General features: G+C 64.9%; 50 protein-coding genes and 1 pseudogene (1 of these 51 only partly in view). 20 read left to right on the top strand and 31 right to left on the bottom strand.

Going from position 1 to position 56,775, the window contains the following annotated elements:
• On the bottom strand, positions 1-165 hold the 5' portion of the coding sequence (locus tag ACFPPB_RS17265; protein WP_377329363.1) for a DUF6249 domain-containing protein. It extends 162 nt beyond the left edge of the window; 165 of the gene's 327 nt are visible here — the first part of the coding sequence; its start codon is at positions 163-165; its stop codon lies off the left edge, out of view.
• A gap of 122 nt (positions 166-287) precedes the next feature.
• Here ACFPPB_RS17265 and ACFPPB_RS17260 point away from each other — a divergent pair, with 122 nt between their 5' ends.
• Positions 288-869 carry an RNA polymerase sigma factor gene (locus ACFPPB_RS17260; protein WP_377329361.1) on the top strand — a complete coding sequence of 194 codons (582 nt, stop codon included), beginning with the start codon at positions 288-290 and terminating at the stop codon, positions 867-869.
• On the top strand, positions 866-1,363 hold the full coding sequence (locus ACFPPB_RS17255; protein ID WP_377329359.1) for a hypothetical protein: 498 nt from the start codon (positions 866-868) through the stop codon (positions 1,361-1,363). Before ACFPPB_RS17260 ends, ACFPPB_RS17255 begins: the two co-directional genes overlap by 4 nt.
• A 146-nt stretch (positions 1,364-1,509) precedes the next feature.
• Here ACFPPB_RS17255 and dapB read toward each other — a convergent pair whose 3' ends face one another.
• Positions 1,510-2,310 (bottom strand): 4-hydroxy-tetrahydrodipicolinate reductase, encoded by an 801-nt coding sequence (gene dapB / locus ACFPPB_RS17250; protein ID WP_377329357.1) that lies wholly within the window; start codon positions 2,308-2,310, stop codon positions 1,510-1,512.
• Positions 2,311-2,552: 242 nt separating this feature from the next.
• Positions 2,553-2,894 carry a glycine zipper 2TM domain-containing protein gene (locus tag ACFPPB_RS17245; protein ID WP_377329355.1) on the bottom strand — a complete coding sequence of 114 codons (342 nt, stop codon included), beginning with the start codon at positions 2,892-2,894 and terminating at the stop codon, positions 2,553-2,555.
• Positions 2,895-3,083: 189 nt separating this feature from the next.
• Between ACFPPB_RS17245 and ACFPPB_RS17240 the strand changes: the two genes are divergently transcribed.
• Positions 3,084-3,764: a hypothetical protein gene (locus ACFPPB_RS17240; RefSeq protein WP_377329353.1), complete on the top strand. Its 681-nt coding sequence runs from the start codon at positions 3,084-3,086 to the stop codon at positions 3,762-3,764.
• Positions 3,765-3,876: 112 nt separating this feature from the next.
• On the opposite strand, the gene lpdA is transcribed toward ACFPPB_RS17240, so the two are convergent.
• The 3 genes from lpdA to aceF are packed head-to-tail and all read right to left on the bottom strand — an operon-like array spanning position 3,877 to position 8,199.
• On the bottom strand, positions 3,877-5,721 hold the full coding sequence (lpdA, locus tag ACFPPB_RS17235; RefSeq protein WP_377329351.1) for a dihydrolipoyl dehydrogenase: 1,845 nt from the start codon (positions 5,719-5,721) through the stop codon (positions 3,877-3,879).
• A 28-nt stretch (positions 5,722-5,749) separates the two neighbouring features.
• Positions 5,750-6,838: a mechanosensitive ion channel family protein gene (locus ACFPPB_RS17230; RefSeq protein WP_377329349.1), complete on the bottom strand. Its 1,089-nt coding sequence runs from the start codon at positions 6,836-6,838 to the stop codon at positions 5,750-5,752.
• An 11-nt stretch (positions 6,839-6,849) separates the two neighbouring features.
• Positions 6,850-8,199: a dihydrolipoyllysine-residue acetyltransferase gene (aceF, locus tag ACFPPB_RS17225; protein WP_377329347.1), complete on the bottom strand. Its 1,350-nt coding sequence runs from the start codon at positions 8,197-8,199 to the stop codon at positions 6,850-6,852.
• A gap of 227 nt (positions 8,200-8,426) precedes the next feature.
• Here aceF and ACFPPB_RS17220 point away from each other — a divergent pair, with 227 nt between their 5' ends.
• Entirely contained in the window at positions 8,427-9,311 is an 885-nt protein-coding gene (locus ACFPPB_RS17220) for an ABC transporter ATP-binding protein (protein ID WP_377329345.1), read from the top strand.
• Positions 9,312-9,351: 40 nt separating this feature from the next.
• On the top strand, positions 9,352-12,984 hold the full coding sequence (locus ACFPPB_RS17215) for an ABC transporter permease/M1 family aminopeptidase (protein ID WP_377329343.1): 3,633 nt from the start codon (positions 9,352-9,354) through the stop codon (positions 12,982-12,984).
• A gap of 2 nt (positions 12,985-12,986) precedes the next feature.
• On the opposite strand, the gene ACFPPB_RS17210 is transcribed toward ACFPPB_RS17215, so the two are convergent.
• The 10 genes from ACFPPB_RS17210 to ACFPPB_RS17165 all read right to left on the bottom strand — a co-directional run bounded on the left by ACFPPB_RS17210 (position 12,987) and on the right by ACFPPB_RS17165 (position 19,614).
• Positions 12,987-13,856, bottom strand: a complete 870-nt coding sequence (locus ACFPPB_RS17210) for a mechanosensitive ion channel family protein (protein WP_377329341.1) — start codon at positions 13,854-13,856, stop codon at positions 12,987-12,989.
• Between the two features lie 166 nt (positions 13,857-14,022).
• Entirely contained in the window at positions 14,023-15,258 is a 1,236-nt protein-coding gene (locus ACFPPB_RS17205; protein ID WP_377329339.1) for a low temperature requirement protein A, read from the bottom strand.
• A 63-nt stretch (positions 15,259-15,321) separates the two neighbouring features.
• Positions 15,322-15,630 carry a DUF2845 domain-containing protein gene (locus ACFPPB_RS17200; protein WP_377329337.1) on the bottom strand — a complete coding sequence of 103 codons (309 nt, stop codon included), beginning with the start codon at positions 15,628-15,630 and terminating at the stop codon, positions 15,322-15,324.
• A gap of 61 nt (positions 15,631-15,691) precedes the next feature.
• A complete protein-coding gene (locus ACFPPB_RS17195) occupies positions 15,692-15,976 on the bottom strand; it encodes a DUF2845 domain-containing protein (protein WP_377329335.1) in 285 nt (94 codons plus the stop codon).
• A gap of 17 nt (positions 15,977-15,993) precedes the next feature.
• Positions 15,994-16,569 carry a DUF924 family protein gene (locus tag ACFPPB_RS17190; RefSeq protein WP_377329333.1) on the bottom strand — a complete coding sequence of 192 codons (576 nt, stop codon included), beginning with the start codon at positions 16,567-16,569 and terminating at the stop codon, positions 15,994-15,996.
• An 11-nt stretch (positions 16,570-16,580) separates the two neighbouring features.
• Positions 16,581-17,021, bottom strand: a complete 441-nt coding sequence (locus ACFPPB_RS17185) for a DUF2383 domain-containing protein (RefSeq protein WP_377329331.1) — start codon at positions 17,019-17,021, stop codon at positions 16,581-16,583.
• A gap of 136 nt (positions 17,022-17,157) precedes the next feature.
• Positions 17,158-17,910, bottom strand: a complete 753-nt coding sequence (locus ACFPPB_RS17180; protein ID WP_377329329.1) for a DUF2884 family protein — start codon at positions 17,908-17,910, stop codon at positions 17,158-17,160.
• 134 nt (positions 17,911-18,044) lie between these two features.
• Positions 18,045-18,509, bottom strand: a complete 465-nt coding sequence (locus tag ACFPPB_RS17175; RefSeq protein WP_377329327.1) for a hypothetical protein — start codon at positions 18,507-18,509, stop codon at positions 18,045-18,047.
• The gene (locus tag ACFPPB_RS17170; protein WP_377329325.1) at positions 18,509-19,039 is read right to left on the bottom strand and encodes a peroxiredoxin; all 531 of its coding nucleotides are present in this window, start codon (positions 19,037-19,039) and stop codon (positions 18,509-18,511) included. Before ACFPPB_RS17170 ends, ACFPPB_RS17175 begins: the two co-directional genes overlap by 1 nt.
• A gap of 116 nt (positions 19,040-19,155) precedes the next feature.
• Positions 19,156-19,614: a hypothetical protein gene (locus tag ACFPPB_RS17165; RefSeq protein ID WP_377329323.1), complete on the bottom strand. Its 459-nt coding sequence runs from the start codon at positions 19,612-19,614 to the stop codon at positions 19,156-19,158.
• Positions 19,615-19,913: 299 nt separating this feature from the next.
• On the opposite strand from ACFPPB_RS17165, the gene ACFPPB_RS17160 reads away from it, so the two are divergent.
• On the top strand, positions 19,914-20,330 hold the full coding sequence (locus tag ACFPPB_RS17160; RefSeq protein WP_377329321.1) for a universal stress protein: 417 nt from the start codon (positions 19,914-19,916) through the stop codon (positions 20,328-20,330).
• 148 nt (positions 20,331-20,478) lie between these two features.
• Positions 20,479-21,300: a ferritin-like domain-containing protein gene (locus ACFPPB_RS17155; RefSeq protein ID WP_377329319.1), complete on the top strand. Its 822-nt coding sequence runs from the start codon at positions 20,479-20,481 to the stop codon at positions 21,298-21,300.
• 25 nt (positions 21,301-21,325) lie between these two features.
• On the opposite strand, the gene ACFPPB_RS17150 is transcribed toward ACFPPB_RS17155, so the two are convergent.
• The 3 genes from ACFPPB_RS17150 to ACFPPB_RS17140 all read right to left on the bottom strand — a co-directional run bounded on the left by ACFPPB_RS17150 (position 21,326) and on the right by ACFPPB_RS17140 (position 23,496).
• Positions 21,326-21,781, bottom strand: coding sequence for a DUF6491 family protein (locus tag ACFPPB_RS17150; protein WP_377329317.1), 456 nt, complete (start codon positions 21,779-21,781; stop codon positions 21,326-21,328).
• 62 nt (positions 21,782-21,843) lie between these two features.
• Positions 21,844-22,560: a hypothetical protein gene (locus ACFPPB_RS17145; protein WP_377329315.1), complete on the bottom strand. Its 717-nt coding sequence runs from the start codon at positions 22,558-22,560 to the stop codon at positions 21,844-21,846.
• Positions 22,561-22,629: 69 nt separating this feature from the next.
• A complete protein-coding gene (locus ACFPPB_RS17140) occupies positions 22,630-23,496 on the bottom strand; it encodes a LytTR family DNA-binding domain-containing protein (protein ID WP_377329313.1) in 867 nt (288 codons plus the stop codon).
• Between the two features lie 157 nt (positions 23,497-23,653).
• Between ACFPPB_RS17140 and ACFPPB_RS17135 the strand changes: the two genes are divergently transcribed.
• Positions 23,654-25,486 (top strand): FAD-binding oxidoreductase, encoded by a 1,833-nt coding sequence (locus ACFPPB_RS17135; RefSeq protein WP_377329311.1) that lies wholly within the window; start codon positions 23,654-23,656, stop codon positions 25,484-25,486.
• A gap of 24 nt (positions 25,487-25,510) precedes the next feature.
• Here ACFPPB_RS17135 and ACFPPB_RS17130 read toward each other — a convergent pair whose 3' ends face one another.
• Both ACFPPB_RS17130 and ACFPPB_RS17125 read right to left on the bottom strand, forming a co-directional pair.
• Entirely contained in the window at positions 25,511-25,657 is a 147-nt protein-coding gene (locus tag ACFPPB_RS17130; RefSeq protein WP_377329309.1) for a hypothetical protein, read from the bottom strand.
• 85 nt (positions 25,658-25,742) lie between these two features.
• Positions 25,743-25,814, bottom strand: a pseudogene (locus ACFPPB_RS17125) (hypothetical protein); the annotation flags it as partial.
• 163 nt (positions 25,815-25,977) lie between these two features.
• Between ACFPPB_RS17125 and ACFPPB_RS17120 the strand changes: the two are divergent.
• The 4 genes from ACFPPB_RS17120 to ACFPPB_RS17105 all read left to right on the top strand — a co-directional run bounded on the left by ACFPPB_RS17120 (position 25,978) and on the right by ACFPPB_RS17105 (position 30,671).
• Positions 25,978-27,231 carry an MFS transporter gene (locus ACFPPB_RS17120; RefSeq protein ID WP_377329307.1) on the top strand — a complete coding sequence of 418 codons (1,254 nt, stop codon included), beginning with the start codon at positions 25,978-25,980 and terminating at the stop codon, positions 27,229-27,231.
• Between the two features lie 10 nt (positions 27,232-27,241).
• Positions 27,242-28,159, top strand: coding sequence for an arginine deiminase-related protein (locus ACFPPB_RS17115; protein ID WP_377329305.1), 918 nt, complete (start codon positions 27,242-27,244; stop codon positions 28,157-28,159).
• A 282-nt stretch (positions 28,160-28,441) separates the two neighbouring features.
• A complete protein-coding gene (locus ACFPPB_RS17110; RefSeq protein ID WP_377329303.1) occupies positions 28,442-28,777 on the top strand; it encodes a hypothetical protein in 336 nt (111 codons plus the stop codon).
• A 283-nt stretch (positions 28,778-29,060) separates the two neighbouring features.
• On the top strand, positions 29,061-30,671 hold the full coding sequence (locus ACFPPB_RS17105) for an MFS transporter (protein WP_377329301.1): 1,611 nt from the start codon (positions 29,061-29,063) through the stop codon (positions 30,669-30,671).
• A gap of 39 nt (positions 30,672-30,710) precedes the next feature.
• Here the strand turns inward: ACFPPB_RS17105 and aceE are convergent, their stop codons facing one another.
• The 5 genes from aceE to rsgA all read right to left on the bottom strand — a co-directional run bounded on the left by aceE (position 30,711) and on the right by rsgA (position 39,121).
• Positions 30,711-33,446, bottom strand: coding sequence for a pyruvate dehydrogenase (acetyl-transferring), homodimeric type (aceE, locus tag ACFPPB_RS17100; protein WP_377329299.1), 2,736 nt, complete (start codon positions 33,444-33,446; stop codon positions 30,711-30,713).
• 234 nt (positions 33,447-33,680) lie between these two features.
• The gene (locus ACFPPB_RS17095; RefSeq protein WP_377329297.1) at positions 33,681-35,972 is read right to left on the bottom strand and encodes an NADP-dependent malic enzyme; all 2,292 of its coding nucleotides are present in this window, start codon (positions 35,970-35,972) and stop codon (positions 33,681-33,683) included.
• 222 nt (positions 35,973-36,194) lie between these two features.
• Positions 36,195-37,484: a flavohemoglobin expression-modulating QEGLA motif protein gene (locus ACFPPB_RS17090; RefSeq protein WP_377329295.1), complete on the bottom strand. Its 1,290-nt coding sequence runs from the start codon at positions 37,482-37,484 to the stop codon at positions 36,195-36,197.
• The gene (locus tag ACFPPB_RS17085; protein ID WP_377329293.1) at positions 37,481-37,969 is read right to left on the bottom strand and encodes a hypothetical protein; all 489 of its coding nucleotides are present in this window, start codon (positions 37,967-37,969) and stop codon (positions 37,481-37,483) included. The genes ACFPPB_RS17090 and ACFPPB_RS17085 overlap by 4 nt, the downstream gene beginning before the upstream one ends.
• Positions 37,970-38,065: 96 nt before the next feature.
• Positions 38,066-39,121, bottom strand: coding sequence for a ribosome small subunit-dependent GTPase A (gene rsgA, locus ACFPPB_RS17080; RefSeq protein WP_377329291.1), 1,056 nt, complete (start codon positions 39,119-39,121; stop codon positions 38,066-38,068).
• A gap of 452 nt (positions 39,122-39,573) precedes the next feature.
• On the opposite strand from rsgA, the gene ACFPPB_RS17075 reads away from it, so the two are divergent.
• The 4 genes from ACFPPB_RS17075 (at position 39,574) to grxD (ending at position 43,397) form a co-directional block, all read left to right on the top strand.
• The gene (locus tag ACFPPB_RS17075; RefSeq protein ID WP_377329289.1) at positions 39,574-40,821 is read left to right on the top strand and encodes an aminotransferase class I/II-fold pyridoxal phosphate-dependent enzyme; all 1,248 of its coding nucleotides are present in this window, start codon (positions 39,574-39,576) and stop codon (positions 40,819-40,821) included.
• A 13-nt stretch (positions 40,822-40,834) separates the two neighbouring features.
• On the top strand, positions 40,835-41,449 hold the full coding sequence (locus tag ACFPPB_RS17070) for an SGNH/GDSL hydrolase family protein (protein WP_377329287.1): 615 nt from the start codon (positions 40,835-40,837) through the stop codon (positions 41,447-41,449).
• Positions 41,450-41,541: 92 nt separating this feature from the next.
• Positions 41,542-42,399 carry a UDP-2,3-diacylglucosamine diphosphatase gene (locus tag ACFPPB_RS17065; RefSeq protein WP_377329285.1) on the top strand — a complete coding sequence of 286 codons (858 nt, stop codon included), beginning with the start codon at positions 41,542-41,544 and terminating at the stop codon, positions 42,397-42,399.
• Positions 42,400-42,473: 74 nt separating this feature from the next.
• Positions 42,474-43,397 (top strand): Grx4 family monothiol glutaredoxin, encoded by a 924-nt coding sequence (gene grxD / locus ACFPPB_RS17060; RefSeq protein WP_377329283.1) that lies wholly within the window; start codon positions 42,474-42,476, stop codon positions 43,395-43,397.
• Between the two features lie 105 nt (positions 43,398-43,502).
• Here grxD and ACFPPB_RS17055 read toward each other — a convergent pair whose 3' ends face one another.
• Positions 43,503-44,798: an aspartyl/asparaginyl beta-hydroxylase domain-containing protein gene (locus ACFPPB_RS17055; RefSeq protein WP_377329281.1), complete on the bottom strand. Its 1,296-nt coding sequence runs from the start codon at positions 44,796-44,798 to the stop codon at positions 43,503-43,505.
• A gap of 192 nt (positions 44,799-44,990) precedes the next feature.
• Between ACFPPB_RS17055 and ACFPPB_RS17050 the strand changes: the two genes are divergently transcribed.
• Together ACFPPB_RS17050 and ACFPPB_RS17045 are read left to right on the top strand one after the other, a co-directional pair.
• Positions 44,991-46,568, top strand: a complete 1,578-nt coding sequence (locus ACFPPB_RS17050) for a tetratricopeptide repeat-containing sulfotransferase family protein (protein WP_377329279.1) — start codon at positions 44,991-44,993, stop codon at positions 46,566-46,568.
• A complete protein-coding gene (locus ACFPPB_RS17045; protein ID WP_377329277.1) occupies positions 46,565-48,130 on the top strand; it encodes a tetratricopeptide repeat-containing sulfotransferase family protein in 1,566 nt (521 codons plus the stop codon). Before ACFPPB_RS17050 ends, ACFPPB_RS17045 begins: the two co-directional genes overlap by 4 nt.
• A 58-nt stretch (positions 48,131-48,188) precedes the next feature.
• On the opposite strand, the gene ACFPPB_RS17040 is transcribed toward ACFPPB_RS17045, so the two are convergent.
• The 3 genes from ACFPPB_RS17040 to ACFPPB_RS17030 form a co-directional block, all read right to left on the bottom strand.
• Positions 48,189-50,036, bottom strand: a complete 1,848-nt coding sequence (locus ACFPPB_RS17040; protein WP_377329275.1) for a tetratricopeptide repeat-containing sulfotransferase family protein — start codon at positions 50,034-50,036, stop codon at positions 48,189-48,191.
• Between the two features lie 65 nt (positions 50,037-50,101).
• Entirely contained in the window at positions 50,102-53,041 is a 2,940-nt protein-coding gene (locus ACFPPB_RS17035; protein ID WP_377329273.1) for a TonB-dependent receptor plug domain-containing protein, read from the bottom strand.
• A gap of 501 nt (positions 53,042-53,542) precedes the next feature.
• Positions 53,543-54,331, bottom strand: a complete 789-nt coding sequence (locus ACFPPB_RS17030) for an AMP nucleosidase (RefSeq protein ID WP_377329271.1) — start codon at positions 54,329-54,331, stop codon at positions 53,543-53,545.
• A 196-nt stretch (positions 54,332-54,527) separates the two neighbouring features.
• On the opposite strand from ACFPPB_RS17030, the gene ACFPPB_RS17025 reads away from it, so the two are divergent.
• A complete protein-coding gene (locus tag ACFPPB_RS17025; protein WP_377329269.1) occupies positions 54,528-55,472 on the top strand; it encodes a DegV family protein in 945 nt (314 codons plus the stop codon).
• 105 nt (positions 55,473-55,577) lie between these two features.
• On the opposite strand, the gene ACFPPB_RS17020 is transcribed toward ACFPPB_RS17025, so the two are convergent.
• Positions 55,578-56,360: an SDR family oxidoreductase gene (locus ACFPPB_RS17020; protein ID WP_377329267.1), complete on the bottom strand. Its 783-nt coding sequence runs from the start codon at positions 56,358-56,360 to the stop codon at positions 55,578-55,580.
• 120 nt (positions 56,361-56,480) lie between these two features.
• On the opposite strand from ACFPPB_RS17020, the gene ACFPPB_RS17015 reads away from it, so the two are divergent.
• The gene (locus ACFPPB_RS17015; protein WP_377329265.1) at positions 56,481-56,684 is read left to right on the top strand and encodes a hypothetical protein; all 204 of its coding nucleotides are present in this window, start codon (positions 56,481-56,483) and stop codon (positions 56,682-56,684) included.
• Positions 56,685-56,775 lie beyond the last annotated feature (91 nt).

Here is a 56,775-nt window from a genome sequence, read left to right as displayed (position 1 = left end):
GGAATGGCGCCGGCGCTGTTGCTCGTCGCGCAGGACCGAGTTGACCAGTTCTTCCGAGCCGCCGGCGTTGACCATATGCCGGCGCACCATCGCGTCGACACAGACCTTGATGGAATAGGCGATGCAGATAAACAGGCTGATCGGGATGAGGTCGCCGAAATTCATGGAGCTCTCCTAGGGAGTGGTTGCGGGATGACCGACTGTCGGGACCAGAGATACAGCCAATCCCACGGCGGTTGCAGCAACCCACTTGCAACCGTTGCCACGATGCGCGTATCCCTTGCGCCATGGATGACATTCGCAGCAGCCCGGACCGCGATCTGGTCGACGCCGTGCTGGCCAATCGGCCGGGGGCGTTCGAGCGCCTGATCCGCGAGTATCAGGGACTGTGCTGGCACATCATCCAGCGCATGGTGCGCAACCCCGAGGACGCGCGCGAGCTGTGCCAGGACACGTTCCTGCGCGTGCATCAGTGCCTGCATCAATACCGCTACGAGAGCGCGCTGAAATCGTGGATCGGGCGCGTGGCCTACACCATCGCGTTGCGCCACCTGCAGCACAAGCGCATCCCATTGGTCGAGCGCGGCGATGACGGCGACGACTACGCGCTGGTGGAGAACATCGGCGACGGCTTCGATCTGGAAGCAGCCTGCTCGGATGAGGAGACGGTGCAGCATCTGCATGCGGCGATCGAATCGCTGCCGCCGTTGCAACGCACCTTGCTGACACTGTATTACCTCGACGAAACTCCGATTCCGGAGATTGCCCGGATCACCGGGCTGGCCAGCGGTACCATCAAGAGTCACTTGTTCCGCTCACGACTGCGCCTGCGCGGCGTGCTCGAAACGCGGACAGGAGTTGCGGCATGAATCGGCACATCGACCCTCGCCCCATCAACGACGTTCCCCCTCCCTTCGACGACGCGAGCCACGAACGCGAATGGCTGGCGCAGGAAAGCGCGATGCGGCGCGAACGCCTGCAGCTCGATTCCATCAACGACGATGCACGTACGCGGCGTTACCGCCTGCTCGCTCGCGCCTTGCGCGAGCCGCAGCCGCACGCGCTGCCTGTGGATTTCGCGCAGCAGCTCGCTGGGCGGATCGCGGCCAGCCCGGCGGCCCGCAGCGTGGCATCCGGCACGCGGTTCGAATTCACGCTGCTGCTGGCGTTGGCGACCGTCCTTGTCGTAGCCGCGGGTGCGGTGGTGGCAATGTACGGCGACGCATGGCTGCCGTCGTTCGTCGCGATCCTGCCCGCCCCGCATGCATCGGCCACCCGCTGGCTGCTGGCGCTGATCGGCTGCCTCGGGGCATCCTGGCTGCTGGGGCAATGGCAACGGCATGCAGAGGGACGGGCGAACTGAACCGGCCGTCCCGCGCGCACAAGCTGTGCTAACGAAATTACACAGATCACCCGTAGGAACGCATCCTGTGCGATGTTTTTTTTCGGCGACGTGACGAAGATCATCGCGCACAGGGTGCGCTCCTACCGCCCCGCAACATGGGTGCATTACAGCTCCAGCACCGCATCCAGCCCGCGATGCAGGCCGACCAGGCCGGACACCTTGCGGATCGCCAGCAGCGCGCCGTCCACGTAAGGTTTGGCGCTGCTGCCCGCGTTGTGGCGCAGGGTCAGCGTCTGATCCGGCATGCCGAAAATCGTCTCTACGCCGATCACGAAGCCAGGCAGGCGCACCGCGTGCACTTGAGTTCCGGCCAGCGTGCCGCCGCGTGTCTCGCACATGCCGACGGTCTGTTCCAGCGGCACCTGCAACCGCGGCTGGCGCACCTTGCCCAGCCGCCCGGCCAGTTCGCGTACCGTGCCGCTGGGCGCATCCGGCTTGCCCGCGGAGGCGTAGTCGATGATCTCCCATTGCGGGATCAGCTTCGCCGCCATCTCGGCAAACTTGATCAGCAGCACCGCGGTCAGCGCGAAGTTGCCGCAGGCGAGTACGCCGCGTCCGCGTTCGCGCGCGACAGTGTCGATCTGAGCATAGTCCTCGTCGGTGAGGCCCGACGTGCCCACCACCACGTGCGCGCCGTGTTCCAGCGCGGCCAGGATATTGGCCTTCGCGCTTTCCGGCCGGGTGTATTCGACGAAGACGTCGCAAGGATGCGCCAATGCCTGGGCGGCGCTGGCCGAAAGGTCGACGGCGAGCTTCGGCTCGTCCAGCACGGCACCGAGCAGCTGCCCCGCATGCCGTCGCGCCACTGCGGCGGTCAGTTGCAGATCATCGGCGGCGGCGATGCCGCGGGCCAGTTCGGAACCGGCCCAGCCGGTGGCGCCGGCAAGGCATATCTTCAAGGTCATCGGGCGGGCCTGGATTGATCGACGAAGGAATGACGAAGCGTACGGCGAACAGGCTGCGCCTTCCACAGACCTGTTCAGCGTCGAACCCCCCGTTGGCTTTCCCCGTTCGCGCTTCGGCTCCGGCCTGACGGCCTACGCTCGGGGTGAACGGTTGAAAACCTCGCTCCCGGAGACTGGGGTTCGAGGCGAATCAGGTCCACGAATCGAAACATGCGACCGACCCGACCATCGGGCCTGGCCGGTCAATCGTAGACGTCGTGGCAGCGGCGTTCGGTGGTGTAGTAAGCCTTGCGATCCTGCGCGCTTTTCTGCACGCGGTTGCCGACATAACCGCCGGCCACTGCGCCGCCCACCGTGGCCAGGGTCTTGCCCTTGCCGCCACCCACCTGGTGGCCCAGCAGTCCGCCCGCGACCGCGCCGATGCCGGTGCCGATGATGCGATGAGTATCTTTGGAGCCGTTGTGCTTGACCTGCACGTTCTCGCAGACCACGCGATGGTGACGCTCCTGCGCCCGCGCGGGCGCCGCGATGAGCGCAGGCAAGGCCAGGACTAGCCAGGCCACCAGGATCCGTGACTTGTTCATGGGCTTTCTCCGTCTCGATAAGGCACAGGAATAGCCGGACTGACGTGACGATCCGGTCAACCCTTCCGCAGCCGGTTGCGTGGCATATCGCGACGGTTCATGCGCCGAATGGCGCCATCGGACCGCGGCCTCGCACGAATCGGGATCGGGTAAGCTTCGCGTTCGCCAATCCACTGTGCGGAGCGACCCATGCATTTCGAAGTGCCGGAACGGCCCATGCGCGGCCTCAAGGATTTCGCCAGGCACTATCTGATGATCGTGCTCAGCATCCTCACCGCGCTGGGGCTGGAGGCGTGGATCGAACACGCCCACCATAGCCACGCCGCCGAACTGGCCAGCCGCCAGATCACGGCGGAGCTGCGGGCGAATCTGGACGATGTGCACAATGCGCATCGACGGAACCAGCAGCGACTCGCCTCGCTGCAGCAACTCGACGAAGCGATCGCGAAGGATGTGCGCGACGGCAAGACCGATGCCGCGATCAACCAGCATATCCAGGCGCTCAAGAACGCGTTCAATCTCAGCCTCGACTGGCCGATCTTCGGCAATCAGGCGTGGGACGTCGCCGTGGCCAACCAGTCAGTCACCTGGATGGACCGCACCGCGCTGAGCGAGTATTCCGCCGCCTACAGCAAGCAGCGCGACGCGGCGAGCTGGATGACCCAGGACAGCACGCTGTTTCTCGACGCGCCGCGGATGGCGACGCTGCGCACCCGGATCGACCTGGGGCGCGAGGTCGATCCGATCGAATTCCTGTCCGTGCTGCGCCAGATGATCATCACGTCGACCGAAACCCAGTCGCATCTGCAGCAGGTCGAGTCGCAGTTGAAGCAGGTACTGCCGGAGGAAGCGGGCGGCGGCAAGGCCTGATCGCCGCACTTCCTTCATCACACGGCATCCCTGCCATCACGGAATAAGGGTTGGCGGGAAGCAAAAAGCCCGGACAGTGTCCGGGCTTTTTGCATGGTCCGCCCGCCTCCGCCTACTTCTTCGGCATGTACAGGTCGGTGATCGTGCCCTCGTACGCCTCCGCTGCCATGCCCACCGACTCGCTCAGGGTCGGATGCGGATGGATGGTGAGGCCGATATCGGCCGCCTCACTGCCCATCTCGATCGCCAGCGCGATTTCGGAAATCAGGTCGCCGGCATGCACACCCACGATGCCGCCGCCGACCACCCGATGGGTGGCTTCATCGAACAGCAGCTTGGTGAAGCCTTCGGTGCGGTCGATGCCGATCGCGCGGCCGCTGGCAGCCCACGGGAACTTGCCCACGCCGATCTTCAAGCCCTTTTCCTTGGCTTCACGCTCGGTCACGCCGACCCAGGCGATTTCCGGATCGGTATAGGCGACCGACGGAATCACCCGCGCGTCGAAGTGGCTCTTGTGGCCGGCGACGACTTCCGCGGCGACCTTCGCCTCATGGGTGGCCTTGTGCGCCAGCATCGGCTGGCCGACCAGGTCGCCGATCGCGAAGATGTGCGGCACATTGGTGCGCATCTGCGAGTCGACGTTGATGAAACCGCGCTCCGTGACCGCGACGCCGGCCCTGTCGGCACCGATCTTGCCGCCGTTCGGCGAGCGACCCACCGAAACCAGCACGCGGTCGAACAACGTGGTGGCGGGAATGCTGTCACCTTCGTAGCTGACTTCGATGCCCTTCTTGGTGGCCTTGGCCTCGACTACCTTGGTCTTGAGATGAATGCCCTTGAGCCGCTTGCCGATGCGCTGCGCCAGCGGCTTGATGAGGTCGGCATCGGCGCCGGGGATCAGCTGGTCCATGAACTCGACCACGGTCACTTCGCTGCCCAGCGCGGCATATACCGTGGCCATTTCCAGGCCGATGATGCCGCCGCCCACGACCAGCAATTTCTTCGGAATGCCCGTCAGCTCCAGCGCGCCGGTAGAGTCGACGATGCGCTCGTCGTCCCACGGGAACGAAGGCAGCTTCACCGACTGCGAGCCGGCGGCGATGATGGCGTGTTCGAAGCGGATCAGCTTCACCCCATCCTTCGTCCGGACTTCCATTTCATTCGGCGACACGAAGGCGCCGCTGCCTTCGACCGTGCGCACCTTGCGCTGTTTCGCCATGCCGGCGAGACCGCCGGTGAGCTGGCCGACCACCTTGTTCTTGAAACCACGCAGCTTGTCGATGTCGATCGCAGGCTTGCCGAACGTGACGCCGTGCGCCGTCATCGCGGCGGCCTCGTCGATCACCGCAGCGGCATGCAGCAGCGCTTTGGACGGGATACAACCCACGTTGAGGCAGACACCGCCGAGCGTGGCGTAGCGCTCGACCAATACAGTATCCACGCCGAGGTCGGCGGCACGGAACGCGGCGGTGTAGCCACCGGGGCCGGACCCGAGCACGACCAGTCTGCATTCGATGTCTGCCGCTTTTCCTGATAAAGCCGCCGCTTGCGGCACCTTCGCCTCCTCTCCCTCCTGAGGGGAGGATCGAGGCGAGTGGCTGGTGCTCGCGGGGGAACTGCCAGAGCCATCTGCTTTCTTTGAACTATTCGGCGAGGTTGTCCCCTCACCCCGGTCCTCTCCCCCGGAGGGAGAGGGGGTTGCGGCACTGGCTTCGCCCGTGGTTTCCAGCACGGCGATCACCGCACCCTCGGAAACCTCGTCACCGACCTTGAGCTTGAACTCCTTGATCACCCCTGCGGCGCTGGAGGGAATCTCCATCGTCGCCTTGTCCGACTCCAGCGTGATCAGGCTTTGTTCCTTCGCCACCGTGTCGCCGACTTTCACCAGCACTTCGATGACCGGCACGTTGTCGTGCCCGCCGATATCCGGAACCTTGATGTCGATGGTGTTGGCCATGTCGTATTTCCTTTGCTTGTTGCGGACGTCAGCGAGCCGCGCCCGGTTCTTTGTCGGATGAGGAGCCACGCCGGTTGACCGACTCCTCGGCAATATCGCGCGCGACGTCACGCGCCGCGTCGTTGTCTATCGTGCCGTCGCCTGCCGCCCCGCCGACACCGAAGGATTCCACGGGCTTCCGCGGCCCGCGCCCGACCCAGCTCTTCACGTGCAGGTCGCGCTGCGGGAACGGAATCTCGATGGCGTATTTTTCCAGTGCCGTATGCAGCGCCCAGTAGTAGGCCGCGGTGACGGTACCGGGGCGGCGCGTGGCTTCGGCGTTGAGCCACACCACCAGCTGAAAGTTGAGCGACGAATCACCAAAGCCGGTCAGCCACACCTGCGGCCCGCGCGGACCGTCCAGGCTCAGCGTGAACGGCACCACCGCGGCCGCCTCCAGCGCGGCCTTCTTCACCAGTTCCTTGTCGGTGCCGTAGGCCACGCCGAACGGAATTTTCTGCCGCCGCGATACCTCACGCAGCGTCCAGTTCACCACCCGCCCATTCACGAATTCCGAATTAGGCACCAGGATGTCGATGTTGTCGTTGGTCGAAATGCGGGTGGCGCGGATGTAGATGTCGCGCACATGGCCGTGCACGCCGGAGGCCAGCTCGACAAAGTCGCCGACCTTGAGGCTGCGCTCGAACAGCAGGATGAGGCCGGAGACGAAGTTGTTGAAGATCGCCTGCAGGCCAAAACCCAGTCCTACCCCCAGCGCGCCGGCGAACACCGTCATCTTCGCCATCGGTATGCCGGCGATGCTCAAGGCCCATAACGCGCCGACGGTCAGCAGCAGGTAGTGAACCAGCCGCTCGACGGTGTAGGCGGACGACTGGTTGATGTTGTCGTGGCTCTGCGCGTAACGGTGCAGCAACCGTTTGAGCACCGCAGAGGCGACCAGGAACAACGCCAGCAGCAGCAACGCTCCCAGCAGCGAGCCGAGCGTGACATTGACGCCGCCGAACCTGACGCCCCAGTTCAACCACTCGCCCAGTTCATGGACGCCGCGCTCGACCGCCTGCGGCGCCGGATCAACCAGGACGCGGGAGCAGCCGAGGCAGGAAGCGGCGTACGCCATCGACCGACCCGTCAGAGCAGCAGGCGGCGGATGTCGCCCAGCTGGGCCGCCAGAAACGCGGCGAAACGCGCGGCCAGCGCGCCGTCGATCACGCGATGGTCGTACGACAACGACAACGGCAGGATCAGCCGGGGCGCGAACTCCTTGCCGTTCCACACCGGCTTCAGCGCGGCTTTGGAGACGCCGAGGATCGCCACTTCCGGCGCATTGACGATCGGCGTGAAGCCGGTGCCGCCGATGCCGCCCAGCGAGGAGATCGAGAAACAGCCGCCGGACATCTCGGCCGGGCCGAGTTTCTTTTCGCGCGCTTTTTTCGAGATCTCGCCCAGTTCGCGCGCCAGATCGAGCAGGCCTTTCTTGTCGCAGTCGCGCAGCACCGGCACCACCAGGCCGTCGGGTGTGTCCACCGCGATGCCGACGTGGAAATACTTTTTCAGGATCAGCTTCTCGCCCGACTCGTCCAGCGAGGCGTTGAACTGCGGGAACTGTTTCAGCGCAGCGACCACCGCCTTGATCTGGAACACCAGCGGGGTGACTTTCAGGTCCTTGTTCTCTTCGCCGAGCTTCTTGCGGAAGGCCTCCAGCTCGGTGATGTCCGCGTCGTCGTGCTGGGTGACGTGGGGGATCATTGCCCAGTTGCGCGCGAGGTTGGCGCCGGAGATCTTCTGGATGCGCGACAGCGGCTTCTCCTCGACTTCGCCGAACTTGGCGAAATCGACCTTCGGCCACGGCAGCAGGCTCAAGCCGCCGATCGAGGCGGAAGCGCCGGCCACCGGACGCGCGCCGGAAGCGAGCGCGTGCTTCACGTAGGCACTGACGTCTTCGCGCTGGATGCGGCCACCGCGGCCGCTGCCCTTCACCTGCTGGATATCGACGCCCAGCTCACGCGCAAAGGCACGAATCGCCGGGCTGGCATACGGTGCGTCGCCGGGCATCACGATGCTGGCGTCGAGCGGCGGTCGCGCCGACGGCGGCACGTCGCCTTCCGGTGCGTTGCCCGGCTGTACGCCCTGGCCGGCGATCGGCGCGGGCTTTTCTTCGACCTTCGGTGCAGCCGGCGCTGCGGGTGCAGGCGCCGGCTTCGGCGCTTCTTCGGCCTTGGGGGCCGACGGGGCAGCGGCATCGTCGGCCTCGATCAAGGCGATCACGGCGCCCTCGGAGACTTCGTCGCCGACCTTCAGTTTCAATTCCTTCACCGTGCCGGCGAACGGCGCGGGGACTTCCATCGTGGCCTTGTCCGACTCCAGCGTGATCAAGCTCTGTTCTTTCTCGACCCGGTCGCCGACCTTGACCAGTACTTCGATGACGGGGACGTCAGCGTGGCCGATGTCGGGAACGCGGGCTTCTTTGAGATCGGCCATGAATGACTCCTGCAAATGGCGGTGGCGTACCGCTCGGGGATGGCGGTCGCGGACAAGGCTTCAATCATAGCGAAGGCAGGCCCGATCCGTATCCCCGGACCTGGCGATTTTCCCGATTCGACGCCAACCATGCGCATGCGTATGCATGACCTTGAGCGCACGCACCGCCCCGATCCATGCCGTAACCTGATTCTCGAGACCAGCCGCACGCGGCACAGGAAGCAAGCATGCTGACGATTCGCGATCTGTCGAAAACCTACGCCAACGGCGTAAGAGCATTGCGCGGCGTGTCGCTGGATATCCCCAATGGCATGTTCGGCCTGCTCGGCCCGAACGGCGCCGGCAAGTCCTCGCTGATGCGCACGATCGCCACGCTGCAGGATCCGGACACGGGCACGATCGAGCTCGACGACCTGGACCTGCTGGCCGACAAACAGGCCACCCGCCGCCTGCTCGGCTATCTGCCGCAGGAGTTCGGTGTGTATCCGAAGGTCTCGGCGGAGGCCATGCTGGAACACTTCGCCGTGCTCAAGGGCGCCACGGTGAAGAGCGAGCGGCGCGAACTGGTCGAGTCGCTGCTGCGCCAGGTGAACCTGTGGGACGTGCGCAAGCGCAAGCTCGGCAGCTACTCCGGCGGCATGCGCCAGCGCTTCGGCATCGCCCAGGCGCTGATCGGCGACCCGCGCCTGGTGATCGTCGACGAGCCCACCGCAGGCCTCGATCCGGAGGAGCGCCATCGCTTCCTCAACCTGCTGGCGGAGATCGGCGAACGCGTGGTGGTGATCCTGTCCACGCATATCGTCGAGGACGTCACCGACCTGTGCTCGCGCATGGCGATCATCGGCCAGGGCCAGGTGCTGCTCACCGGCGAGCCGGTCGAGGCAATCCGTTCGCTGGATGGCCGCGTATGGCGCCGCATGATCGACAAGGCCGAACTCGATGGCTACCGCGCCCGCATGAACATCTTGTCCACCCGCCTCGCCGGTGGACGCACCTTGTTGCACGTGTTGGCCGACTCCCTTCCGGGAGAAGGCTTCGAACCCGTCGCGCCCGATCTGGAAGACGTCTACTTCGGCCGCCTGCGTGCGCAGGCGACGGCCAGGGCCGCCTGACGCGCGCCAGCTTCTTCCGATACCGCGGACGGGAATAACGATGTTCTTCGAGCCCACATTTTTCGAGATCTGCCGATTCGAATTGCGCCAGCAGCTGAAGGCGCCGCTGTTCTGGATCGTCGCCGCCATATTCGGCGCGATCGCGTTTGCGCTGGTCAGCACCGACGCGGTGATCGTCGGCGGCGCCAGCGGCAACGTGTTGCGCAATGCCCCGATGGTGATCGTCCGGCTGCTCAGCGTGCTCACCGTGCTCAGCGTCTTTCTGGTGACGATCTTCGTCGCCGGCGCGGCGCTGCGCGATTTCGACCAGCGTACCTCGGAGTTGTTTTTCACCACGCCGATGAGCCGTGGGGCCTATCTCGGCGGCCGCTTCGTGGCCGGCTACCTGGCGGCGCTGGCGATCATGCTGACCTGCGCGCTGGGCATCGCGGTCGGCGGCATGATGCCGTGGATCGATCCGGAGCGGCTCGGCCCGGCCAGCTGGCATGGTTATGCCTGGGCCTTCGGCGTGATAGTGATGCCGGACATGTTGTTCATGGCCGCGCTGCTGTTCCTGATCGCGTCCGTCACCCGCTCGTTGCTGGCCACCTACATCGGCCTGATCGTCTACATCGTGCTGAACTTCATCGTCGGCCTGCTGACCCGGGACGTCAACAACCATTTCATCGCCGCCATGCTCGATCCGTTCGGCGGCCGTACCCTGGCCCTGGTCACGCGCTACTGGTCGGCGGATCAAGCCAATCACGAGCTGCCGGCGCTGTCCGGCGTGCTGCTGTTCAACCGGCTGCTGTGGGGCGCCGTCAGTGTGGCCATGCTGGGGGCCACCGTGGCGCTGTTCCGGCCCGATCGCGAAGGTCTGCAGCTGCCGCGACGCAGGCAGCGGGCGGAGCCGCCGATGCTGCTTCCGCAAGCCCATGCCGCCACGCTGATCACGCCCAGGGTGCGACTGGCCGCCGACCTGCGGGCGCACCTGTCGCAACTGCGCACGCAGTTTGCGTTCGACACGCTCGGCGTGCTGCGCGGCGTGCCGTTCCTGATCATGCTGGCGCTGGGTCTGCTCAACCTGTTTTTCGCGCTGGCGCTGTCCAGCCAGATCTATGGCACCGCCACCTGGCCGGTAACGCATCAGGTGCTGGAAGGCGTGCATGGCAGCTTCCAGTGGCTGCTGTACATCATCATCGCGTTCTACGCCGGCGAGCTGGTATGGCGCGAACGCAGCCAGTGCTCGGCAGAGGTCAGCGACGCCTTCCCGGTGCCGGACTGGGTACCGTTGATCGCCAAGCTGGGCGCGCTGCTGGCGGTGATCGCAACGTTTCTGCTGGTTGGCGCCGTAGTCGGCATCGGCTGGCAGTTGAGCCACGGCTATACCCATCTGGAGCCGGGACTGTATCTGGCGACACTGGCCCTGGATGCGGTCCCGTTCGTGCTGCTCGCCGCGCTGGCGCTGTTCCTGCAGGTGATGTCGAACGACAAGTTCCTCGGTTACCTGCTGACCATCGTATGGCTGGTGCTCGGCACGATCGGCTTCGGCCTGCTGCACTGGAACCACAATCTGTACAACTACGGCAGCGCGCCGGACGTGCCGTATTCGGACATGAGCGGTTTCGGCCATTTCCTCCAGGCTGCGCTTTGGTTCGACTTCTACTGGGCCAGCTGCGCGGTGGCGCTGCTGGTGCTGGCCGCACTGTTCTGGGTGCGCGGCACCGACCACGCCTGGCATGACCGGCTGCGCGAGGCGCGGGCGCGCCTGCGCGCACCGGCGAAGGTCGCGCTGGCCGCGGCGTTGCTGGCCTTCATCGCCAGCGGCATCTGGATCTACTACAACACCAACGTGCTCAACCACTACCAGAGCAGCGCGGCGCAGACGAAGCGGCACGCCGATTACGAGAAGAAGTACGCGAAGTACAAGGACCTGCCGCAGCCGCGCATCACCGCGGTGAAGGCGGACGTGGACATCCATCCATACCGGCGCAAGCTGGATATCCGCGGCCACTACACCCTGGTCAACAAGACCGCCGCACCGATCGGAGAACTGCACGTGAACTACACCGACGGCTTCGAGCTGAAGTCGCTGGCGTTCGCGCCGCACGACACCGTCAGCGCCGACAGGAATCTCGGCTACACCATCTACCGGCTGAAGACCCCGCTGGCGCCTGGCGCATCGATGGATTTCGATTTCACGCTGGAATACGCGCCGAGGGGTTTCACCAACAGCCCGGAAGGCAGCTTCCTCGCCCGTAACGGCACCTTCTTCAACAATACCGTGATGCCGCAGTTCGGCTACCAGACTCGGGAGCAGCTCACCGACCGCAATGACCGCCGCAAATACGGCCTCTCCGCCGAAGTGCCGCGTATGCCGAAGCTGGGCGACGAGAAAGCCCGCGCGAACACCTACATCAGCAACGACGCGGACTGGATCAGCTTCGACACCACCGTCTCCACCGCCGCCGACCAGATCGCGGTGGCGCCGGGTTATCTGCAGAAGGAATGGATGGCCGACGGCCGGCATTATTTCCACTACACCATGACTCGAGGCGGGCTGACTAAAGCAGGGGTGGACCAGCCGATGCTGCCGTTCTTCTCCTACCTCTCGGCGCGCTATGCGGTGAAGCACGAGATGTGGAAAGGCGTGGACATCGCGGTGTACTACAACCCGGCGCATGCGTGGAACGTGGACCGGATGATCCAGGGCGCCAAGGACGCGCTGGATTATTACGACGCGAACTTCACGCCTTACCAGTTCCACCAGTTGCGCATCCTGGAGTTCCCGAACTACGCCAGTTTCGCGCAGTCGTTCGCCAACACCATCCCGTTCTCCGAGTCGATCGGATTCATCGCCGACCTGCGCGACAAGACGAAGATCGACTACGTCTACTACGTCACCGCGCACGAGGTCGCGCACCAATGGTGGGCGCACCGGGTGATCGGCGCGAACATGCAGGGCTCGACCATGCTCAGCGAATCGCTGGCGCAGTATTCCGCGCTGATGGTGATGAAGCACAAGTACGGCGCAGACCAGATGCACAAGTTCCTGAAGTACGAACTGGACGGCTATCTGACGGGGCGCGCCACCGAGAAACTGGCCGAGGAGCCGCTGGCCAAGGTGGAGAACCAGCAATACATCCACTACAAGAAGGGCTCGCTGGTGTTCTATGCGCTGCAGGATTACGTCGGCGAGGCCACGCTCGACGCGATGCTGAAGCAGTTCCTGATCGACAAGGGTTTCCAGCAGCCGCCGTACACCACCTCGAAGGAATTCATGGACGCGCTGACCGGGGCCGTCGGGCCGAAGTGGCAGCCGTTGCTGGATGACCTCTTCTGGAAGATCACCTTGTTCGACAACCGCATCACCGGCGCCACCGCGAAGAAGTTGCCGAACGGCAAGTACGAAGTCACCATGAACGTGCACGCCGGCAAGGTCTATGTCGACGGCACCGGCAGGGAGACCGCGGCGAGGCCGGACATCCCGATCGAGATCGGCGTGTTCGCCGCCTCGCCGGATGCCGGCGCGGAAGGCAAGCCGCTGTATCTGCAAAAACGCATGCTGCCGGACGGCGACAGCACGATCATCGTAACCGTCGACAGCCGGCCCGCGGTAGCCGGCATCGACCCGTACAACGAGCTGATCGACAAGGTTTCCAGCGACAACCGCCGCGCGGTGACGCTGCAGTAGATTCAGTCCGCTTTTGTCGGTGACGGCACAGCCCGCACCAGCGTGACCTCCTGCGGCCCCACCGGCGCGCTGATCCGCCGCGCGTCGATCTGCTGCTTGATCGCCCGCCACAGGTCGGCCTGCACGCTGCCGTTGTCGCCACTGCTGGTCCAGCCGCGCAACACCAGGTTCACGGTCTGGCCGGACAGGCTTTCGATCGACACGGTCGGCGCCGGATCCTTCAGGACGCGGCCGTCCGCCTCGATCAGCCGGGAGACCGTTGCGATCGCCTTGTCCGCATCGTCGCGGTAGGCGATGCCTAACTTCAGTTCGAAGCGCCGCGTGCCGCGCCGGTTGAAGTTGACGATGGCGTCGCTGCCGATCTTTCCATTCGGCACGATCGCCTCGCGGTTGTCCGGCAGGATCAGCAAGGTGTGCATGAGGTTGAGGCTTCCCACCGTGCCCTCGACGCCACCTGCGGTGACGTAATCGCCGACCCGAAATGGCCGGAACACCGCCAGCAGCACGCCCCAGGCCAGGTTGCTGAGCGAGCCCTGCAGCGCCAGTCCGATCGCCAGCCCCGCGGTGCCGAGCGCGGCGACCATCGGTGCCGACGGCACGCCCAGCACGCCCAGCGCCGTGACCACCAGCAGAGCGACCAGCACGCCGTAGATCAGGTTGCGCAAAAACCCGCTGAGCGTGGAATCGAAACTGGCACGACCCAGGGCACCCTGGGCGAAATTCGCCAGTCGACGCGCGACCCACATGCCGACCAGCAATACCAGCAGTGCGCCAATCAGGCGCAGCCCCATCTGCACCGCCTGATCGGTGTAGGCGGAAACATCGTGTGTCATCGGAGCTGCCGCCACCGACGCGGCGGAAATATCGTGCATGGCCTGGTCTCCCGCAGAAAAAACCGGAGATCAGCCTAGCAGGAGAAATCGGAAGCTCCGCCGCCGAGCTCGATGCTGCGTGGGCGATCGCCTCGACGGCACGCCGCCTGAGCAGGAGCATCCGGCCCGACCGCGACGGCATGGGCCACGCGGTGGCCGCCATCCGTCACAAGATCGATGAATCGTGCAGTTTCTGGCGCAGGTGGCGCAGCGAGACCGTCTCCCACAGCGCGACCAGCACCAGCACCAGGGTTGTCGCCAACCCCAGCGCGAGGACGCTAGGCGGCTGCCAGGCAACGGCAGCGGCGAGTGCCGCCAGCAGACCCATGCCGATAAGGTGCGACAGCGGCAGGTTGGTGCTGTTCACCGCTTTCTTGAACCAGGCATTGCCCGCCAGATAGAGCGCCGGACCCCCGATCAGCACAGCGCTGCCGACCGCATCGACATGTCGCAGGGAATCGCGAAGAGTCAGCTCATCGGCCACCGCGGCGACGATGATGCCGGCCACGATCAGCAGATGCAGATATGTGTAGGCGATCCGCGCGGTGCGGCCCGGATCCGGCGCATGCCGGATCGCCACGCTGCCGCGCTCGGCACCCAGATCGAAATAGATCCACCACATCGCCACGCTGCCCACGAACGCACTGACGAACGCCAGCAGCGCCTGCGGCTGCGACCAGGTGTCGGCGAAGCTCGACCCGGTCACCAGCACCGACTCGCCCAGCGCGATGATCACGAACTGGCTGCAGCGCTCGGCCAGATGGCCGCCGTCGATGTCCCAGTCGGAAGTGCTGGACCGGCCCAGGCCTGGCACGGCAAAGGCCAGCGCCGGCCCGATGTATTCCAGTGCAAGGGCAACGATCCAGCACCACGCGCGCCACTGGCCGTGCAGCCATCCGCCCGCCAGCCACAACACACCCGAGCTCACCAGCCATACCGTGATGCGCTGGAAGTTGCGCGTGTTCGCCGGTGCGGCGTCACCCAGCGCCCACAGCATGAACAAGGTGCGCCCCACCTGCATGAACACATAGGTGCCGGCGAACAGCAGGCCGCGGCCCGCGAAGGCATCGGGCAGCGCGATCGACAGCAGCAGTCCGGCCAGCATCAGCACCAGCAGCAACAGCCGCACCAGCGGACGTTCCGGATCGAGCCAGTTGGTGACCCAGCTGGTGAACACCCACACCCACCACACCGCCAGGAACAGCAGCAGCACCTGCAAGGCGTTGATGAGGTTCAGCCCATGCAGCAGCGTGTGCGACAACTGGGTCACCGCATAGACGAACACCAGATCGAAGAACAGTTCGATGTTGGTGACCCTGACATGTGCGCCCGCCGCACGGCTGCGCAGGAGACTGCGCCCTGCTGGCGGGCTCGCGGGGCTGGCGGGCGTGTGGATGCTCAAGGCGGTCTCCGGCGTGATGCGTATTTATCGCATGGCTGCCCCGATGCCGTCACACGGCTCTTCTCAGAGCCGGTCATCCTCGATGTCGCTGACCCGACCGTCGACGATAGTCACCACGGTGACATGACCGTCGCGGCGATAACGCCATTGTTCGCCGCCCCGATCTTTGCTCACCACCCGAACGCCGCCGCGGCCGCTGCCGCGACTGCGTGGAACGCGCCTGTGCGATTTCGACGAGGGCTTGCCCAGCAGTTCGGTGACGCGCTCGCTGCTGTCGCCGGCGGTGAGCACCTGGTTGCCCACGCGCAAGGTGCTGGACGCCTGGACCGCGGCGCTGAACGCGAACAGGACGACGATGAGACTCCGACGCATGACCCTCTCCCTGGCTGGTTGGTTGAATTCGGAAAATCCGTTCCGCTGCGCCGGCATCGGCTCAGTCGTGATGTTCCTCGATGTGGTCCTCGATCGCGGCGACCTTGCCGGCGATGATCGTCACCACGACCACATGGCCCATGTCGCGGCTGTATTGCCAGCGCTCGCCCCGATACGCGCCGAACTCGTTCTGCAGCGGCTCCTTGTAGGCCGGCGTGCCCAGCAGGTCGATGGCGTGCGCGGCGGTATCGCCGACCGACAGCACCTGGTGGCCGACACGCAGCGTGTCGCTGGCGAAGACGTTCAGGCTGAGCGCCAGCAGCGGAACCAGAAACAGACGGCGCATGTCGTTCTCCCTGTCATTCAAAAGCCGGCGCGCAGCCCGACCAGATAAATCGTCTCTTCCGGTGTACTGGTCCGGCCAAGCACGGCGTTGCGATGTGGAAAGCGGCCGAAGCGCGCGATCACGTCGCGATGCCGCCGAGCATAGTCTAGAAATTCCCCGAAGCGTTCACGCTGCGGCGGCGGAACTTCCGCGCAGAGTGCCTCGAACAATGCCACCGATCGCCGCTGCAAGTCCTCGTCTTCGGCATGTTCCAGCGGCAGGTAGGCGAATACGCGCTGCAGCGCAAGCAGTCGTCGGTCATCCCCACGGGCGATGCCTGACGACGCGACACGCTGTGCGCTGGCGTCCTGTGCCCATGCGCGTGAATCACCGCGGTACAGGTTGCGCGGAAACTGGTCCAGCAGGAGCAACAGCGCCAGCCAGCCCGGCGGGCTGGCCGCCCAGCCATCCAGCCGTCCATCCGCCGCGGCATCCATCGCGCCGCCGAAGCGCTCGCGTATCTGCGCATCGAACGCCGCGTCGGCGGCAAACCAGTGCGCGGCGCTCGTGTCGGCGAACCAGAAATCCAGGATGTCGTGCGCTGTAACCGGCATCCTCGCCTCCCTTAGTGGTGCGCGGTACCGGCCAGGCTATGCATGTCCAGGTGGATGCCGCGCAAGCGCGGCAGCTGCCGGCGCAAGGCCAGTGCGGACTCGACCGGCGCGTCGGCAATGGCCTGCTCGAACGCATGCAGCAACGCACTTTCCTGATGCGCCAGCGCGCGGATCCAGGCATTGTCGCGACTATGCGCGGCATGCGTCAGCCAACTGGCCATATGGCGGCGGACGGCGCCGCGCCAGGTCCCATGCTCACTCGGCTTGCCGTCGTGGGCGCGCAGCTGTGCCTGCAGGTCGGCGATCAGCACATCCAGCGTCTGCATGTTTTCATGCAACACCATGCGCAAGCCCGGCTCGCAGGCCATCGCGGCACGCCGATAGAGCCGGCGCAGGTCGATGCTGCGCCGGATCAAGGCATTGCAGGTGGATGGCACGATGTACGTCGACATGGCCGCTTTTGCCGCATCACGAGTGGAACACGGCCCCATCGTCGCTCTTGCCCACTTAGCCGCAGCTAAACCTTGTGGATCTACCGGACGACAGTCGGTTCGCGTTTGGGGGGCTCGCACAGCGTAGTGAAGGCGCTCATTGCCCCAGTTGCAGCAGGTTCAACGGCTGACCGTTGCTGCCGCGCACGCCTTGCTGCAACTCGGCGAGCCGCTGGATCGACGGGCACAACACCTCGATCTGCGGGCGCAAGGCCTGCATGCGCTGCTGCATGCGCGGTTGCAGTTCGGTGGCGATATCCGCCGCTCGGTCGCGCAGCGTGGCCGCGGTATCCATGTCGCCGCCCAGTGCCGCATTGATCGCCTGCTGACCCAGATCTGCCGCCAGCAGAGGCAAGAGATCGGCGCCGATCTGGTTCATGGCCTGATCGGCGGCATCGCCTTGCCAGTCATGCGTGCTGCGGCTGACCTCGATGCGCCGCTTGAGCTCGCTGGCGTGTGCGCTCAGGCGGCGATTGAATTCGGCACGTGTATCGGCGCTCAGACCCATGCCATCGGCCTCGGCGCGCATCCCCTGCACCGCCATGTCCAAGCCGTTCTCCGCCACCTTGCGCAACCGTGGTGCCAGTGCGCGCAGTTCGCGTTCGAACAGCACCAGCCGATCCTGATCCTCGGCATTGAGGTGCACGGCGACACCGTCGGTGCGCAGCGCACCTTGCTGAAGTTCAACGTGAAACGGCGCCGGCGCCGCCCGATCGAACAGCAGGCTCTCCGTCTTCAGGGTCACGTCATAGCTGCTGCTGGCATGGCAGGTGGCGGCCAGATCCTGGGCATGCACACACAGTACGGCCGACAACGACAGCAGGACGACAAGCAAACGAAGCACACGCATCGACTGAATTCCGGTGAACGATGCGTCAAGCGATACCTTCTCGCGGACCAACCCATGCTGAATGCGGCGAGTCGGCGTAACTAAAACACTCGCAAACGGAGCGCTTATGGTCGCCATTGCCAATGCCATCAACCCTACCGTTTGAACTGCGCACGTACCGCCGGCCGCCCCAGTTGCCATGCCAGCCACAGCAGCAGCGGGATCGCGATCGCCTTCAGGGCCAGCCCCACCTGCCAGGTCCGCTGCGCTCGCGCGATCATCCACAACGCGACATCGCCCAGCTGCGGCTGTGCCTGCGCATGCTGCCGGGCGATGTCGAAATCGCCCCACTGCTGCAGCATCAGCACGCCGCTGAGCGCGGCCCACAACGCCAGCAGCAAGGCCAGCACCTGCAAGATCGGCCGCGCCCATGCCTGGCGCAGGATGCAGCCGGCGCACACCACGACGATCAGCAACGCGGCCAGCAGATAGCCGTATTCAGCATGCTGCAGATACTGCACGGCGCCTGTCGCGGCGAGCAGCAGCAGTATCCACACGCCGACCGGCCACGCCGAGAAGCGCCGCGCCGACGCCATACCGGTACCCGCCGTCAAAGGCATCAAGGTGCCGCCTTCAGCTTGGCCAGGTCGCTCATCACCTGGGCGGAATTCTTCTCCGGGTCGACATCCACGTAGACCTTGGCGATCCTGCCCCGCGGATCGATCAGGAAGGTGGTGCGCTTGGCGTAATGCATGCCGAGGTGTTCAGTGAGCACACCGTAGCTGGCGGCCACCTTGCGGTCGGCATCGGCCAGCAGCGGGAACGGCACGTGATACTTCGCGGCGAATTCGGCGTGGGATTTCACGTCGTCGAGGCTCACGCCGACGACTTCGGCACCCGCCTTGCGCAGCTTCGCGATGTCATCGCGGAACGTGCACACCTCGGTGGTGCAGCCTGGCGTGAAATCCTTCGGGTAGAAGTACATCACCAGCCAATGGCCGCGAAAGTCGGCCGGCGCGCGCCAGTGGCCGTTCTGGTCCTGCAGACGGAAAGCGGGGGCGACCTCGCCCACCTTCGGGGTAGCGGCGAATGCCGGAGCGACAAGAGCGCACAGCAGGATCAACACGAGCAAACGGGAAAGACGGCGCATGACGAAATCTCCGGTCGGGGAGGCAGGGTGGGGGCGATGCACAGACACGGCAGTTTACGCGCCCCGACGAAGAAGGGCGCCGATGGCGCCCTTCTTCGTCATGCCCATAGTAGATATCAGGGTCTGCTGATGGTGAACTTGCCCACCGAGACGCCCAGATTGACGCCTTCGCCCGTGCCGGTCAGGGCCAGCGAAGTGGTGCCCTTGGTCAGCACCTGCGCGGTGCCGCTCTTGACCACGCCAGCTTCGGCACCGGCCTGCGCATAGTTGCCGTATACCTCATTGATACTGTGCACATGGCTGATTTCGCCCTTGCCATTGTCGATGTGGTACTTGCCGGCGGTAATGCCGCCGCCGACCACGGTGATCTTCACATTCGCGCGCTGGCCATTGTCGCAGGTGATCGTGCCATGGCCTTCGGCGTGCTTGTAGATCAATGACCAGCCGGAGAGGTTGAACGCAAGATCACATTTCACCGAGGCTTCGGCGGCCTGCGCGCTGCTGGTCGGCAGCACGGTCATTGCACCCGCGCAGGCCAGTACCAGGGCGGCCATTCCAAAAGTACGCTTGATCATTGTCATCTCCTTGGGTTCGTGCGGGATCGGATTCGTTCGCCTGCGCAGACCGGAGTACCCATCGGAAGATCGGCCAGCCGCTGCGTGGTGATGGCATCGTGTGCATGGGACCGTGACAATGGTGTGCAGACGCATGACGTCCGTTCAGATTTCCGATTTGATGCTTCGCTAACAAACTGCCGCGCAGACTGTATTCGGCCGGGAGTGGCGACATCGTGCGGGCCACGCCGAGGGTTGTCGCGTCGCTCGCACCCTGCATAGACTTCGCATGGCCTTGATGCGGACCGCAGAGGAGAACCATGGTCAAGTATTCACTGGTCGGATACGACGGCTCCGATGCCGCCCGCCGCGCATTCCAGTTCGCCATCGACCTGGCCCGCTGCGGCCATGGCCGGGTGCGCGTGGTGTCGGTGTTGCAGATCACCGAAGGCGGTGCCGACGCCTGTGCGCTGATGATGGCCGACTCCGGCAGCCGGCGCGCTCAAGAGCTGCTGGACGAACTGACCGCGATCGTGCCGGATGCCGCCGCGCTGGTCGATGTCGAACTGATACACGGCAGTCCCGGCGATGTGCTCCTGAGCCAGGTCGATCAGCACGCGGTGGATCACATCGTGATCGGCCACACCGAACGCGGCGCGCTGGCGCGCTGGCTGCTTGGTTCGGTATCCGAAAACGTGCTGGCGCGAGCTCACGTGCCGGTGACGGTGGTGCGCTGAAAGCGTCGCGGCATATCGACCAAGACTGAACTGCAAGTAGGGCGGCGTTAATCCGACGGCTTGCTCAGGCCGTATCCTGTGTCACCCCTTTGTCATGCGAGCGTCGGCACTCGGCTCTCGCCAACACGCTGCCGCACAGGAAATCCGCTTGAACTATGCGACCGCCCTGCCCTGGACTCTGGAGAGTCTCGATCTCGACCGCATCGAGCTCGCGCGCGTGCGCCACGACGAGGATCTGTTTTTCCTGCTGTGCAGTTCGTCGTTCGTCGAGAGCGGCTCGGAGCTGTACACGCAGAACCTGATCGATCATTTCGCCGGCGACCAGGACTTGCAGACCTGGCTCAGCCAGCACTGGGAACACGAGGAACTGCAGCATGGCCGCGCGCTGGCTGCCTACGTCAGGAGGGTCTGGCCGGAGTTCGACTGGGACAAGGGCTTCCAGGCGTTCTGGAACGAGTATGGCGCCGTGTGCACGGCCGAACAGCTTGAACCCTGCCGCGGCCTGGAGCTGGCCGCCCGCTGCGTGGTGGAAACCGGCACGGCCAGCCTGTATCGAGCACTCAACGAGATCACCGACGAGCCGGTGCTGAAGCTGCTGACCAACCACATCAAGAGCGACGAAGTGCGCCACTACAAGCACTTCTACCAGTATTACCGGCTATATCGGGAACGCGACGGTTTCGGCCGCTACAAGGTGTTCCGCGCGATCCTGCGCCGGGTCAACGAGATCAAGAGCGAGGACAGCGACATCGCGTTGCGCCACGTGTTCAACCAGTGCTATCCGCAGCACCTGGGCAACGAGATCGAGTTCCGCCGCATCAGCGATCGCGCGCAGGGACTGCTGCGCCGGCATATCCCGGCCGGCATGACGGTGAAGATGCTGCTCAAGCCGCTGGATCTGCCAGCGCGGCTGCAGAGCGCGCTGGAAAAGCCGCTGGCGCGGATCACCGAGAAACTGTTCCTGCACTGAAGCACTCCGGAGCAGAACGCCCCGGTTACTGCGCCGTGGGTTGCTTGTCGGTACTGCGCGGCGCGCTCTTGATCAGCCGCTGTTGCCGCTGCGCTGCCTTCAGGCTTTTCACATCGACCGGACGGATCTGCGTAATGGTGCAGGGGAAACTGCGCCGGCCGGTGAGTACCTTGTCGAAGCCCACCATGACCTGGTTGAGATTCGAGGTGAGTCCGATGCTGTTGACGAAGGCCAGGTCCTGGCAACCGCCGCCGACATCCAGCAGCCAAGCTTCGTTGGGCCGGGTATAGACGGCCAACTGGCTGTCGCTCAGCGGCTCCCACGAATACAAGGTGAAGAAACGGAACTGGCGCACCGGCGCGCCGGCAGCGGCTGCGTACGCGGCCTGGCGCTCGCCGATGCGTTGCGCATAAGGCGCGCTGGCGCAGGCGGCAAGCAGCGCCGCCAACGTCGTCGCCCACAGAACACGGATCATCGACATGACACCAACCTCCATCGGCGGGTATTCATTCAACGCGCGAACCGCCTTCGGGTGTACCGGAACTACTTCTTTTTCTGCTTGCCCACGCCGACCCATTTGGCCGGATCGAATCCGCCGACCTCGTAGACCAGGGTCTGCTTCTTGTCGCCGTCGGCAAGGGTCACGTCCAGCGTGATCTTCTTCGCCTTCTGCAACATCGCGATGAACGCCTTGTCGTCGCGGATCATCAGCGCGGGCTCGCCGGTGGATGGCGCGAACGCCATGATGCGCACCGGTTTGCCGTCGGCCGTGCCGGCGATGGCGCAGTTGCCGCGACAGACGAAACCGGGCTTGCTGCCGTACAGGAACACGCTCTGGCCCCAACTGGTGTGCCGGCGCAGTACCAGCTGCACGCCACCGTTGACGATGGTGGCGGTGGACTGAGTGCCGCCGGCCATCGGCGAGACCTGGTACAGCCACAGGCTGGTCAGGCGATACTTTTCGCTGGCTTCGGCATAGCGTTTCTCGATCTCCGGCAGCGTTTGCTGTACTTCCTTCGCAGCATCGCTGTTGGGGAACCTCTTGACGATGTCCTGGCCCATCGTCACCGCCATCTCGTCGTTATGGATGCGTAGCAGCTGGCGATAGGTGTCTAGGTTGCGCGTGGCATCGGCCGCCCGGGACTGCGCTTGCTGCTGCGCGGCATCCGGCGCCGGCGCGCCGCTGTTCTGCGAGCACCCGGAAAGCAGCGCGGATACGCAGAAAGCCATCACGACGTAACGGGAAAAGGCGGGCTTCATGGGCGACCTACCGATGGGAACGGGCCGCTAGCTTGGAACGATCTGCCGCTGCCACGCAACCGGCCGCACTCAGTCCGGTTGGCCGAAGCGCTCGCGCAAGGCGGCGCGGTAACGCCGGCTGCAGGGAATTTTCACGCCGTCGCGCATCTGCAGGCGCGCATCGCCGGTTTCCGCCGGCTCGATCTCGGCCAGATAGTCGAGGTTGATGAAGTAGCCGCGATGCACCCGCACGAAACGCGCCGGGTCCAGCCGGCTCTCGATGCCGGCCATCGTGGCGCGCAACGGATAGTCGCGGCCACGCACATGCAGGTTCACGTAATTGCCGGACGCCTGCAGCCATTCGATCTCGCTGGCGTTGATCAGGAACTCCTTGCCCAGCTTGCGTACCAGGAAGCGCGCGGGCCGTTCCACGGGCTCCACCGGCGGGCCGTCGTCCGGTTCGGCCAGCAGCTTCGCCTCGCCTTGCTGGCGCAGCAGCCACAGCCGCGACAGGCAGATCAGCGCGACGATGAGAAAATAGCTGCGGATGTCCTTCAAGTACTCGTAGCCGAAGTTCGGCCACCACGCGCCGAAACGGTAGTGCAAGCCCACCATCCCATAAGCCAGCTTGCGCAGCCCGACCATGCCGGCCACGTGCACCAGGCTGAACGCCACGCTGGCCAGCAGCTGCCAAGGCAGGCTTTGGCGCCAGGTATCGAAGCGGAACGGCCAGCGCCGCTCCACCGCCTTAACGAAGGGGATCAGCAGCAGGACCAGCAGCGCGCTGCTCGATTCCCACACCCATGGTTCCCAGCTCGCCGTGCGGGCATGGTCGATCTGTGCAACGAGACCGTTGAACACGGTGTTGAGGATGGACAGCGCCACCCAGAAGGCAACCTCGACCGAGGGACGCCAACGCTGAAAATCCCTGTATCCGACATCCGCCTGCTCGTTCATGCCGGCGATTCTACGTGGCCGCCGCGAAATCCCCATGCGTCCCGTCCCGCACCGAAGTCGATTCGTCCCTGACTGCCCGCCATCCGTCACCCCGCACTGGGAATGACGGCGACAGCGGCCCATGCTGACCGCTGACCATCCCGTCCGGAGCGATACGATGAAAAGGCGCGACTTGCTGAAGGCTGCCGTCACACTGCCCCTGCTGCCCTTGCTGATGCGCAGCGGCACGGCCCTGGCGCACGGCGCCGGCACTCTCGCTACGACCGTGCGCTCGCGGCTGCGCCCGGGCCAACCGGGCTGGCCCGCGGCCGTGGAATGGGAGCAGCTGAAACGTCAGGTCGGCGGCCGGCTGCTGAAGCTGGAATCGCCGTTCGCCCCTTGCGACGCGGCGCAGCCGGACAGCGCCTGTGCACAGGTGCTCAAGCAACTTCACAACCCGTTTGCGGTCGGCGACAACCCCGCGCTGACCCAGACCAGCGGCTGGGCCGACGCCTGGACCTCGCAACCCAGCGCTTATGCCGTGGCGGCCGAGCATGCGGCCGACGTGGTCGCAGCCGTCAACTTCGCCCGCAAGCACCATCTGCGCCTGGTGGTGAAAGGTGGCGGCCACAGCTATCAGGGCACCTCGGACGCGCCGGATTCATTGCTGGTATGGACCCGCCACATGAACCAGGTGAGCCTGTACGACGCCTTCGTGCCGCAAGGCTGCGCCGGCCATGTGGCGCCGCAAACGGCGGTGAGCGTGCAGGCGGGCGCCATGTGGATCGACGCCTACAATGCCGTGACCACCCGTGGCGGCCGCTACGTGCAGGGCGGCGGCTGCACCACGGTGGGCGTGGCCGGGCTGGTGCAGAGCGGCGGCTTCGGCAGCCTCTCGAAGCGCTGGGGTACGGCGGCGTCCAACCTGCTCGAGGCGGAGGTCGTCACCGCCGACGGCCGGGTGCGCATCGCCAACGCCTGCACGAACCCGGAGCTGTTCTGGGGCCTCAAGGGCGGCGGTGGCGGCAGCCTCGGCGTGGTCACGCGGCTGACCCTGCGCACCTTCGAGCTGCCCGACTCCTTCGGCGGAGCCAACCTCACCGTCAAGGCCGATTCGGAGGCGGCCTACCGCGCCCTGATCGCCGAGGCGGTAGGCTTCTACCAGCGCGCCCTGTTCAACCCGCACTGGGGCGAGCAGATGAAGTTCTACGGTGGCGACACCTTCGAGGTCTCCATGATGTTCCAGGACCTCACCAAGCAGCAGGCCGAGCAGATCTGGGCCCCCTTCCTGGCCTGGGTACGTGCCCGCAAGGACTGTCGCGTCACCAAACCGTTCCAGGCACTGGCGGCACCGGCCAGGCATCTCTGGGACGCCGAATTCCTCCGCAAATACCTGTCGGACGCGATCGTGGCGGACGACCGGCCGGATGCGCCGCGCGACCGCTTCGTATGGGCCGGCGACCGGGAACAGGCGGGCTGGTTCATTCAGGGCTACCAGTCGGCCTGGCTGCCGGCTTCGCTGCTGCAGCCGGAGCGGCAGGCGTCCTTGGCGGAGGCCTTGTTCGAGGCCGCGCAGCACCAGGGCGTCTCGTTGCACTTCAACAAGGGGCTGGCCGGCGCACCGGCCGATGCGATCGCCCGCGCTCGCGACACGGCCACGCATCCGCAGGTGCTGGACGCCTTCGCCCTCGCCATCAGCGCCAGCGGCGACGATCCCGCCTTTCCCGGCATGCCGGGCGCGAAACCCGATCTGGCCATGGCGCGGCGCATGGCAGCGGCTGTCGGCAAAACGATGGATGCATTGCGCGCGGTGGCACCGGACTCCGGTTCCTACGTCTCGGAAAGCGACTACTTCCTGCGCGACTGGCAGCGGGGCTTCTGGGGCAGCAACTATCCGCGCCTCGCCGCCGTGAAGCGCAGGTACGACCCCGACGGCCTGTTCTTCGTGCACCACGGCGTCGGCAGCGAGGACTGGAGCGCGGATGGCTTCACCCGTTTGCGCGGCGGGTGATGCACCGGACTCGACGACAGGAATTCAGCTCTCGCCCGCCATGGTCGAGTCCAGAAGCTCGACCCGCACGACCTGATCCAGCCTGACCCGCCGGCTCCATTCGGGCACATCGGGCCGCTGCAGTTGCACGAGGGCGTTGACGCCCTCGTGTTCGTCGGCGTCGCGAAACATCTGCACGTTCGGCCGCGCCGCTGACCACGCCCTGGCAGCTGCTGCCGTCCTTGAGCAGCAACACGACATGGCCGTTGGCGGGCAATTCGCCGATGATCGATTCCAGCCTGCGGATGCTGGCCGTATCGGTGTACACATGGTTCGCCTGCCTGCCCATGGGATTCGCCCCGTGTAGCCGATGGATGAAGCCCCACGCTAATCGGCAAAACGGAAAAAACCTGTCAATTTGCCGCGCTGCGGGCTGAACGGCGCAACCTGCCGCCTGCGCTATGCCGAACAAGGCGACAGCCCGATAATAGCCGTCCACGCAAGGACAACTGATGCCATCCGTCACCACGCCGCCGGCAGATTCGCTGCTGCAGCACCGCGCGTTTGTCGCGTTCTGGTTCGCCCGGATCGCTTCGGGGTTCGGCTTCCAGATGCTTTCGGTGGCGGTAGGCTGGCAGATCTACGCGGTCACCGGCCGCGCGTTCGATCTGGGCCTGATCGGCCTGGTGCAGTTCGTGCCGTCGCTGCTGCTGGCGCTGCCGGCCGGACATGTCGCCGATCAGTTCGAACGGCGCCGCATCGTGTTGCTCGGCCAGGTGGTGGAATGGATCGCGATCGCGCTGCTGACCGGCATGAGCCTGGCGCACGGCATCCACGAGGTCGGCATCCTGCTGCTGGTGTGCGTGATCGGCATCGCCAAGGCGTTCGAGTTTCCGGCGCTGCAGTCGATGCTGCCGGCCCTGGTGCCGGCGGCGATTCTTCCGCGCGCGATGGCGGTGAGCGCGTCGGCCGGACAGGCGGCGATGATCATGGGCCCGGCGCTGGGCGGTTTCCTCTACGTGGCCGGACCGGGCGTGGTCTATTCGGTATGCGGCGCGCTGTACCTGGTCTCCGTGGCGTTGATGGGCCGCCTGCACTACGAACAAGCCCCGCCGAAGCGCGAGCCGGCCACGCTGAGGACGCTGTTTGCCGGCGTGCATTTCATTCGCGCACGCAAAGACGTGCTCGGCGTGATCTCGCTGGACCTGTTCGCCGTGCTGCTTGGCGGCGCCACCGCGTTGCTGCCGATCTTCGCCAGGGACATCCTGCACACGGGCCCATGGGGACTGGGTCTGCTGCGCGCGGCACCGGCGGTGGGTGCGTTGCTGATGTCGGTGTGGCTGGCACGGCACAGTCTGCAGCAGCGGGTCGGCACGATCATGTTTGCTGCGGTCGCCGGCTTCGGGGTGGCCACGCTGGTGTTCGCCGTGTCGACCACGCTGTGGCTGTCGCTGGCGGCGCTGTTCGCGCTGGGCGCGTTCGACATGGTCAGCATGGTGATCCGCGGCGCACTGGTGCAGCTGGAGACGCCGGACGACATGCGTGGCCGGGTCAGCGCGGTGAATGCGATCTTCATCAACACCTCCAACCAGCTCGGCGAATTCGAGTCGGGCATGCTCGCCGCGTGGGTGGGCGCGGTGAGTGCTACGGTGATCGGCGGCATCGGTACGCTGGCGGTGGTCGGCCTGTGGATGGGAATGTTCCCGACCCTGCGCCAGCGCCAGCGGCTGCACGTGGAAGCCGCTGCACCCGCAGATACTCGTTAGGAGTCATTGCATGATCACCATGTCGGCTACCGAATTCCTGGAAGCCTATGCCGCGTTGACTCCGCTGCGAGATGCGATGGCGACTGCGCGGGCGGCGTACCTTGTCGCCCCGGCCGAGTTCAGCCTGGCGGCGGAATCGGCGCGCGACAACCGCTACATGGACATGAGCCTTGCCGTCGACCCGCTCAAGGCACTGGCCCAGCACAGTGCGCTGGCGCGGGCGCTGCGCGCGGACTGTCCGGTCATCACGTTCCCCGGCAATCCGGCCACGCCCGACGCCGTGTTTCCCAACAACGTGTTCGGCACCGCGCCGGGCCGGCTGGTCATCGGCCGCATGCGTCATGCCGTGCGCCAGCGCGAGGCCGAGCGGTCCGACATCCGCGGCTTCTTCGCCGACCTGCTGGGTTACGACGAGATCGACCTGTCCGGCTGCGACGACCTGGTCGCCGAGCTGACCGGCTCGCTGATCATCGACCGCGCCCGCGGCGTCGGCTACTGCGGCCTCAGCGAGCGCTGCAACCCGGCCGGCGCGCGGGCGATGCACAAGGCCTTCGATCTGCGCCTGACCTTCTGTTTCGAACTGGCCGAATCCGAATACCACACCAACGTCGTACTGACCTTGCTGGCCGGCCGCGCCGCGATCATCGCCGCCGACGGCTTCCGCGACCCGGCCGTGCCGCAGGCGATCGCCGCAGCCTACGGCGATCGCGCGGTCTGGCTGACCCCGGCCCAGAAGCAGGCGTTTGCCGGCAACGCGATCACCTTGTCCGGCGAACGCGTGTGGATGAGCACCCGCGCCGCCGCCTCGCTCACTGACGAACAGGTCGGGACGCTGAGCGATTACGGTTTTGCTGTGGACACGGTGGACCTGAGCGAGATCGAGAAAGCCGGCGGCAGCCTGCGCTGCTGCGTGGGCGAGATCTACTGATTCGATGATCGCCCCCAGGAAATGGGTAGGGGCCCGCTAGCGGGCGATGCCATTGCTTTGATCTTCCCTACCCAGCATCAGAGCAACAGCATCACCGTCAGAGCAAGAGCATCGCACGCTCGCGGGCTCCTACACGCGTACCAGGCCGAGCGGCACCGGCGCGCCCTGCAACAAGCGGCGATCGCCGGCCAGGCTGAACGGATCGGCGCGGCAAGGTCCGCTGTTTACGCACCGCTCACGACGCCGCTGGCAGCCTGTGACACCTGAGCCAAGGAGAACGTCATGCGCCATCGTGATATCGAACGCCAGATTCGCGACACCACCGACCGCGCGGGAGAACGTGCGCGCCACTACGCCGATGACGCCGCCAACACCGCGCAGAATCTGCTCGAACGTGGACGTCGCCGCATCAACGAGCGTTTCGGCAAGCGCGGCAAGCAATACGGCCAGCAGTTGACCCAGGCCGCCGAGGATCTTGCCGACGAGGCGAACTACCACTATCGCCGGCTGCGTCGTCAGGTCAGCCGTCATCCCGCGGCCACGGTGGCGATCATCGCCGGCACCATCGGTGCGTTCCTGCTGCTGCGCCGCGCATTCCGCAGCGACGACGACGAGTAGACGCCCATCTCATACGAAAGGGCCGGACGATCGCTCGTCCGGCCCTTTCGTTTTTCGCGCAAGGCACCGTCTGCGGGCCTATCCACACTGAGGGCTACGACGTTCGCCTGGCATGAGGCGCCGCGGCGACATCCGTCGTTGCGCCTGCACCGTCGCTCACATTGGTGTCGATGACGACGCGCTGGCCGAAAGACGGCGTCGGATGGATTCGCCGGCCAGTCCACCGCCGCCGCCATGGGCTTGCCACTGCTAAGCTGGCCGTCTTATGCCGCTGCAACCACCCATGCGCTCAAGAGACATCACCTTCCACCACCCCGCGGCGTTCTGGCTGGGCTGCGCTGCGGTGGTCGCGGGCGTGCTGGCGCACCTGCCGATGCTGGCGATGGCCGCGCCGATGCATTACCACCTCGCCGGCATGCCGATGGACAACGCGATGCTGGTCGGCATGGCGCTGGTGCCGCTCGGCGTGCTGCTGGCCGGCTACGGCCTGATGCCGCGCATGGAACAGATGCGACGCACGCTGCACGCCCGGCGCAGCCCGCTGCCGTTCCACATCACCGACCACGTACCGCTCAATCGCGAACATTGGAAACTGGTGGCCGTGCTGACCATCGCACTGGCGGTCGACGTGATGAAACCGGCGACGATCGGCTTCGTCATGCCGGGCATGTCGGCCGAATACGGGATCAGCGGCTCGGCCGCGGGATGGCTGGCGCTGTCGGCGCTGGTCGGCACCACGGTCGGCTCGGTCGTGTGGGGCCGCCTCGGCGACCTGTTCGGCCGCCGCGCGACGATCCTGCTGTCCGCGCTGATGTTCATGGGCACGTCGATCTGCGGCGCGATGCCGGCGTTCGGCTGGAACCTGGTGATGTGTTTCATGATGGGCGCCGCCGCCGGCGGCATGCTGCCGATCACCTTCACCTTGATGGCCGAGACGATCCCCACCGCGCATCGCGGCTGGCTGCTGGTCGCCCTGGGCGGGGTCGGCACCTCGGCCGGTTACCTGCTGGCCTCGGGTGCGGCGACGCTGTTCGAGCCTACCTTCAGCTGGCGCGCACTGTGGCTGCTCAACCTGCCGACCGGCGGGCTGATCGTGTTCCTCAACCGCTACATTCCCGAGTCGCCGCGCTTCCTCGCGCTGGCCGGGCTGGAGGATCAGGCGCGGGCCGTGCTGCAGCGTTTCTCCGGCGGCGCGCTGGCGGCTGACCCGCCCGTGATGCATGACCGGCCCGAAGCCGCGCCGGCAACGAAGGAGCCGGCGCGGATCGGCTTGCGCCGCCTGCTGCGCGGCCGGCACGCGCACATCACCTGGGGCCTGGCGATGTGCGCTGTCGGCTGGGGCCTGGTGAACTTCGGCTTCCTGCTGTGGCTGCCGGCGAACCTGGTCAAGCTGGGCATCGACGCCCACGCCAGCAGCGCGCTGCTGGCGCGCTCGGCGATCCTCGCATTGCCCGGCATCGGCATCGTCGTGTGGTTCTACCAGCGCTGGAGCAGCATCCGCACACTGGTGCTGTTCGCCGGCATGGCGACCGGCGCCCTGCTGTTCTTCTTCGTGATCGACCTGGCCGATCTGCGTTCGCCAACGCTCACCATGCTAGGCACGGTGGCGCTGTTGCTGAGCATCAGCGGCGTGATCGCCACGCTGATTCCCTACGCGGCGGAAATCTATCCAGTGCACTTGCGCAGCAGCGGCGCCGGGCTGATCGCCGCCTGTTCGAAGTTCGGCGGGATCCTCGGCGCCGGACTCGGCGTGGCCGGCCTGTTCGACCACTTCATGCTGTCGGCTGTGCTGATCGCGCTGCCGCTGGCGGCGGCGGGCTGGATGCTTGCGCGCAGCGGCATCGAAACCCGCGGCCACGACCTGGAGACGATCCAGGAAGTGCTGTCGCGCTGAGCGCGCCCCGCCGGCATGGCGCCGGCGAGGCGAGCGGAATCACACTGTCAGCGGATTCGGCTTGTCCTGGTCGAGCTTGTATTCCTTGATCGCGCGGCTGACGTCCTTGGCGTTGACCTTGCCGTCTTTCGCCAGCGCGGCCAGCGCGGCATGCGCGATCCAGTAACGGTCGACTTCGAAGAAGTCGCGTAGATGCGCACGCGTGTCCGACCGGCCGAAGCCATCGGTGCCCAGTACGGTGTAACGCATGCCATCGGGCATGAACGCACGAATCTGATCGGCGTACTCGCGCACGTAGTCGGTAGCGGCGATCGCCGGGCCCTGGCGACCGTCCAGCAGGCCGGTGACGTAGGGCACGCGTTGCTCGGCCTCGGGGTGCAGGCGGTTCCAGCGCTCGGCGTCGAAGCCGTCGCGACGCAGCTCGATGAAGCTGGGGCACGACCAGATGTCGGACTCGACACCGAAGTCGTTCTTCAAAAGATCGGCGGCCGCGATGACCTCGCGCAGGATCGCGCCCGAGCCGAGCAACTGCACGCACGGCGCCTTGCTCTTGCCCTTGGCCTTGCCCGACTCCCCATTGCCGGCTCCCGAATCGCGGAACAGGTACATGCCCTTGATGATGCCTTCCTCGGTACCCCCACCCTTATCAGACTTGGGCAGGTCGGGATGGCTGTAGTTCTCGTTCATCACGGTGATGTAGTAGTAGATGTCCTCCTGCTCCTGCATCATCCGGCGTACGCCGTCCTGCAGGATCACCGCTACTTCGTACGAGAAGGTCGGGTCGTACGACTTCACGTTCGGGATCGCGCCGGCCATCAGGTGCGAATGGCCGTCCTCGTGCTGCAGGCCCTCGCCGTTGAGGGTGGTGCGCCCGGCGGTACCTCCGACCAGGAAGCCGCGCGAGCGCATGTCGCCGGCGGCCCAGCACAGGTCGCCGATGCGCTGGAAACCGAACATCGAGTAGTAGATGAAGAACGGCAGCATCGCCTGGTTGCTGATCGAATAGCTGGTCGCCGCGGCCATCCACGAGGCCATGCCGCCGGCCTCGCTGATGCCTTGCTGCAATACCTGGCCCTTCTGGTCCTCGCGGTAGTACAGCAGCTGGTCGGAATCCTGCGGCTTGTACTTCTGGCCGAACGGCGCATAGATGCCGATCTGGCGGAACATGCCTTCCATGCCGAACGTGCGCGCCTCATCGGCGACGATCGGCACCACGCGCTCGCCCAGCTGCTTGTCGCGCAGCAGCAGGTTGATGCCGCGCACCAGCGCCATCGTGGTGGAGATCTCGCGCTCGCCGGTGCCCTTGGTGATCTGCTCGAACGCAGCGAGTTCCGGCGTCTTCAGCTTCGCGTCGGCCTTGCGCCGGCGCTGCGGCAGGGAGCCGCCCAGGGCCTTGCGCCGCTCCAGCATGTACTGCACTTCCGGCGAGTCCTTGCCCGGGTGGTAATACGGCACGTCCTTCAGCTTGTCGTCGCTGATCGGGATCTGGAAGCGGTCGCGGAAATGCCGCACCGACTCGTCGTCCAGTTTCTTCTGCTGATGGGTGGGGTTCTGCGATTCGCCGGCCGCGCCCATGCCGTAGCCCTTCACCGTCTTGGCCAGGATCACGGTCGGCATGCCCTTGGTGTTCGACGCCGCGTGATACGCCGCGTAGACCTTGTGCGGATCGTGGCCGCCGCGGTTCAGCCGCCAGATGTCGTCGTCGCTGAGGTTGGCGACCATCTCGCGCGTTTCCGGGTACTTGCCGAAGAAATGCTCGCGCGTATACGCGCCGCCGAACGCCTTGCAGGCCTGGTATTCGCCGTCGACGGTTTCCATCATCAGCTTGCGCAGCACGCCCTTGGTATCGCGAGCGAGCAGCGGATCCCAGTAGCTGCCCCAGACCAGCTTGATCGCGTTCCAGCCAGCGCCACGGAACTCGCCTTCCAGTTCCTGGATGATCTTGCCGTTGCCGCGCACCGGACCGTCCAGCCGCTGCAGGTTGCAGTTGATCACGAAGATCAGGTTGTCCAGTCCTTCGCGGCCGGCCAGCGAGATCGCACCCAGCGACTCCGGCTCGTCGCACTCGCCGTCGCCCATGAAGCACCAGATCTTGCGGTCGCTCTTGGGCACCAGGCCGCGGTGCTCGAGGTACTTGAAGAACTGCGCCTGGTAGATCGCCTGGATCGGGCCCAGCCCCATCGACACCGTCGGCACCTGCCAGTAGTCCGGCATCAGCCACGGATGCGGGTACGACGACAGCGCGCGGCCCTTGCCGACCACTTCCATGCGGAACAGGTCGAGCTGGTCCTCGGCCAGCCGGCCTTCGAGGAACGAGCGCGCGTAGATGCCGGGGCTGGAATGGCCCTGGTGGAACACCAGGTCACCCGGATGATCGGCACTGGGAGCGCGCCAGAAATGGTTGAAGCCCACGTCGTACAAGGTGGCGCTGGAGGCGAAGCTGGCGATGTGGCCGCCCAGCTCGCCCGGCTTGCGGTTCGCCCGCACCACCATCGCCATCGCGTTCCAGCGGATCAGCGAGCGGATGCGCCATTCCATCGCGGCGTCGCCCGTCATCTTCGCCTCGTTCGCCGGCGCGATGGTATTGACGTATTCGGTGGTCGGGTCGAACGGCAGGTAGCCGCCGGCGCGCCGCGTGCCGTCGACCATGCGCTCCAGCAGGAAGTGCGCGCGTTCGGTGCCATCGTGATGGATCACCGCGTCGAGCGAGTCCATCCACTCCCGGGTTTCGGTGGGGTCGATGTCCTGATTGAGGATATCGTCGAGCTGATCCATGAAAATTCTCCGCGGCGCCGTTGCAGCGCCAAGCTTGAGGGGGAAATACCCGTCGCCGGGGATTGCGGCGGGATCAACGTACAAGTCTAGCCGCTGGGCCGGACGCCCGCCAATTCAGCCGTCCATGCGGCTACGCATGGGACTTGCGCCACCCCGCCGTTCCCATCACCCGTTCGCGCCCCTGATCAAGTCCGGGGGCGAACGGGGGTTTCTCGACAGGCCAGGTTCGAAAACTCAGCCCTGCTGGCGGTTGGCCGCGCGGATCTGCGCCTCGACGCAGGCGACCGCGGTCATGTTGACCACGCGGCGCACGGTCGATTGCGGCATCAGGATATGCGCCGGCTTGGCCACGCCCATCAGGATCGGCCCGATCACCACGCCGTCACTGAGCATGCGAGTCATGTTGTAGGCGATGTTGGCCGCGTCGAGGTTGGGGAACACGAACACGTTCGCCTTGCCCTCCAGCCGCGAGTTCGGGAACAGCTTCTCGCGCAACGTGGGCGTCAGCGCCACGTCGGCCTGCATCTCGCCTTCCACTTCCAGCCGCGGCGCACGGGCGCGTATCAACTCCAGCGCCTTGCGCATCTTCTTCGAGCCGCAGGTGTCGCGGCTACCGAAGTTGCCGCCGGAGAGCAACGCGATCTTCGGCGTAATGCCGAACAGTTTCAGCCGAATCGAGGCCTGCAAGGTCGCCTCAGCGATCTGCTCGGGACACGGGTCGTCCTGCACGTGGGTGTCGAGGTAGAAAAACGTGCCCTTTTCGGTGGATACCGCGGCCATAGCCGATGGCTCGACCACGCCCTCGTCCAGGCCGATGATGTCGCGGATATAGCGCAGCTTGCCCTGGTACTGGCCGACCAGGCCGCAGATCATCGCGTCGGCTTCGCCGCGCTCGACCATCAGCGAGGCGATCGCGGTGGGACGCGAACGTATCACCGCCTTGGCCATCGACGGCGTCACACCGCGGCGCTGCATCAGCCGGTGATAGTGCTGCCAGTAATCGTCGAAGCGCGGGTCGGAATTGATGTTGCAGATTTCGACGTCCACGCCCGGCTGGATGCGCAGGCCGGCACGCTTGATGCGCTTCTCGATCACTTCGGGGCGACCGATCAGGATGGGCTTGGCCAGACCTTCGTCGACCACCACCTGCACTGCGCGCAGCACCGTTTCTTCCTCGCCTTCGGCGTAGACCAGCCGGCACGGCGCGGATTTGGCGCGTTCGAACACCGGCTTCATCAACAATCCGGTGCGGAACACGAAGCTGGTCAGGCGATCGCTGTACTCGGCGAAATCGGCCATCGGCCGCGTGGCCACGCCCGAATCCATCGCCGCCCGCGCCACCGCCGGCGGCAGCTGCAGCAACAAGCGCGGATCGAACGGCTGCGGAATCAGGTAGTTCGGGCCGAAGCTAGGCGGCTTGCCGCCGTAGGCGCGCGCGCTGACATCGGACGACTCGCGCCGCGCCAGCGCCGCGATCGCGTGCACGCAGGCGATCTTCATCGGCTCGTTGATGACTGTGGCGCCCACGTCCAGCGCGCCGCGGAACAGGTACGGGAAGCACAGCGCGTTGTTGACCTGATTCGGATAATCCGAACGGCCGGTGGCCATGATGCAGTCCGGCCGCACTGCCTTGGCCTCCTCGGGAGTGATCTCCGGGTTCGGATTGGCCAGCGCGAAGATGATCGGCCGCGGCGCCATCGTCGCCACCATTTCCGGCGTCAGGATGCCGCCGGCCGACAGGCCAAGGAATACATCCGCATCCTGGACGATCTCGGCCAGCGAGCGCGCCTTGGTGGCGCGCGCGTAGCGCTGCTTGTCCGGGTCCAGGTCGGTGCGTTCGGTGTGGATGACGCCGTGGCGATCGAACGCCAGGATGTGTTCGGGCTTCACGCCCAGCGCCACCAGCATGTCGAGGCAGGCGATGCCGGCCGCGCCCGCGCCGGTGGTGGCGAGGCGGATGTCCTCGATGCGCTTGCCGACCACCACCAGTGCGTTGACCAGCGCCGCGCCGACGATGATCGAGGTGCCGTGCTGGTCGTCGTGGAACACCGGGATCTTCATCCGCTCGCGCAGCTTGCGCTCGACGATGAAGCACTCCGGCGCCTTGATGTCTTCCAGGTTGATGCCGCCGAAGGTCGGTTCGAGGCTGGCGATGATGTCGACCAGTTTGTCCGGGTCGTTCTCGTCGATCTCGATGTCGAACACGTCGATGCCGGCGAACTTCTGGAACAGCACGCCCTTGCCTTCCATCACCGGCTTGCTGGCCAGCGGCCCGATGTTGCCCAGGCCCAGCACCGCGGTGCCGTTGGTGATTACCGCCACCAGGTTGGAGCGCGCGGTGTACTCCGCCGCCGTGGTCGGGTCTTCGACGATCGCGTCGCAGGCCGCGGCGACGCCGGGCGAATAGGCCAGCGATAGGTCGCGCTGGGTCAGCAGCGAGGTGGTCGGGGTGACCTTGATCTTGCCGGGGCGCGGCAGGCGGTGATATTCGAGGGCGGCGAGGCGCAGTTCTTCGGGAAGGGACATCGGCGGCGATTATCGAGGGAGGGGGGTGGCAGTCGACACGGCGACCGACTGCCAGCGATGTTAGCACCGGGGCGGCGCCGACCGGCACCCAAACAGCGCCGGGAACGCCCTGATCTGTTCAACCCGGGCGGCAGGACGTGCGGAAAGGTCGCAGACGGCAATGCGCGGACTTTCCGCACATCACCCCGTCGTGGGTTTTCCATCGGCTGGGTCGAGGCGTCCCTAGACGCTGGACACCAGCTCGTCGCCCTGCACCCGGTTCATGTGGATGCCGTTGATGAAGACCGAGAACGCCAGCTTGCCGGCCAGCCCGTGCACATGCTGCATCCACGGCGGCAGCCAGCGCGGCGGCAGGATCGCGCCGGAGGCGAAATGCGGTTGCAGCGCGATCACGTCGTGCAGGGTCAGCTTGCCCGCGAACAGGTGGCGCAGCAGATCCATCCGCTGCTGCTTGAACGCCCAGCGGAAGAACGTGTGCACGGTGAGCAGGCCGGACAGGTACACATTGTCCTTGGCGAACGCGGCGCCCCCGCTCAGCGGCACGCCGCGGAACACCCGCTGCGCCGAGTGGAAACTGTCCGCCGCGCTCTGTCCGCAGCTGCTGAAGTAGCGATAGACCTCGACGAAGTCGGCACCGTTCAGCGCCATGTCGATCGCCAGGATGCGCAGGCTGATGCGCTTTAGCCGGGCGATGTCGATCGCGCCGGACATCAGTTCGGCGAACACGGCCAGCCCTTCCTGAGTCGCGGTGACTCGCGGCGAGGTGCGCGCCAGCGAGGCCAGCAAAGGCTGCTGGCGGCCGTTCAGCGCGGTCAGCGAGTGCACGAACGCCTCGTGCGCCAGCAGCTGATGGCGATCGTATTCGCTGAAGCAGGTGTCGCCGCGCAGGCGGATGCGGGTGGCGCCGGCCGCCGCCTTCGCGGTCAGCTCGGCATCCACTTCCACCCTGATCACACCGGCCCCGAAAAAAACGTCCAGCGTCTTCGCCAGCTCGTCGCGCAGCTCGATGGCCGGCATGTCCACATTGCTGTCGTCGGCGAGCAGATCCGCGCCCAGCTCGTCGGACAGTTCGACGAAGTAATGCGCCGCGTCGAGGTTGCTGCGCTGGCTGCCGGGGATCAGGTCGCCCGGCTTGCCGTACAGCGCGATCGACGGCGCGGTGACGCCGGCGGTCCCGGCCGACTCCAGCATCTCGGCGGCGATCCGCCACGATTCGGCGGTGCGGCGCAGGTACTCGCCTAGCGGATCGATATCGTGCGGGTCGCTGCCGCCGGCCGCCGCCTCGATCGCCGCCAGCTCCGCGCGTGCCGCGGCCAGGTCCGGCCGCGTGTAGGTCACCTCGGGCAACGCGAACCGGCCCTGGCTGTAGGCCTCGATCATGCGGCCCTCCAGCGACGCCGGCCACGCCACCGTCGACAGGATGTGGATGCCGCGCACCGCCGCCAGCAGACGCTGGTCCAGCGCCGCGTAGCGCTGCAATTCGGGCGCGATGGCGCTGGCCGGCACGTTCATCGCCGCACTCCGCGCAAGGCATCGACGCGTTCGATCAATTCGGTCGCGATCGGGTCGGGCTGGAAAGCGTTCAGGAAACCGCGCGGACTGGCCGGGATAAAGGTGAGATTGCGCCCGTAGCGGGAGTCCGTCCGCAGCATCAGCGTGACGCGGCGCGGATTGGTCATCGTGCTGGCGTTGATGTTCATCACGTCGCTCAGCGCCACGCGTCGCTGCTCGTCACGGTTCTTCACGACCAGCCAGTCGCCGTCGAGCCAGACCTCGTCGACAAGGTCCTGGATCAGCTTGCGGAAGATGAAGAAACCCACGCCGGCCAGGAAAACCGGCATCAGCAGAAACGGCACGATCTGCCGGGACTGCACGGATGTTCCGTCGAGTCGGGGTCCCCACAACGCCATCGCGAGGAAAACCAATAGAAAGCCGAACCACAGGATGGGAAAGATCCGCTTGTAGAAATACGTGGATGACGAGGACAGCCGACGCATGCCTGCGCTCCGCAACAACGATGCCGCGATACTAGATGCTTTGAGGGGCGGCGTGCGCGGCAGCGGTGCGCCAGTGAGGCCTGGGACGCCCTGGCCTCACTCCCGCTCCCGCTGCCCGCGATGCCCATGCGGCCGCTCGGTCGGCCGGCCACCGCGCTGCCGACGCAAGCGCGCCTCCAGCGTCGCCGCCTGCTCCTCGCGCTCGTCGTGCAGCTTGAGGTAGTTGCGCCAGCGTCCCGGCGCCAGCTCACCGTTGTCCAGCGCCACCTGGATCGCGCACCCCGGCTCGCTGCCATGGCCGCAATCGGCGAAGCGGCATTGCTCGGCCAGCGCTTCGATGTCGGCGAACAGGTCGAGGTTCTCCTCGCCGGTGAGCTTCAGTTCGCGCATGCCGGGGGTGTCGATCAGGCAGCCGCCACTGGGCAACTGCAGCAGGGCGCGGTGGGTGGTGGTGTGGCGACCGCGGCTGTCGTGGCTGCGCACTTCGGCCGTGGCCATCGTCGCCGTACCGAGCAAGGTATTGGTCAAGGTGGATTTGCCGGCTCCTGACGAACCGACCAGCACCGCGCTGTCGCCCGGCTGCAGATACTGCGCCAGCAACGCCACGCTGGATGGATCCTTGCCGTTCAGCGGATGGATAGGAATGTCCGCCGGCAGCCGCGCCCGCAGTGCCGCGATCTGCTCGGCCGCGTCATCGCGCGTGTCCAGCTTGCTCAGCAGCACCACCGGCTGGGCGCCGGAGTCCTCGGTCAGGGACAGGTAGCGCTCGATCCGGGCGGGGTTGAAATCGCCATCCAGCCCGGTCAGCACCAACACATAATCGATATTGGTGGCGATCAGCTGGCGCTCGTAGCGCTCGCCGGCGGCCGCCCGCGACAGCACGCTGCGCCGGGGCGTCACGGTAACGATGTGCGGCGGCGTGCCGCTCTCCACCTCCACGAAATCGCCGACCACCGGCCGTTCGGCCGGGTCGATCCCGCGCTTGAGAAAGCGTCCGTCCGGTTGCGCGCCGAACAGGGTTTCGCCGTCATGTAGCTCGTAGCCGGCGCGATGCTGGGCGACTACCCGCGCCAGCCGCAGGCCGGCGGCGGGCAAGGCATCCCCACGCCAACCGATGTGCCGCAGCCGCACTTTCGTTTCGGCATCACTCATGGCGAAGGTCTGTCTGCATGGTCTGGCGATTATGCCTTGGGACGCCCTGATCTATTCAACGCAGGCGTCACCGGTTCTGTCTGCCCGCAGATCAAGGTGCGTCGACGAAGGCAGGCTGGCCGCCTGTCGAGGAGGTGCGCCGCGGAGATGGGGGCAGACAGAACCGGCCCAACCGATTGAAAACAAATGACGGGGTGATGTCCAGAAGGCCCGCAGGCGGCAGCGCGCGGCTTGCCAAGGCAACCAGCCTTGGCGGCGCCACACACCACCACCTGCGAACCTTCTGGACATCATGCCGCCTGCGTTGAATAGACCAGGGCGTCCCTTGCCCGGGCATTGCCCGCCGATGAGCCGAAATTCGCCTCGAATGGTGCTCGCGCTGCACTGCATCACGCTGCTAGCATCCATCTACCGGCGATGGCGCCGTATGTTGACCTCAAAGGATACCGGTGGTGGCTTCGATCAGACCCAGTGCGCACCTGGCGGATGTGCGCTATGAAATCCGCGGTGCACTGACCCGGCGAGCGCGCGAGTTGGAAGCCGCCGGTCTCGACATCATCAAGCTCAACATCGGCAACCCGGGTCGCTACGGCTTCGAGGCGCCGGCGCATCTGCGCGAGGCGATCGCCTGCCATCTGCACGACAGCGAAGCCTATGGCCACGAACAAGGCCTGGAAGTCGCCCGCGAGACGATCGCCGAGCAGCAGCGCGCCCGTGGCGCCCGTGGCGTCGAGCCCGAACGCATCTTCATCGGCAACGGGGTCAGCGAACTGATCGACCTGTCCTTGCGCGCGCTGCTGCAACCCGGCGACGAGGTGCTGCTGCCCAGCCCGGATTACCCGCTGTGGAGCGCCGCCACCATTCTCAACGGCGGTCAGCCGCGCTATTACCACTGCCTTGCCAGCCACGGCCACCTGCCCGATCCGGACGAGGTCGAGGCACTGGTCACTCCGCGCACCCGCGCCCTGGTGCTGATCAATCCGAACAACCCGACCGGCGCGGTGTATCCGCGCGCGCTGCTGCAGCGGCTGGTGGCGATCGCGGCGCGGCACCGGCTGCTGTTGCTCACCGACGAGATCTACGACGAGATCCTTTACGACGGCGCCACTTTCCAGCCGCTGGCCGAAGTGGCCGGCGAAGTGCCCTGCCTCAGCTTCGGCGGCCTGTCCAAGGTGCATCGCGCCTGCGGTTACCGGGTCGGCTGGATGAGCCTGTCCGGCGATCCCACGCGCACCGCGGCGTATCGCGATGCGCTGCAATTGCTTGCCGCGTTGCGCCTGTGCGCCAACGTGACCGCACAGTGGGCCGTGGTACCGGCGCTGCTGAGCGCGCCCACGATCGGGGCACTGACCGCACCCGGCGGCCGCCTGCACGAGGCGCGCCGCGCCGTGCTGGAAGGTGTCGCGGCCAGTGAACACCTGGAATTGATCGCTCCGGACGGCGCGCTGTACGCCTTCCCGCAGGTACGCGCCGACCGTTTCGCCGATTTCGACGACGAGGCGTTCGCCCTGCGCCTGCTGGAGGAGGAATCGGTCCTGGTGGTGCCCGGCAGCAGTTTTAACGTGCCCCGCAGCCGCCATTTCCGGCTGACGCTGCTGCCGCCGCCAGTGCAGCTGCACGAAGTATTCGTGCGGATCGACAGGGTGCTGGCACGGATGGCCCACGAACAGCCGAAGGCCCGTGCCGCCGCGGTGGCCTGAGCGCATTCGTCCCATGAAGTCCACCACGTCCCCGCTGCGCTATCTGGCTCTCGGCGACTCCTACACCATCGGCGAAGCGGTGGCCGCGCACGAGCGCTGGCCAGCCGAGCTGGTGCAGCGCCTGCGCCGGGCTGGCGTGGCGATCGACGATCCGCGCATCGTCGCCGTCACCGGCTGGACCACCGACGAGCTGTCGCAAGGCATGGACGCGGCGTCACTGGTGCCGGCGTACGACCTGGTCACCTTGCAGATCGGTGTCAACAATCAGTACCGCGGCCGCGCGGCCGACGACTTCCGCGGCCAGTTCGCCGACCTGCTGGCTCGCGCGATCATGCTGGCCGGCGGCCATGCGGCACGCGTGGTGGTGGTGTCGATCCCCGACTGGGGCGTCACCCGCTTCGCCCACGAGCAAGGTCGCGACCGCTCACGCATCGCGGCTGAACTGGACGCCTACAACGTCATTGCCCGCGACGAGAGCCACCGTGCCGGCGCCCGCTTCGTCGACATCACCGGCATTTCGCGCGCGCATCCCGATCTCGTCGCCGAAGACGGCCTGCACCCCTCGGCGGCGCAGTACGCGTTGTGGGTGGAAGCGATCGAGCCGATCGTTCGCGCGGCGCTCCGCTAGCTCGGCGGCAACGAGGCTGCAACCTGTTCGCCATGCCGCGGTGACGTAGCAAACGCACACTGGCGCCCCGGACCACTACCGGGGATTGCGCCATGAATACCTTTCCTTGCCGCAGCGCCTTCATCTCCGACGTGCATCTGGGCACGCCCGACTGCAAGGCCGCCTACCTGCTCGATTTCCTGCGCCAGCTGCGCTGCGAAAAGCTCTATCTGGTCGGCGACATCATCGACATGGAGGCACTGGCGAAACGCCACTGGTGGCATGCCGAGCACAGCGCCGTGATCGCCGAGATATTCGCGCTGGCACGGCGCGGGGTCGAGGTCATCTACATCCCGGGCAACCACGATGCGCCCGTGCGTGGCCTCCATGGGCAGAACTTCGGCGGTGTGCGGATCGTGCTGGACGCCGTGCATGTCGGTGCCGACGGCCGCCGCTACCGGGTGAGCCATGGCGACGAATTCGATCCCGAGCATGTCGGCCGTCGCTGGATGCTGCAGTTCGGCGAAGCGATGCATCGCCTCATCTGCTGGAGCAATCGCCGCCTGCACGCGATGCGGCGACGGCTGGAACTGCCCTACCTGCCGCTGTCGATCATCATCAAATCGCATATCGGCAAGGCGCTGGCGTACATCCGCGCCTACGAAGACCGCGTCGCCGCGGATGCGCGCGGGCGCGGGTTCGATGGCCACATCTGCGGGCACATCCACTTCGGCCAGGTGCGCGAACTGGGCGGCGTGCTTTACCTCAACGACGGCGACTGGGTGGAGCACTGCACCGCCCTGATCGAGGACCACACCGGCGCGATGGAGCTGATCCACTGGAGCGAACAGTCCACCGCGCTGGGCCGCGCCAGCCGCGAGCTGATATGGCCGTCGCCCGCAGCGGTGCTGGCGCTGGCGCCGCTGGGCATGACCCGGCGCCATCTGGGCGAGCTGCGCCGGGCCGCCTGAACAACGGCCTTGAAGGGCGGCAGGATCGCCGCATATCGGGCGGCGTATCATTGTCTTCTTTGCCGGAGTTCCCCATGTCCCTTGACGCCACTACCCGCGAACGTATCGAGACCCTGCTCAAGGACCACCGCGTGGTGCTGTTCATGAAGGGAAACCGCCAGCAGCCGATGTGCGGCTTCTCCGCCGCGGCCACCAACACGCTCAACGAATTGCTGCCCGAGTACCACACGGTCAACGTGCTGGATGACCCGGAAATCCGCGAAGGCATCAAGGCCTACGGCGAGTGGCCGACGATTCCGCAGCTTTACGTGGAAGGCGAGCTGGTCGGCGGCGCCGACATCATTCGCCAGATGTATGGCAGCGGCGAGCTGCATGCGCTGTTCGGCGTGAGCGCGCCGGATCGCACGCCGCCGCAGATCACCATCACCGACGCGGCCGCCGAGGCGATCCGCCAGGGCACCGCGAACGCCCAGGGCGTGGCGCTGCACCTGGAGATCGGCCCCGACCATAGCGCCGGCTTCCAGCTGGCGCCCGCCGGCGAACACGATATCGTGGCGCACGCGAACGGACTGGAAGTGCATTTCGATCCGGCCAGCGCCCAGCGCGCCAAAGGCATCGTGATCGACTGGGTCTCCACCGTGCAGGGCGAAGGCCTCAGCCTGAAATTCCCCGGGGCGCAGGAAATCAAGTCGCTCAGCGTGCATGAGCTGAAGGCCTTGCTGGAAGCCGACCGGATCACCCTGATCGACGTGCGCCCGGCCCACGGCCGCGCCCAGGCCGCGCCGCTGGCGCAGGCGCGGGTGCTGGAAGACGAAGGCTACGAGAGCCTCGCCAAGCTGCCGAAAGACACCGCACTGGCCTTCATCTGCCATCACGGCGTTTCCAGCCGCGCCATGGCCGAGCGATTTGCGGCGCATGGTTTCAGCAACGTGCACAACGTGGAGGGCGGGATGGATGCGTGGGCCGTCGAAATAGATTCGAGTGTGCCGCTCTACTGATGGACATCCTGATTGGCAAGTCTCGAAGACGCCCACTCTGCGGGCACTGCTATTTCTGCGATAGCCACAGAATCCGAGGACACCCGCCAACCGGCGAGGTGGATTTCAGCCTTGTGGAGTGGCCACTTCGCTACTGCGATTGAAATCTCCGATCGCACCAACCAGTTCGGTTACTGCGGCGCGCTCGGCTTCGCTCAGGTCGGGATTCCAGCTGTCGAGAATTAATACCACGCGCGTCTCGGTGCTGTTGTTCCACGCCTCGTGCTCGAACGTGTCATCGAAACTGACACATCGCCCCTCCTGCCATTCATGAATCTCGCCACCAACCCGGATGGCGCAATCCGGAGGCACGATCAACGGCAGATGCGTGACCAGGCGCGTGTTGGTGACACCACGATGCGGCAGGATATGCGTGCCCGGGCGCAGCACGGAATAAAGCGTCTCAGGCGCGTGATCACGAATGCGCGCCAATGGCAACGCATCCAATAGGCCAGAGGTGCGCGGGCAGCTCGCGCATTGTTCGTCGTAACGTACACCATGACGATAGAAGAAGTACGCATCCCACGCCGCTGTCTGGTTGCCGGATGCGCGCAGATATCCACCGAGCTCCGTGGGCGAGTTAATGCCGAGAAACGGTTGCAGCGCTTGATTTTCCGCCAGCACTGCTCGCAACTCCTCTCGAATCATTTCGGTGGCGGCCTCCAGCTCCCGGTGCCAGGGAAAGCGCTCGCTGGCGTAGTACGTCTGGCTGGGCACGCCAGGGAAATAGAGGAACTTCGGTTTCTGCCGTGGATCAGGTAGGGACACCGCCTTCTCGCCAAGATAAATGGCTAGGCAATCTTCCACGCGCAAAAGTTCGGAGCGGCCATAGCGCTGCCGCAGAGGCTCCAGCACCTGATGGAAAAGCCGGGGGCGCTCGACATCAATGAAACGGATCGCATGCTTGACTGCATCGCGGATACCTGGCGCCGTGCTCGAGTCACCCAGCCATCGACCTTGCGCCTGTGCTGCGTTTACCGCACCGAAATAAGCCACCAGCGCATCGTGTATCTCTCCCAGGTGTTCCAATGCCATGCCCAGACGCAGGCGCGCCATAAACATGTGCGGTGCCAACTCTACCGCATGACGCAAGTTGACCACTGTGCCGTGTAGGTCCCCGACAGCCATCTGCGCTGTGCCCAATTGGTGCAGCGTATCGGCATCGTTCGGACGCACCTGGTCGGCGACAAGCAGCATGGCCACTGCACGCGTAGCATCTCCGCGAACCAGATGACGACTGGCGACGAATTGCAGCGCTTCCATGTCGTTGGGAACCATCTCCAGCAGCCGCGTGAAGTACTGTTCGGCCAGCGCGACATCACCGTGCTGCAGCCCGTTGTATGCCATTTCGCGCAAAGCCATGGCGCCCTCATGTAGCTCACTGTTCATTGCCTGATTACCGCCGAACGGGTTTTGTCCAAGAAGAAAGCCGTCAGTCAGTCTCGCTGCCGGCGCGTACTAGGCATAATAACGATGTTCGAAAGACTGTGGGCCTTATCCTTGCACCTGCAGGATAATGCGCGGCGGAAGTCACATCCTGACCAGAGATCATTGATGAATCCACGTTTGCATGGGCTGGATCCTGCCGCAATCCAATACGTCATGGCCGCAGGACAGGCGCTCGATGATGGGCGCCTTGATGATGCCAATCGCCAACTGTCTCGCGCGCTGGCGGCGTACCCGAACCACCCTGAAGTATTGCGTCTGCTGGCAGGTATTCATAGTTTGCGCGGCCAACATCTCGATGCATTGCGCATGATGCGCCGGGCCCTGGCGCAGTGCCCGCAAGATCCGTTTTATCACAATACCCTCGGTTCGCTGCTGGGCACGGCAGGCGACTATGAATCGGCGATCGATGCATTGCGCGTTGCCTGCAGCCTTCAACCCGGTCTGGTCATCGCCTGGTACAACCTCGGCGTGATGCTGATCAAATCCGTTCACAATGACGAAGCCGTGGATGCACTGCAGCGGGCTGTCTCGCTTGCACCCGGCCATACCGCCGCGCGCGCCCTGCTCGCCGACATTCTGCGCACACGAGGACAGTTCGATGAAGCTGCCACCGAATACCGCCAGCTGATTGCCCAGTATCCGGCGGCCGGCATCGCTTGGTGGGGACTGGCTGATCTCAAGACACAGCGTTTTACCGAAGAAGACATCAAGCGCATGCGCTCGGCGCTGCAGCTCCCCGCGACAGGCGACGACGATCGCATCGCAATCGGCTTTGCCTTGGCCAAGGCGCTCGATGATAGTGGCGATTATGCCGATTCGCTTGCCGCGCTGGAGCAGGCCAATGCCATCTCGCGCCACCGTCAGGCCTGGAATGCCGAAGAGTTCTCCGGCAGGGTCGTAGCCATTGGCGCAGCGTTCGATCCACCGCCTGTCGGTGCACCGGAACCGATTGGCGGCGAGGTCATTTTCATCGTCAGCCTGCCGCGCGCGGGCTCTACTTTGGTTGAACAAATCCTTGCCTCGCATTCGTCGGTGGAAGGCGCAGGCGAGCTACCCGATCTGCCTCAAGTTCTGGCTGAGGAATCGCGCCGCCGTGGCAAGCCGTTTCCTCAATGGGTCGGCGACATGCAACCGTCCGACTGGAAACGGTTGGGCCGTCGTTACCTGGAGCGTACCGCGCACTGGCGACTACGCCGCCCCATCTTCACCGATAAGCTGCCCAACAACTGGATCTACATCGGCGCGATCCGCGCCATGCTTCCGGGCGCACGTATCGTGGTCTGCCGCCGTGACCCGCTGGAAACATGTTTCTCGTGCTATCGCCAACGTCTGGACAGCAGCAGCGGCTACACGCGCACCTTCGATGATCTGGCCCGCTTCTGGCGCGACTTCGACCGCAGCGTGCGGCATTGGACCGTGTTGCATCCCGTTTCCGTACACGAGCACAGTTATGAAAAACTACTTGCCGAACCAGAGGTGCATATTCGCGAACTGCTGGATTTCTGCGAGCTGCCGTTTGAAAATGCATGCCTGCATTTCCACGAGAATCAGCGCGAAGTGCGCTCGCCCAGCGCCACCCAGGTACGCCAGCCATTGCGCCAAGACATGGCGCGTGCGCCCCGTTATGGCAACCTGCTAGACCCGCTCAGGAAAGCGCTCAGGCTGCCACCGTGGCGACCATGACAACCTCTGTCACGAGCACGACACGACTCGCCGCGTTGGCGCCGGCCTCGGAACAGGAGTGGCTGGAGAGTGCCCGCGCCCTGATTCTGGACGCTGACCTGGATGGCGCGTTTGCCTTTTTTTTGGCGGCGGCAGCGCAGTATCCTGCCTCGGGCGAAGTGCGTATTGGTCTGGCTGGTCTGTATTGGCAAATGCAACAGCACGAGCAGGCCGAGGCCCTGTTGCGCGACTGGCTCGCGCAGTGTCCTGATCACGTCGGCGCCACATTCCTGCTGGCCCGTATGCTGCGCGAGCAGGGCCGCATGCGGGCGGCCGCCGAGGTGATACGGAAACTGTTCGAGCATGGCCGCCATGATGTCGACACAGTGATCCAGGCAATCGAGACGCTCGACGACTATGGTCGCCCGCAGGATGCCGCAGCCATCTGCGAGGCGGAGATTGCCACCGGCTCGACCGACCCGCGCATTCACGCCTATGCAGGGATGCTGGATATTCAGCTGGGTGAATTCCCGCGAGTGCGCGAACGCTACAACTTCGCGCTTGGCCATAGTCCCGAGGCGGTGGAATGGAATATCCCGATAGGTTTGTCCGGCCTGCAACGCTATCAAGACTCCAGCCATCCGGACTTCGCGCTGTTCCACGAAGTATTGAGCCGCCCAAGACTGAGCGACAAGGCGCGTACCACCACCCTGTTCGCCCTCGCCAAGGCACATGACGATATCGCCGATCATGCACAGGCCGCACGCTATCTGCACGAGGCCAACGCACTGGCGCACGCCGCCGGTTCCTGGTCGCGCAAGCAGTGGAACCGCTCTGTCGAGGCACGCCTCGCTGACAGGCCCTATCCGTTCGCGCTACCCGCACCCGTCGATTGGGTACCGATATTCATCGTCGGCGTTCCGCGTTCCGGCACTACGCTCCTGGCCGAGCTGCTCACGCGGCATCCACAGGTCCTCAATCGAGGTGAACTCGGCTGCATCAGGATGCTGGCGCAACAACTTGCACTGGCGGACCGCAACGAGAAACTTCCATTCGAGCAGGCTGCCGCGGTCTATGCGGCACAGCTACGTCAGGATGACTCCGAAGCACATTGGTTCATCGACAAGCAGCCGCTGAATCTGCTGCATGTCGATCTGATCATGGCGCTGTGGCCCAATGCACGTATCATCCATTGTCAGCGTCATGCACGCGATACTGCCTTGTCCCTGTGGTCGCAATCCTTTCATGATCGGGCGCACGATTATGCCTACGATCTCGGCGACATTGGCGCGGTAATACATGGCTGCCGCCGCCTGGCAAAACGCTGGAATGCGCGCTATCCAGAATCGTTCCACACCGTCCGTTACGAAGACCTAGTAGCGGCGCCAGTGGACATCATGGCTGCACTGAACGACTGGCTGGAATTACCAGTCACGCAGTCATCTATCACCCTGCGGGAACCACACGCCATCAGCACCGCCAGTGCATGGCAAGCACGCCAACCCGTGCATGCGCGCTCTGCCGGGCGCTGGCGCGATTACGCGCCTTACCTGCCGGAGCTACTGCGGATCCCCGATCGATAGGCACCGATTGCGGGGTAACTTTGGCACGACGCATTGCCGACCAGATCAGCTATACCGACTAGCCCGCTGGCGGAATGCTGGCCATTCCACTGTCATAGCCCCAATGCCGCAGCATGGGTTCGAGAATGGGCAAGATCGGCTCAAACTGGCGGCGATATCGATGCCAGCGGCCAAGGCCTTTCCGGTTCACGGGCTCGATCACCTGTGAATAGCTTGGCGTGGCGATGTAGGCCTTGTTGCGTGCATGTCGGTCGAACTCCAGCATCGGCGAGGCATCTCCCAACTGCAGGAATTCTGTGATGCGCGTCGCCTGCTGTGGAAAGTCCGTTACCAGATCCTCGTAGCGCGACACCATCACCGATGGCTGGAAGATATTCACGTCTTCAAGCCATGTCGTCATGGCCTGTACGTAGGCATGCGCCAACCGTTCAAGGCTGGAACAGGCGGCGACCAGAATGCTGGAGCGGAAATTCTGCATGTAGCAGCTTAGGATCACATCGCATGGATGGCGTAGCGCCAGGATGAACCTTGCCTCCGGAAACAAACGATGGATCATCGGCAACCACAGCATGTTCAGCGGATTTTTGTCGACCAGCTGCGCGCCCCGACGACGCGAAATGCGCTCGGCCACCATGGCGCAGTAGCGCTTGCGCAATTCGTCGCAATCGAATTGCTGCAATACACCGAGATCATCCAGGATGCGTGGATTCTGCCGACGCAGCATGAGCACCAGACGATTAAAAAAGGGATTTTCATCCATAGATTGCAGGCCGGGGTGCGCATCCAGCATCTGTTCTAGCAAGGTCGTACCCGAGCGAGGGAAGCCCACGATGAAAACGGGCGAGTCGCGCGCCTCGGGGGCGATCAGCTTCGGCCAGTGTTTATACTGCTCCGCCGGTATGCGGGGAGCATCTGTTGGCAAAGCCTGCGCGCCCGGCTCAAAAAAGTCTGGCGAGGCAATCTGGAATTCGTGGGCCTGCCGGCGGTGTGCTTCGCGCAGGGCCGTCATCGCCGCATCCGTTTCGCTCTGTCGATCACACGCTGCGCCCAGGTCGAAATAATGGACAAAGTCATCGTCGCCATGCGGCCCGCATTGCTCCAGCAGTTGCCTGGCACCCACCGGATCTTTCTTACGAAGCGCCAGCTCGGCAAGGATATGCAGTGCCTCCTTGCGTTGTGCATCGGTCGCGCCTGATCCCATGCGAACTACCGAAAGCACCAGTTCCTCCGCGTCCGTCAGTCGATTGAACCGTTCATAGATGCTGGCTAGCAGGAGCCTCGCGTCCAGGTGACCGGGTCTCCGGGCGAGCAGGTCCTCCAGCAAATCCGCTGCGCCGGGAATATCGTCCTGCAGGGTCAGTACCTGGGCCAGCTCCAGCTGGAGCGTGTCGTCATTCAACGGCAGCCAGTTCCGCCACGGGCCGAGCAAATCCCTAGCACCCTCGAAATCCTGGCAGAGACAGCAGGCTCGGGCGGCATGAATGCGTGCCAGCGGCGACTCCCGATCAAGTTCAAAAGCGTCCAGCAGCGCCCCACGGGCGGCCAGATATTCGTGTCGCTGGATCAGCAACAGTCCCAGGTGAATCCTCGGCATGGGATTGCGTGGATCCATCTGCGCCGCTTTCGAATAAGCCTGCCGGGCATCTTCCTGCGCGCCGGCCGCGGCGAGAGCAGTGCCATAGTTGTTCCAGTGCTCGCTGCTCATCGGGAATAGCTGCGTCAATTGGGCATAAATCGACATGGCTTCATGCAGTCGCTCCTGGGAATGCAGACTCATAGCTAACAACAACAGGAGACTCTCGTCCTGCGGAAACTCGAGCAATGCAGTGCGGCATAGCTGCTCCGCATGATGTAGTTGACCCGCATTTATCGAAGCAGCGATCTGGGTAATGGCGTTGGAGGTCATGAGATCCAAAAAAAAGGGCCGCGTGATTCACGCGGCCCATCAAGACTAACGCTTAACCAAGTGACTTAGAACTTGACCGTCACGCGAGCCCAGAAATAGCGGCCCATCAGGTCAAAATCGCTCGGGTCGGTATTGGCGTTGAGCGTGTTGTTCGCGTACAGCATGGGCGGCTGCTTGTCGAACAGGTTGTTCACGCCGACATCCACTCGCGTGTTGTACGGCTCGATGTTGTAGCCGAACGACACGTCGTTGTAGACCGTCGCGCCGTACTTGAGCACGCTACCCGGCTTGCCGTTCGGCTGCGTGTCCTGCAGCGTAAAGGCCGGACCACCGTTCTGGAAGCGGCCGATGTAGCGCATGCGCCACGAGGCACTCCAGCTACCCTGCTGCCAATCCACGAAACCCTGACCACGCCAGCGCGGGAAGAGGCAGATACCAACGTTGTCGGGACAGGCGGCAGCCTGCGCGGAGCCGTACGGCAGGAGGCGGCCGGCATCGTTGTATGTGTCGGAACCCGTGTTCTGCGTATAGTACTTCAGGTAGGTCGCGTTGACGCCGATATTGAACTGACCGAAGGAGAACTGTGGCAGCTTGTAGTTGGCCGACCAGTCGACACCGCCGGAGGACAGGCTGCCCAAGTTGGCAGTCGGCTCGATAAAGCCCTGTGCCAACTGACCCGCATTCTGACCGCTCTGTACGCGCTTAATGTACTGGCAGAATACCGTCTGGCCAGACGCGCAGAGATTGAGCACGCTCTGCATGCCGATCGAGGTGATGGTATTGTTCAGGTTGACGCGCCACACGTCGACCGTGGTGGACAAGCCCGGCACCCACGACGGGCTGTACACCGCACCGAAGTCATATGATTTGCCCGATTCCGGCTTGATCGGGAAGCCCGCTAGTGAAGCGCCCTCGGTGATTGCAGAGGCCTGCGTCTGCGATACAACGAAGTTGTTTTGGAAGGTGCCATCGGTGGGTACGAACTGGCAGGCCAGCGCCAGCGGCGAACCCGCCGGGGCACCGGTATAACCAGTACACGGATCGCTGTGGATGTTCGGCGCATCGGAGCCTGACGAGAACAGCTCAGAAACGCTTGGTGCGCGGAAAACTTCTTCCATCGTGCCACGCAGCAGCAAGTCGTCGATCGGCTTCCACTCCAGCGCGAACTTGAAGTTGTTCGTGCTGCCGAAGGTGTTGACGCGCGAATAACGGTCGCCGATGGTCAGATTCAGTGACTGCACGCCCGGTAAACCCTGCAATAGCGGGATGAATGCTTCGGCGTACAGATCCTTGGTGTTGTAGCCACCCTTCAGGCCGGCCGCGCACTGACTGCCCAGGATGCAGCTGCCGGTGGTGGGATCAAGCAATAGTTCGGTATCCGGGTTGATTACATCTCGTTCCTGACGATATTCGGCACCGACCGCCAGCTGCACGGCACCGGCCGGCAGACTGAACAGCTCACCGTTGATGCCGGCGTGCCAGGTCTTCTCGATCAAGTACTGGTTGGAGGTGGCGGTCGCCACGGCCGCCTTCGCTGCTGCGACGCTACCCGGTGCATTGATGTTGAACGGGTTGAACTGGCATGCGACTGCACTCACACCCGCCGGGCAAGTAGCCGTACCGTCGGCGTTCAGCGTGGAAGGACCGGTGTACAACTGGGTCTGGTTAACCAGACCACCCGTCGTGGTGACGATGCTCTCATGACCATAGTTGAGGCCAATGTCCCAAGCCCAGTTCCTGTCAAAAACCGTAAAGTCACCACGGAAACCCGTATTGATCTGGTCATCAGTTCGGGCGGTCGAGGCAAAACGGGGACCGACCGAGGTCAGACGCGAGCGGAAGCCCAGACCGGTATTCCCGTTGTATGCGTCGCCCTGATTCGGGTTGAACGCATTGAATGCATCGAGCGAGGCGCCCGTCGTATCGGTGCCATACACCGCCGGTGCCAGCTGGAAGCTCGCCGAGGTCTTCTCGTAGATGACATCCATGTAAGCCGACACATGGTCGCTCAGATGGTAGTCACCGTTGATGAACCCGCCGGTACGCTCCTGCGGGGTCATGATCAGGTTGATCGCCGCATAGTTGTACTTGTCGGCGGCCGTATAGCAATGGTAATTGGTCGGCGTCATTTGCGTGCTGTCGCCGCCCGGGTTCAGCGACACGAAGCCACCGCAGTTCGCGAACGCTGTTGCTGCAGCGCTGCCTGCTGGCACCTGAATGCGACCCACCGGTGTGGACGATGAACCACCGATAATCACTTTGTTTCCGACAAGGGTCAGAGCATTCCTGGAGAAATCGCGCTTGGCCGCCAGGACGCCATCCTGCTTGTTGTAGTTGACGCCGGCCATGATGCTTCCCTTGTCGGACGACTGTCCAAAAGTGAAGGTGTAGCCGGTTTGATTGCCATCATTGTGATCGGATTCACCGACGTTGGCGGTGAACTGCGCACCTTGGTAGTTCTTGCGCAGGATGAAGTTCACCACGCCGCCGATAGCGTCTGAACCGTAGGTTGCCGAAGCACCGGTGGGCAGCACTTCGATACGCTCGACCGCGTCAGCCGGAATGGCGTTCGGATCCTTGCTCAGCAGACGCTGGCCATCGACCAGGATCAGCGTTCGCCGCGAACCCATGCCGCGCAGGTTGATGCTCGATCCACCCGTACCGCCGGCGTTGTTGACCTGCGGATTGACGGCGCCGCCGGTCATGGCTGGGAGCTGCTGCACCAAGTCGCCCAGCGTCATCTTGCCGGTAGCCTGAATTTGAGCGCGGTCGATGGTGACCACCGGGCTGGCTGTCTCCAGGTCAACACGACGGATCAGCGAGCCGGTAACCACCACGGTCTGCAGCGATTTCGCCTTCTGCTGGTCCGGCTGGGTGTTGCTGGTTGTGGACTGGCCGCTGGTATCCTGAGCAAATGCCGTACCCGACGCGCCAATAGCAATGACAGCACCCAGCGAAAGCGCCAGGCGGACTGACGAAGAAAGTTTCTTGACCCCAAGTTTCATAAAGACACCCTCCGATTAATTATTGATGGGTCAGAAAACGTTCTGCCCAAAAACTGCAACCCGGCCCGATCCTCCCAGGCCAGACGAACTTCAGACCCACGACTCCCGATCTTTGCCGATACTAACAGGCAAATAACGCTACGTGAACACGTAACATACCTTTCGGGTTGGTCATATCTGTGGAGCAAGACTGCGTCCATGGCGCCATGCTCACCATCGGACCGCGCGACCCAGTCCAAGCACCATGCGTGCTTTATCAAGCTTGCTTTACGTATTGTCAACAAAATTTGTACAAGCAAGAACTTGCGAAATGCCGTAGATTCCAGGCCGATCCTGCGCATGCCACGTGGCATTTACGGCTTGATTGCCGCTCGTCGCCCGTACGGGCGAGTTCGCCGCGGGACATCCGTCAGCCCGATTAATCGTATTTTTTTACGATTGTCGCACTCGCGAGCGGGAGTTGGGTCATCCCCCGAATCCAGGATTTTTCCCGAACCGGACTCATTCTGCCTCTGCATCTTCAAACCGCAGATGCTTAACGCTGCGCCCGTTGCGACGGACCAGCTTCAGTGCCTCGATGCCGATCTTGATATGCGCCTCGACAAACTGCGAGGTGATGCTTCGGTCGCTGGCCTCGGTCTTCACTCCTTCCGGAATCATCGGCTGGTCGGACACCAGCAGCAGCGCGCCACAGGGAATCCGGTTGGCGAAACCGGCGGCGAAGATGGTGGCCGTTTCCATGTCCACCGCCATGCAGCGGGTGCGCCGCAGATACTCCTTGAAGGTGTCGTCGTGCTCCCACACGCGGCGGTTGGTGGTGTACACCGTGCCGGTCCAGTAGTCGTGGCCTAGGTCGCGGATCATGGTCGATACCGCGCGCTGCAGCTGGAACGCCGGAAGCGCCGGCACTTCCGGCGGCAGGTAGTCGTTGCTGGTGCCTTCGCCGCGGATCGCGGCGATCGGCAGGACCAGGTCGCCGAGCCGGTTCTTCTTCTTGACGCCGCCGCACTTGCCCAGGAACAGCGCGGCATGCGGCTCGATCGCGCCGAGCAGATCCATCACGGTGGCCGCGTTGGGACTGCCCATGCCGAAATTGATCAAGGTGATGCCGTCGGCGGTGGCGTTCGGCATCGGCCGGTCGCGGCCTTGCACTTCCACGCCGTGCCACTGGGCGAACAGCTCCACGTAATGACCGAAGTTGGTCAGGAGAATGTGCTGGCCAAACTGCTCGAGCGGCGTGCCGGTGTAGCGCGGCAGCCAATTGGAGACGATGTCCTGCTTGCTTTTCATATGGGACCGATACCCGTCATGCGTTGCCGGCGACGCCACGCCGGCGGGATGCCAGAGACTGACGGCTCATCTTAGAGGCTGTCCACGGATTGCAGGGGAGGCAGCAAAAACGGGACGATCCGGGCAACTTCCGGTTGACGCCGTGGTCGCATGTTGCGTGCTATGTTCAGCCTGCCATTCATGACGGGGGTACGTGATGCGGATGGGCCTGGCTATTGATGCCTCCTGCGATTTGTCGCAGGCGTTTCTGCAGCGACACAACGTCGCGATCATGCCGATCACCGTCAAGCTGGACCGCGAAACCTTCCTGGACGACCGCCGGCCCGAGGAGCTCCAGCGCTTCATCGACCGCAGGCTCGGCAGCCGCAGCCACTCGGCGGAAACAGAGCCGTGCCCGGTGGAAGAGGTTCAGAAGCTGTTTCTCGACAAGCTGGTGCTGGACTACGACTGCGTGTTCTGCCTGACCATCACCGCTACCCGCAGCCCGATCAACGAGCACGTGAATCGCGCCAGCTTCGCCATCCTCAAGAACTATCGCCAGGTGCGCGAGCAGGCTGGCATCCCCGGCCCGTTCATGATGCGCGTGGTCGACACCCGCAATGTCTTCGCCGGCACCGCACCGGCCATCTACGAGGCGGCGCGGCTGATCGCCGCCGACGAACCGCCCGCGGCCATCCGCGAGCGCCTCACCCATATCGCCAACAACAGCTACGGCTACATGCTGCCGCGCGACCTGATCCATCTGCGCAACCGCATCAAGAAGAGAGGCGACCGCAGCGTCAGCCTGTTCAGTGCGATGGTCGGCACGGCGCTGGACATCAAGCCGCTGTTGCGCTGCTTTCGCGGCGAAACCGCGCCGGTCGGCAAGGTGCGCGGTTTCGATCACGGCGCAGAGATGCTGTTCGGCTACGCTGCGCGGCGGGTGCGCGCCGGCCTGCTGGTGCCGCTGGTATGCGTGAGCTACGGCGGCGACCTGGCCGTGCTGCCGCAACTGCCCGGCTATGTCGAGCTGCGTGCGGCCTGCGAGGAATGTGGCGTCGAGTTGATGGAGGCGCCAATGAGCATCACCGGCATGGTCAACGTGGGCGAAGGCGCGGTGACGCTGGGCTTCGCCGCCGATGAACATGACGCCGAGTTCTGAGGAAGGTTCGCGGCATGCCCCGCCCGATCGTCCCGCTGCGCCGCGACCGTGAACTGCCAGCCCAGCTGAAGAATCGCCGAGCCGCGCTGTATCCCCTTCCCGTGCTCAGAAACCGTAGTTGAGGAAGCCGCCGTCCACCGCCAGCACCTGCCCGGTGATATAGCTGGCCGCCGGCAGGCACAGGAACGCGATCGCGGCAGCCACTTCCTCGGGTTCGCCGATCCGCCTGAGCGGCGTGCGATCGAGCACTTCGTCGAGATAGTCCACATCCGCCAGCGCCGGCTCCGAACGCTGTGTGCGGATGTACCACGGCGCCACCGCGTTGACGCGGATGCCGTCCACCGCCCACTCGGCCGCCAGGTTGCGGGTGAGCTGGTGCAGCGCCGCCTTGCTCATGCCGTACGGCGAACCGGTGCGCACGTGGGTGACTCCCGACACCGAACCCACGTTGACGATAGCCGCATTCGCATGCTGCACGAGCTGCGGATGCGCCAGCCGGCACATCTCGAACGCGGAAAACAGGTTCTGTTCGAACACCATGCGGTATTCGTCTTCGCGATAGTCGAGCGTGGCCATGGGGTGGTTGCCGCCGGCGTTGTTGATCAGCAGCGAGACCGGCGCGCCCAGATCGGCGATCCAGTCGAACACCGCCAGACGCTCTTCGGCCTCGGTCATGTCCGCGCCGAACGCCAGCACCTCGACATCGGCGAATTCGTCGGCCAGTTCCACCCGCACCTGTTCGAGGTAGTCCTCGTCGCGCGCCACCAGCAGCAGGTCGGCCCCCAGGCCGGCCAGCTCGCGCGCGGTGGCATGGCCGATGCCCTTGCTGGCACCGGTGATCAGGGCGGTATGGCCTTGCAGTTGCCAGGCATCGATGCGGCTGTTCATGCGCGCAGCTTAAAACGACGATCTTCGCGCGCATAGCTCGGACGACAATCTCGCCAATCCATGCTTGCCTGCACCGGGGCATGGCGGGACACTGGCTCGTCACTCCGCGCGAGAACTGCCATGAAGACGCTGCCGATCCTGCTCTGCGTACTCGCCCTCGGTGCCTGCTCCGGCAAGCCGCCGGCACCCAAGGCCAAGCCCGCCGACGTCGCCACACCCTTCGACGCACTGAAGGCGGACGAACAACGCGCCAAGGACGTGCAGAAAGTCGTCGACAAGCAGGCCGACGAACAGCGCAAGCAGATCGACGCCCAGGATCACTAACGCTTCATCACCCGCGTGGGTTTGTGTAGGAGCCCGCTGGCGGGCGATGCTGTTGCTTTGATGGTTGGAGAGATTCAAAGCAACAGCATCG

Origin of the sequence: Rhodanobacter terrae, assembly GCF_042657005.1 — a bacterium.
Lineage (GTDB): Bacteria > Pseudomonadota > Gammaproteobacteria > Xanthomonadales > Rhodanobacteraceae > Rhodanobacter > Rhodanobacter terrae.
This window is presented reverse-complemented; position numbering and strand designations above follow the sequence as displayed.

Excerpts from the sequence above, each read along its gene's own strand:
- ACFPPB_RS17175 (WP_377329327.1), bottom strand. The coding sequence starts at position 18,509 with ATGCCTTTGACGGCGGGTACCGGTATGGCGTCGGCGCGGCGCTTCTCG.
- ACFPPB_RS17095 (WP_377329297.1), bottom strand. The coding sequence starts at position 35,972 with ATGTCCCTTCCCGAAGAACTGCGCCTCGCCGCCCTCGAATATCACCGC.
- ACFPPB_RS17165 (WP_377329323.1), bottom strand. The coding sequence starts at position 19,614 with ATGATCAAGCGTACTTTTGGAATGGCCGCCCTGGTACTGGCCTGCGCG.
- ACFPPB_RS17195 (WP_377329335.1), bottom strand. The coding sequence starts at position 15,976 with ATGCGCCGTCTGTTTCTGGTTCCGCTGCTGGCGCTCAGCCTGAACGTC.
- ACFPPB_RS17065 (WP_377329285.1), top strand. The coding sequence starts at position 41,542 with ATGAATACCTTTCCTTGCCGCAGCGCCTTCATCTCCGACGTGCATCTG.
- ACFPPB_RS17140 (WP_377329313.1), bottom strand. The coding sequence starts at position 23,496 with ATGAACGAGCAGGCGGATGTCGGATACAGGGATTTTCAGCGTTGGCGT.
- ACFPPB_RS17190 (WP_377329333.1), bottom strand. The coding sequence starts at position 16,569 with ATGCCGGTTACAGCGCACGACATCCTGGATTTCTGGTTCGCCGACACG.
- ACFPPB_RS17170 (WP_377329325.1), bottom strand. The coding sequence starts at position 19,039 with ATGCGCCGTCTTTCCCGTTTGCTCGTGTTGATCCTGCTGTGCGCTCTT.
- ACFPPB_RS17115 (WP_377329305.1), top strand. The coding sequence starts at position 27,242 with ATGATCACCATGTCGGCTACCGAATTCCTGGAAGCCTATGCCGCGTTG.
- ACFPPB_RS17220 (WP_377329345.1), top strand. The coding sequence starts at position 8,427 with ATGCTGACGATTCGCGATCTGTCGAAAACCTACGCCAACGGCGTAAGA.
- ACFPPB_RS17015 (WP_377329265.1), top strand. The coding sequence starts at position 56,481 with ATGAAGACGCTGCCGATCCTGCTCTGCGTACTCGCCCTCGGTGCCTGC.
- ACFPPB_RS17025 (WP_377329269.1), top strand. The coding sequence starts at position 54,528 with ATGCGGATGGGCCTGGCTATTGATGCCTCCTGCGATTTGTCGCAGGCG.
- ACFPPB_RS17245 (WP_377329355.1), bottom strand. The coding sequence starts at position 2,894 with ATGAACAAGTCACGGATCCTGGTGGCCTGGCTAGTCCTGGCCTTGCCT.
- ACFPPB_RS17090 (WP_377329295.1), bottom strand. The coding sequence starts at position 37,484 with ATGAACGTGCCGGCCAGCGCCATCGCGCCCGAATTGCAGCGCTACGCG.
- ACFPPB_RS17185 (WP_377329331.1), bottom strand. The coding sequence starts at position 17,021 with ATGTCGACGTACATCGTGCCATCCACCTGCAATGCCTTGATCCGGCGC.
- ACFPPB_RS17070 (WP_377329287.1), top strand. The coding sequence starts at position 40,835 with ATGAAGTCCACCACGTCCCCGCTGCGCTATCTGGCTCTCGGCGACTCC.
- rsgA (WP_377329291.1), bottom strand. The coding sequence starts at position 39,121 with ATGAGTGATGCCGAAACGAAAGTGCGGCTGCGGCACATCGGTTGGCGT.
- ACFPPB_RS17215 (WP_377329343.1), top strand. The coding sequence starts at position 9,352 with ATGTTCTTCGAGCCCACATTTTTCGAGATCTGCCGATTCGAATTGCGC.
- ACFPPB_RS17145 (WP_377329315.1), bottom strand. The coding sequence starts at position 22,560 with ATGAAGCCCGCCTTTTCCCGTTACGTCGTGATGGCTTTCTGCGTATCC.
- ACFPPB_RS17105 (WP_377329301.1), top strand. The coding sequence starts at position 29,061 with ATGCGCTCAAGAGACATCACCTTCCACCACCCCGCGGCGTTCTGGCTG.
- grxD (WP_377329283.1), top strand. The coding sequence starts at position 42,474 with ATGTCCCTTGACGCCACTACCCGCGAACGTATCGAGACCCTGCTCAAG.
- ACFPPB_RS17110 (WP_377329303.1), top strand. The coding sequence starts at position 28,442 with ATGCGCCATCGTGATATCGAACGCCAGATTCGCGACACCACCGACCGC.
- ACFPPB_RS17120 (WP_377329307.1), top strand. The coding sequence starts at position 25,978 with ATGCCATCCGTCACCACGCCGCCGGCAGATTCGCTGCTGCAGCACCGC.
- ACFPPB_RS17255 (WP_377329359.1), top strand. The coding sequence starts at position 866 with ATGAATCGGCACATCGACCCTCGCCCCATCAACGACGTTCCCCCTCCC.
- ACFPPB_RS17210 (WP_377329341.1), bottom strand. The coding sequence starts at position 13,856 with ATGCACGATATTTCCGCCGCGTCGGTGGCGGCAGCTCCGATGACACAC.
- ACFPPB_RS17030 (WP_377329271.1), bottom strand. The coding sequence starts at position 54,331 with ATGAAAAGCAAGCAGGACATCGTCTCCAATTGGCTGCCGCGCTACACC.
- ACFPPB_RS17045 (WP_377329277.1), top strand. The coding sequence starts at position 46,565 with ATGACAACCTCTGTCACGAGCACGACACGACTCGCCGCGTTGGCGCCG.
- ACFPPB_RS17150 (WP_377329317.1), bottom strand. The coding sequence starts at position 21,781 with ATGTCGATGATCCGTGTTCTGTGGGCGACGACGTTGGCGGCGCTGCTT.
- ACFPPB_RS17135 (WP_377329311.1), top strand. The coding sequence starts at position 23,654 with ATGAAAAGGCGCGACTTGCTGAAGGCTGCCGTCACACTGCCCCTGCTG.
- ACFPPB_RS17260 (WP_377329361.1), top strand. The coding sequence starts at position 288 with ATGGATGACATTCGCAGCAGCCCGGACCGCGATCTGGTCGACGCCGTG.
- lpdA (WP_377329351.1), bottom strand. The coding sequence starts at position 5,721 with ATGGCCAACACCATCGACATCAAGGTTCCGGATATCGGCGGGCACGAC.
- ACFPPB_RS17040 (WP_377329275.1), bottom strand. The coding sequence starts at position 50,036 with ATGACCTCCAACGCCATTACCCAGATCGCTGCTTCGATAAATGCGGGT.
- dapB (WP_377329357.1), bottom strand. The coding sequence starts at position 2,310 with ATGACCTTGAAGATATGCCTTGCCGGCGCCACCGGCTGGGCCGGTTCC.
- ACFPPB_RS17050 (WP_377329279.1), top strand. The coding sequence starts at position 44,991 with ATGAATCCACGTTTGCATGGGCTGGATCCTGCCGCAATCCAATACGTC.
- ACFPPB_RS17230 (WP_377329349.1), bottom strand. The coding sequence starts at position 6,838 with ATGGCGTACGCCGCTTCCTGCCTCGGCTGCTCCCGCGTCCTGGTTGAT.
- ACFPPB_RS17085 (WP_377329293.1), bottom strand. The coding sequence starts at position 37,969 with ATGCGTCGGCTGTCCTCGTCATCCACGTATTTCTACAAGCGGATCTTT.
- aceE (WP_377329299.1), bottom strand. The coding sequence starts at position 33,446 with ATGGATCAGCTCGACGATATCCTCAATCAGGACATCGACCCCACCGAA.
- ACFPPB_RS17180 (WP_377329329.1), bottom strand. The coding sequence starts at position 17,910 with ATGCGTGTGCTTCGTTTGCTTGTCGTCCTGCTGTCGTTGTCGGCCGTA.
- aceF (WP_377329347.1), bottom strand. The coding sequence starts at position 8,199 with ATGGCCGATCTCAAAGAAGCCCGCGTTCCCGACATCGGCCACGCTGAC.
- ACFPPB_RS17020 (WP_377329267.1), bottom strand. The coding sequence starts at position 56,360 with ATGAACAGCCGCATCGATGCCTGGCAACTGCAAGGCCATACCGCCCTG.
- ACFPPB_RS17130 (WP_377329309.1), bottom strand. The coding sequence starts at position 25,657 with ATGTTTCGCGACGCCGACGAACACGAGGGCGTCAACGCCCTCGTGCAA.
- ACFPPB_RS17200 (WP_377329337.1), bottom strand. The coding sequence starts at position 15,630 with ATGCGTCGGAGTCTCATCGTCGTCCTGTTCGCGTTCAGCGCCGCGGTC.
- ACFPPB_RS17035 (WP_377329273.1), bottom strand. The coding sequence starts at position 53,041 with ATGAAACTTGGGGTCAAGAAACTTTCTTCGTCAGTCCGCCTGGCGCTT.
- ACFPPB_RS17055 (WP_377329281.1), bottom strand. The coding sequence starts at position 44,798 with ATGGCTTTGCGCGAAATGGCATACAACGGGCTGCAGCACGGTGATGTC.
- ACFPPB_RS17240 (WP_377329353.1), top strand. The coding sequence starts at position 3,084 with ATGCATTTCGAAGTGCCGGAACGGCCCATGCGCGGCCTCAAGGATTTC.
- ACFPPB_RS17160 (WP_377329321.1), top strand. The coding sequence starts at position 19,914 with ATGGTCAAGTATTCACTGGTCGGATACGACGGCTCCGATGCCGCCCGC.